Raw genomic sequence first — 57,671 nt, forward strand, 5'->3', positions numbered from 1 at the left:
TCTTCAACATCAACTACTCCAGTTTGGATCACACGTTTTACCCCAACTCTGTGTCCAGAAAAACCGGAGCCGCCGCACTACGCGCAGATGCAGCCGGTCTACGACAACCAGCCGGTGTACGTGCGGCAGGACTATCCTCAGCCGCCTGTGCAGTACGTGCCGGTTTATCCGCAGGCGCAATACGATGAAATGCCGCAGGTCGTGGAAACGGTCATTCAACCGGTCGCGCCAGTCGCTTATCAGGTTTACCGTCCGCCCGTTTATTATGCTCAGCCGCGCATGTATGCGTATCGCGCGCCGGTATATAGCTATCGTATGTGGCGTTGAGGTATCGCGCGAGTCGTGGCGGTGCTCCGCAACAGTGGAGCGCCGCGGCGAATGCTCGCTCGCATCGATTGAATGGTCGATAGGAAGTACTCAGCCCGGCGCATTCGCGTCGGGCTGAGTACTTTCTTTTATTCGCTTTGCGCTAATGGCCGCTGGCGCCTCTCGTGCGCACATTCAGATGGTTATTCACCTGTCTGACTCCGCGCACCGATCTCGCGACACTGCCCGCGCGTTGCACCTGGGCGCGCTGCGGCACCCAACCGGTCAGCGTCACGATACCGCGGCGCGTCTGCACGTGAATCCCCGTTGAATGCAGGTTCGGTGTGCGCGAGAGCGCGCGCCGAACGTCGCGGGTGATCTCGCTATCGGGTCTGTTGCGAGCCGGCGACGCCGCGATGGATTGGCTTGGCACGGATGCATCGTTCGGCATGCCGCCACTGGTTTGCGCATTTGCACAGGTCGCCGTGCCGAGCGCAATCGCTGCCGCGGCAATTGCGCCGATTATGGTGCTCGCGCTGTCTTTTCTCACACGTCCTCCTGTACCACCCGGTTTGAACGGCGCACGAAGTTCTCACTTCTCGCGTGATGCCATGCATGCGATCGACGTGATCGTCGAGTCGCGCGACGGAATCCGCGAGAAACTTCGCGCGTGCAATGAGATGAAACGCCGGCAACGCGACCACCAGAATGACGAGCGCCGCCGGAACCATCATTACCGCGAGCGATTCCGGCTCGATGCCGCTCGCCGCGCCGCAGACCGGGCCGGCGCGGAGAGTCGCCGCAGCCATGCCAGTGTAGTGCATGCCGCTCATCGCGATGCCCATGAGCGGCGCGGTGCCGATGCGTTCGCGGGTCAGTTGCTCGTGCTCCACGGTGCGCGGCGTATATTTGATCGTTCCCGGCTTTGCACGGTTGCGATACGATGTTGCGCTTCATCGATCTGAAAACCGCCGCGCGGATGAGCTTGCTCGCGCAAGCGCCGTCGGGCGCAGAGGACGCCATTGAATTCGAGACTTTCTATTCGCGACGGCAATCCCGACGAATTGGCCAGACTGGGTCAATTGCTGGTCAAAGTTTATGCCGCGCTACCGGGCTTTCCGAAGCCCGAAGAACAGCCGGGCTATTACGACATGCTCGCCCATATCGCCCGCTTCACCGAAAAGCCGGGCACGCGTGTGCTGGTCGCGCTATCGGAATCGAATGAACTGGTAGGTGGGGTCGTGTACTTCTCCGATATGGCGCAGTACGGATCGGGCGGAGCCGCGACCGCGGTGAAGAACGCTTCCGGTATCCGGCTGCTCGGCGTCGATCCGGAATACCGCGGTCAGGGCGCGGGCAAGGCCTTGACGCTCGCGTGTATCGACCTCGCGCGTCAAAGCGGACACGCCGAGGTCGTTTTGCATACCACCATGGCGATGCAGTCAGCGTGGGCCATGTACGAGAGACTCGGCTTCGTGCGCTCGGAAGATCTGGATTTTTCCCAGCAGGAATTGGCGGTATATGGGTTCAGGCTGCGGCTCGGCGGCAACTGACGCCGCTGAGGCCCCGTGAAGGCGTTCCGGCTATTGCGGTTGCCGGTCGCCCAGTAGCGCATTCGTCGCGACGACCGTGCAGTAAGTCTGTGTCGGTGTCGATAGGGTTCCGGCAGACTTTGCCGTATTGCCGCCATCGATAGCCTGTATGATGGCGGGCTCGCGCCCGGACCAGCGTCCCGCGCGGGCGGCTTGCGCGGATCGCGGGCCGTCTGCCGCGCCCACCGGGCCGCAACGCATCCATTCACGATGACCCAGAGGAAGACCGCCATGACGGCTGCAACGCAATTCGACCAGGTTTCTGTTGTCAAACGAGCGAACGTGTACTTCGACGGCAAATGCGTGTCGCACACCGTGCTGTTCGCCGATGGCACACGCAAGACGCTCGGCGTGATCCTGCCCGGCACGCTGAACTTCGGCACCGACGCGCCGGAACTGATGGAAGTGCAGGCGGGCAAGTGCCGCATCCGCCTCGACGGCAGCGATGAGTGGAAGACCTATGGCGCGGGCGAATCGTTCTCGGTGCCGGGCAAGAGCCGCTTCGATATCGATGTGGTTGAAACGCTGGACTACGTTTGCAGCTATCTGTAAGCGGTTTTAGAGCGCGTGCAATGGGATTACAAAGACCTGTTGCACGCAGCGAGGACGGTTTGGGCAACGGGCCCGCACTATCCGTTCAAAACAGTTGAAGCGACAACACGCTCGCATTCGCGAGCGCATGCGTGAGCCAGGTGCTCGGAACGGGCCGGCCGTTACGCTTCGCTTCAAGCTTCTTTTCGTTAAAGCCGCCAGCGCGCGCAATGTAGGCTCCGTTCGCGATTGCCGGGATCTTACGCCGTCTCTTTCGCCGCAATCTCCTCGATCACCTGCACGAATTGCTCGACCGGCTGGCCGCCCGTCACCAGATAGCGACGGTTGAAAATGATCGACGGCACCGATTGAATGCCCATTTCCTGGTTGTTCTTCTCCGCTTCGCGCACTTCACCGGCATACGCGCCGCTCGTCAGCACTTCGCGCGCTTCATTGGCGTCGAGTCCGACCGACTGGGCCGCTTCGACCAGCACGTCATGATTGCCCGGATTCTTGCCGTCGGTGTGATACGCGCGCAATAGCGCGAGCTTCAGCGGCAATTGTCGGCCCTTCAGACCGGCCCAATGCAGCAGACGGTGTGCGTCGAACGTGTTGTAGGTGCGGGTGCGCGGTCCGAAATCGAAGCCGACGCTCGCGCCGCGTTCGCGGATCATCGTCTGCGTTTCGGCGATCTGCGCGGCCGTGCGACCGTATTTCTTGCCGAGATACTCGACGATGTCTTCACCGTCCGGTCCCATCTGCGGATTCAGTTCGAACGGATGCACGACGATGCGCGCGTCGATCTTGTCCTGAAGCCGCGCGAGCGCGAGCTGCAGCGACGACAGACCGATCGCGCACCACGGGCAGGCGATGTCGGAAACGAAATCGATGGTGAGCTGCTGTTTCATGGTTGTCCCTGGCGGAATGAAGTGCGGTGCGGCCGGACCAATGCGGCCGCAACGATACCGAGAGCGTAGCGTGAATCGTCCGCCCGTGCAGTGCCGCCGAATTTGACCGCAAGACCCGGAGTGTTTTCCCGCCACCACGCTCGTACACTAGGGTCATCGAGCTACCTACTTTCACGGCGCCGGCAACGAGCCAGGTCGCCCACTCATCGACGATGAACGCAATCGCTCCCACCCAAACCATCGGCCAACGTGTCGACGCACTCGACTGGCCGCGGATCGAACACGATCTCGATCAGTACGGCTGCGCCGCCGTGCCGCAACTGTTGACGCCGCGCGAATGCGACGCGCTGAGCGCGCTTTATCCACGCGACGCGCTCTATCGCAGCCGTATCGTGATGGCACGCCACGGCTTCGGGCGCGGCGAATACAAGTACTTTGCGTATCCGCTGCCGCCGCTCGTCGACGGCTTGCGCGGCTCGCTCTATCCACACCTCGTGCCGGTCGCGAACCGCTGGAATAGGGCGATGGGCATCGATGTGCGCTATCCGCCTGAGCATACGGATTTCATTCGACGCTGCCATGACGCCGGCCAGCTGCGGCCGACGCCGCTGATCCTGCAATACGGCGAGGGCGATTACAACTGCCTGCATCAGGATCTGTACGGCGAACACGTGTTCCCGCTGCAGGTCGCAGTGCTGCTGTCGGAGCCGGGGCGCGACTTCACCGGCGGCGAGTTCGTGATGACCGAGCAGCGTCCGCGCATGCAGTCGCGCGCCGAAGTCGTGCCGCTCGCGAAGGGCGACGCGGTCGTGTTCACCGTGAACAGCCGGCCGGTGCAGGGTACGCGCGGGCCGTATCGCGTGAATCTGCGGCATGGCGTGAGCCGTTTGCGCTCGGGACATCGGCATACGGTCGGCATCATCTTTCATGATGCGCTGTGAGGACCGCGGTCGGCGCAATGGCGCGACACTGCGCGCCGTGAGACGATAACGGCCACGCTTGCAGCGATCCGCCGTCATTGTCGTCAGACCCGTCGCCTCGTCCCATGGAAAACCTGCTCAAGAAGCTCGATCTCACTTCGCTGCGTCTGTTCGTCGCCGTTTGCCAGGAGCGCAATATCGCGCGCGCGGCGGAGCGCGAGTTCATCGCGTCGTCGGCGGTGAGCCGGCGCATTGCCGAGATCGAGGCGCTGATCGGCCTGCCGGTGATTCAGCGGCAGTCGCGCGGCATTACCGTGACGCCGGTCGGCGAAACCGTGCTGCGTTACGCGCTCGCGATCATCGGCAATATCGAGCAGATGAGCGCGGAGTTGTCGCGCTTTTCGACCGGCGTCAAAGGGCGCGTGCGGGTGGTCGCGAATCTGTCGTCGATCGTGCAGTTTCTGCCCGAAGACGTGGCCGCGTTCGGCCGCGCGTTCCCCGATGTATCGATCGAACTCGAAGAAGAAAACAGCGCGGACGTGCTGCGTATCGTCGACGAACATGGCGCGGACTTCGGCATCTGCAATCCGGTCGCCGGCAGCGAGGCGTTCGGGCAGGTGCCGTACCGCCAGGACCGGCTCGCGGTGCTCGTGCCGGGCGGGCATCGGCTCGCCGGCGTGGCGCGGGTGAGCTTCGACGATCTGCTGCACGACAGCTTCGTCGGCTTGCGCAGCGAAAGCGCGCTCACGCGCCTGCTCGCGCAGCAGGCGGCGAGCGCGGGCCGGCAGCTCGACGTGCGCATGCGCGTGAGCAGTCTCGACGCGCTGTGCCGGATGGTGCATGCGGGGCTCGGCATCGCGATCGTGCCCGAGCCGGTCGGCCTGCTCTACGTGAACACGCTCGACGTACGGCTGCTGCCGCTTGCCGATGCGTGGGCGGAGCGTCATCTGATCATCATCTTCAAGACGCGCGAGCAGTTGAGCGCGAGCGCGGCCGCGCTGGTGTCGTTCCTCGGCAATCAGCCTTAGGCGATCCCCCACACGTGCGCTGAGCCGTGGCTTCCACATCGAGCATTAGCGAAACGAGACGGCAGCGTTGCCGTATGGGCACTTCGGCATCGGCCTTGCGCGCCGTATAGTGAGCGCAAGGAGAACGCAGTGATGAGCGATACGATTCGTTTGGACAGCCGTGTGCTGTACCTGTCGCAAGACCCCGCCGTGATCGAGGCGCAACTGGCCGGCGAAAACTTCACGCGCGAAACGGCCGGCCCGTTGCGCGACAACGTGTCGACGGACGAGATCACGCCCGTCACCGTGATGCTCACCTACGACGAGCGCCTCGGCCAGTACCCGTACGTCGGCTTCAAGGCGGGTGAGCGTCTGCCGATCGGCCGCAACGCGGTGAAGGACGGCGGCTTTCGCGTGACCGTGGCGGGCAAGCGCTACGGCAAGGGCTCGTCGCGCGAATCGAGCCCGCTCGCGGAGTTGTCCGCGGGTATTCGCCTGATCGTTGCGGAGAGCTTCGAGCGCATTTATCAGCAGAACTGCGACAACATCGGCATTCTGACCACGACGGATTTTTCCGTGCTGGATCGCCTGCTCGCGGGCGAAGCGGTGCCGATCGACGAATTCCTGAAGGGCCGCGACGCGCTCACGCAGCAGATCATCCGCAGCGGCGGGTTGCTCGCCTATAGCCGGTTCGCGGACTGGCCGACGCCGGCCGAGCGCGCGAGCAATGCCGCGAACGACGCGCCGGGCGCCGAGCCGAAAACGCTGGCCGAGAAAATCATCGACCGTCATCTGCATCCGGGCACCGCGAGAGCGCAGCGCGGCGACGGCGTGTTCATCGCCGCCGACTGGCGCTTCAGCCACGACTATTTCACCGGCATGTGCGCGCATCTGATGCATCGCGCGTTCGGCAAGCCCGCGCCGCTGCATGCACCGGATCACATCATCGCGTTCCAGGACCATCTGGTGCTCGCGCCGCAGAGCATCCCGCATGTGCGCGACGGACTGCTGCCGGGCGTCGCGAATCTGATGGAGGGGCACACGTCGTTCTCGCGCGACTACCCGGTGCGCTCGCACGGCGCGCTCGATGGCGTGCCGGGCTCCGAGGGCATCTGTCATGCGTTGATGGCCGAGCAATACGCGCTGCCGGGGCAGGTCGCGTGCGGCACCGATTCGCATACGCCGCATTCGGGCGCGCTCGGCTGCCTCGCGTTCGGCGCGGGCGCGACCGAAATCGCCAATAGCTGGGTCACGGGCTATGTGCGCTGCAAGGTGCCGGAGACGCTGCGCATCGAGATCGATGGCCGCTTGCGTGACGGCGTAACCGCGAAGGACGTCGTGCTGCATCTGCTGCGGATGGACGCGATCCGCTCGGGCGGCGCGATCGGCCTCGTGTTCGAATACGGCGGCGCGGCGGTGCGCGCGATGTCGATCGACGAACGCGCGACGCTGACCAACATGGTCGCGGAACTCGGTGGCTTCACCGGCATCGTCGAGCCGGACGAACGCACGGTCGCGTTCCTCAAGGAGCGGCGTGGCGTCGATTTCGAGCTGCAAGGCTGGATGAAAAGCGACGCAGGCGCGACCTATCGCGACACGATCCATATCGATGCGAACGCGATCGAACCGATGCTCGCGCGTCCGGGCGACCCCGGCAACGGCGTGCCGGCGCCGCGGTTAGAACAGGACGTCGCGATCGATATCGCGTATGGCGGTTCGTGCACCGCGGGCAAGCGCGAGGACTTCGATTTCTATCACGAGGTGCTGCGCTGGGGCGTCGAGCATGGCCTGCGCGTGCCCGAGCGCACGCGTCTGTATCTGCAATTCGGCACGATGGCGGTGCGTGCGTATTGCGAGGCGCAGGGCTATCTGCCGGTGTTCGAGCGCGCGGGCGTGACGCTCGTGATGCCCGGCTGCGGTTCGTGCGCGAACTGCGGGCCGGGACAATCGGCCAACGCGAACGACGTAACGATCAGCGCGATCAACCGCAATTTCCCCGGCCGTTCGGGGCCGGGCGAGGTGTGGCTCGCGAGCCCATACACCGTTGCGGCGAGCGCGCTGGCCGGAAAAATCACCACGTTCGAACAATTGCGGCGCGCACACGGCTAGAATGCTGGCCGGAATCCGGCCGGGACATCGTGGTGCATGCGGTGGTGCGTGCGACGCGCGAATCTACCCAAAGCCGGCATCGAATCGGCCGCGGCGAGCTATCAGCGTTGGCATGAAAGCAGTCGCAACAGCAGTTGCAATGGAGACAGACAACATGGCATCCCCCGATCACGCGGGGTCCGTCGCACGCAGCGGCGGCAACGCGGCGCATTCCGCCGACGCGGCCGGCAGCGCCGCCCCTCCGGCAACGGACCACGCGTCACTCGACGCCGGCAGCATTTCGGCGCGCCTCGACCGGTTGCCCGCCACGCGCTCCATCTGGAAGCTCGTGGTGCTGCTGAGCCTCGGCTTCTTCTTCGAACTCTACGACCTGCTGTACTCCGGCTATATCGCGCCGGGCCTCGTGAAAAGCGGCATGCTGACCGCGACCACGCATGGCCTGTTCGGCTCGACCGGCGTCGCGAGTTTCATCGCCGCGCTATTTAGCGGCCTGTTTATCGGCACGATCGCGTGCGGTTTTCTCGCGGATCGCTTCGGGCGGCGCGCGGTGTTCACCGGGTCGCTGCTGTGGTACACCGCGGCGAACGTCGTGATGGCCTTTCAGGAGACTGCGACGGGCCTCAATTTCTGGCGCTTCGTCGCCGGGGTCGGGATCGGCGTCGAACTGGTGACGATCGGCACCTATATCTCCGAGCTGGTGCCGAAGCAGATCCGCGGCCGCGCGTTCGCGTGCGAGCAGGCGGTCGGCTTCACGGCCGTGCCGGTGGTCGCGTTTCTGTCGTTTCTGCTGGTGCCGCGCACGCTGTTCGGTCTCGACGGCTGGCGCTGGGTCGTGCTGATCGGTGCGCACGGCGCGCTATTCGTCTGGTGGATTCGCCGCGCGTTGCCGGAAAGCCCCCGTTGGCTCGCGCAGCAAGGGCGTCTGGACGAAGCCGATCGCGTGATGAGCGCGCTCGAGGCGAAGGTGCGCAACGAATACGGCCGCGAGTTGCCGCCGCCGGCGCCGCCTGTGCCGGTCGCGCCGCGCGGTAGCTTCCGCGACATGTGGGTGCCGCCGTACCGCAGCCGCACGCTGATGATGACGATCTTCAACATCTTCCAGACGGTCGGCTTCTATGGCTTCGCGAACTGGGTGCCGACGCTGCTGATCAAGCAGGGCATCACGATCACGACGAGCCTGATGTATTCGAGCGTGATCGCGTTGGCCGCGCCGATCGGACCGATCATCGGGCTCTTTATCGGTGACCGCTTCGAGCGCAAGACGGTGATCGTGGTGATGGCCGGCGTCAATATCGTGTGCGGGCTGTGGTTCAGCCAGGCATCGGGCGCGGTGTTGCTGGTGAGCCTCGGGGTGGGCCTGACGCTGGCCGGCAACATCATTTCGTACAGTTTTCACGCGTATCAGGCCGAGCTGTTTCCCACCAGCATCCGCGCGCGCGCGGTCGGCTTCGTCTATTCGTGGAGCCGTTTTTCCGCAATATTTACGGCCTTTCTGATCGCGGCCGTATTGCGCTACTTCGGCACGACCGGCGTGTTCGTGTTCATCGCGGGCGCGATGCTGATCGTGATGCTGGCGATCGGCTTGATGGGGCCGAAGACGAAAGGGCTCGAACTCGAGAAGATATCCACATAGCAAGGGCCGGCTTTCGAGCCGGCCCTTCGCCATGTACCGCATTGGTTCAGCCATCAATGCAATGCGCAGTCAGACAGTCGGTCTTCCTGCAAAGTGTGGTCCAGGACCGCTTCAGGTCCCCTCCGGACGGACCGACAGCGCGTTCCTGACCGAAGTTACGCCGGGTACGCCTTTCGCCACCTCGGTTGCCCGGTCGCTCTGTGCCTGCAGCGGTACGCTGCCCTGCAGCGTGACAGCACCATCGCGGGCGCGAACGGTGATATTGGACGTCGAGATGTTCCTGTCTTTCACCAGCGCATTCCGAACCTGACGTTGTAGCGCCCGGTTCGCCGCTTTCATCGACTTGTAATGCGATCGGGCTTCGGGCGTCGTGGTTGGGGCGGACGCGGGGGCGTTAGCGTTGCTCGCCTGCGCATAGGCATGAATTGAACCCGAAATCAGAAGGGCGGTGCCGACCAGTCTGACGGCGTGGATTGCTTTCATGCATCTTCTCCTGTCGTTACAGATCATTGGGGTACAGACTCACGGTTATCGCTCAACACCGCCACATTCTTTCCGAGGCGGATCAAAAGGACTATAGGACAATCAAGGGTTAGGTCAAGTAACAATGCAATCCCGGCCTATTGCGAGGGCAATCGGCGATATTAGAATGCGTCAGATTGAGCAGCGCTCTAATTGTGTTGACAGAATTGCAAAACAATAAATTGAATTAGATTTTCTCCGACTTCTACAGTAGGTTACCTCTTTCTGTTCGACATATTCAGCCATCTAGGATCGACTTATTCAGCCATCTCGGGTTGACAAATTCAGCCGTCCAGAATGGTGCGGTCGTGCGACGGATGGCCGTGGATTCGCCTCGGAGGTCAGTGAGCGGAGCACGCGAGCCGCGACACTTTCGCCGTGCACAAAGCGCGGTCGCATGGTGTGGAAGCGGCGTCGTCGATGGTGAAGTAGGCAATTCGTCCAAAGGCGCCCGGCGATGCGGCTGCGAGCTTATGTATGAAGGGTTCGCGCGCGCTCGTGCTAAAGGAAAACGCGGTCCGCGCTCAAACCAGGGCTGTAAAAAATTCAATGCTCAGCCGGAAACGGTAATGGTTCGACTTGACGAGCAACGTGGTGCTGAACTTCAGGACGCCAAACATGCCATGCTCAATTTGGGCAACGTGTTCTCGCGTGGGCATGGACCGTAAGGGTGCCACCGGCGCCGGTTGCGCCGCGCGGCGACATTCGGGGACATGTGGGTGCTACCGTGGTCGCCTCGACTAGATCGAGTCGGCGAATGTAAGGCGCCCCTCGCGACGGGGATCACATTTGACCGACATCGCTTAAACATACTTTCGATTTACGGGTTTCGATTACCTGGGGATCAGGCGGCATTGAAGCAACCAGTGCGCATCGCGCAAGGCGGGCAATGTCTGCCAATGCGTCGGGCGTGGCTGGTCCTGCCGCGATGTCGTGGATCAGCGCAAGCACTGCTTGCAATCGCGGGACCCCGTGAACGATGAACGCATGCTGCACGACATGTCCGGCCCGATTGGTCTTATCTGTGCAATTCACGCAGTTCTCCCTGTTAAGGCAGCCTCGGCACGGTGTCGCCCCGCCGTACAAAGACCGTCAGGCCCTGGCAGACGGATTCCTTGCACGAACGGAGTTGGAGATCAGGCCAGGTTCCTGGCCAAACCACTCAGAATCGATGCCGGATTCCGGCGCCAACCAGCAACTGATTACGTGCTGAGGCTGGTTCGACGCTGTTGATCACGGCCGGTGCGTCCGTCGACGCCCGTTGGAAGATCGTTTCGATGTACGTATCTGTGCGCTTCGAGAGCAGATAGACCGCCTGCAGTCCCGCCTGATGCCAGTGCTGACCCGTGGCCTTCGTGTACGTGTACATGCCGGCAAGCGACACCGCCGGTTTCAACTGGTAGATGCCGTTGATTTCATAGTTGCTGAAGCCGACCGATGGCATGGTGGAACCTGAGTCGGCATCGGTCACCCCGCTATAGGTCGAACGCGACCACGCGGCACCGAGCGTGAAATCGCCGAGCGCATAGCTCGCACCGATGCCGTATGTGTTCTGCGTCAGGACGTTGGCGTCGAACAGGTTGCGGTTCGACCCGGGCAGATTCACGGGGTCATACGCCCCGTTCGCCGAATCGCCGCGGCCGTTCACATGGAGGTAAGCGGCGCCGGCGCTGAACGGACCGTTCTGATAGTTCGCGCCGACGCTATAGGCACGGTTGTTCGCAAACTGGCCGGCGCCGTTAGAAAACGCGTACATGCCGCCGACACTAAGACCACCGAACGACGGACTTGCATACTTGATCGCGTTACGCGCGAGGTACGAGTTGTTGGCATTGTCGTTGTCGAATGGATGGGCAAACGCCGTGCCGCCTGGGCCGCCCGTCAGGGTGAACGATGCCAGATAGTCATGGATAGAATCGTACTGGCGACCAAACGTCAAGGTGCCCCATGCTTCATTGTCGAGGCCGACATAGTACGGGTGATCGTTGAGTCCTTCTCCAGTCGTCACGGAGAAGCCGTGTTCCAACTGGAAGACGGCCTTGTTGCCACCACCGAGATCTTCGGAACCCTGAAGGCCCCAGTAGCTGCCGTCGATCAGCCCGGTGGTCGCCTTGTACTGCGCGTTGCCGCCGACGTTACTCACATAGGCGAGCCCCGTATCGAGTTCGCCATAGAGCGTCACGCCGCTCTGCGCGTGGACGTGCGCGCCGAAGCACGCCAGCGTGGCGGCGGTGGCAAACGGAATGGTGAAAGAGATGATCCGTTGTACTGACATATTATTAAACCCGTCGAAAGTGAATGACTCGCGCGCATCCGGCGCCGCACCGGATGACGCGCAGCTTGTGCGTCGTTTAGTACCACCGTCCGTAACGGCGGATATAGAGCGTCTTGATGACTTGTGTCAGCATCACATAGCCGACCATCGTCGCGACGAGCCAGAGCCAGTAGCTGTGATCGAGCGAAACGAAACCCAATGCCCCGGCCAGCGGAGAAAACGGCAGCCAGCATCCGACGAGGATTGCAGCCGAGGTCGACAGCAACACGGGAAGGGACGCGGTACTCTGGATGAACGGAATCCTGCGCGTGCGCAGCATGTGGACGACGAGCGTCTGGGAGACGAGTCCCTCGATGAACCAGCCTGAATTCATGATCTCCTGACCGCCGCCGTGCAGTTGGAAAGCCGCGCCGGCACCGAACACCGTCCACATCAACACAAAAGTCGTGATGTCGAATACCGACGACGTGGGTCCCAGCCACACCATGAATCGACCGATATGTCCGGCGTCCCACTTGCGCGGCTTCCTCACGAAATCGGGATCCATCCGGTCCCACGGAAGAAACATCTGCGAGAGGTCGTAGATCAGGTTCTGGATCAGTAGCTGCATGGCCAGCATCGGTTCCCAAGGCAGGAATGCGGAGGCGATCAGCACTGAAAACACGTTGCCGAAATTCGAGCTCGCGGTCATGTTCAGGTACTTCAGGATATTGCCGAAGGTCTCGCGACCCTTGATCACGCCTTCCTCCAACACCATCAGGCTTTTTTCGAGCAGGATGATGTCGGCGGTTTCTTTCGCGATATCGGCCCCTGTGTCCACCGAAATACCGACGTCCGCATCACGCAGCGCCGGCGCGTCGTTGATTCCGTCGCCGAGGAAGCCGACCGTATGGCCGTTTGCCTGAAGTGCCTTGACCACCCGTGCCTTTTGCAGCGGAGTGAGCTTTGCGAAGACCGTCGTGTGTTCAACCACTTGCGCGAGTTGCGCATCGTCCATCGCTTCGATGTCGCGTCCGAGCAGCGGGGTGCCCGGTTCCAGTTCGACGTCACGGCAGACCTTGGTCGCGACGACATGGTTGTCGCCCGTCAGCACCTTGACGGCCACACCATGTTCGTTCAGCGCGTGGATGGCGGGCGCGGCTGAATCCTTCGGCGGATCGAGAAAGGTGAGGAAGCCGCGGACCACGAGGTTTGCTTCGTCGCGGGTTTGATACTGGGACTTTGCTTCAACGCGTGGAATCTCGCGTGTGGCAACCACGAGCACACGATAGCCTTCCTCGTTGTACTCCCGGGCGCGAGCGATCAGCATGTCGCGCTCGAGCAGGGTCAGCGCATGGACCTGGTCTCCGTCCTGGATGTGCGTCGATACCGCCAGCATCTCTTCGACCGCGCCCTTCGACACCATCAGCTGGTTGCTGTCCACCGCCTCGACCACCACGGACAGCCTGCGGCGCACGAAATCGAAAGGCAGTTCGTCGACCTTCGCGTACTGCGTCAGCCTGGCCGGCGCACCCGGTTCATTGGCATGCTCGACGACAGCGATGTCCATCAGATTCTTCTGTCCGCTCTGGTGGAAGCTGTTCAGCCAGGCCAGCTGGAGAATCCGCTCGTCCCTGTTGCCGTTGATGTCCAGGTGATGTTCGAGGATGATCTTGTCCTGCGTGAGCGTGCCGGTCTTGTCCGTGCACAGAACATCCATCGCGCCGAAGTTCTGCACCGAGTTCAGACGCTTGACGACCACCTTGCGCCGCGCCATTGCGACAGCACCTCTCGCCAGATTCGCCGACACGATCATCGGCAGCATCTCGGGTGTCAGTCCGACTGCGACCGCGAGTGCGAACGTCACGGCAGACAGCCAGTCGCCCTTGGTCAGCCCATTGATCAGGAATACCACCGGCACCATCACCATCATGAAGCGGATCAGCAGCCACGAGACGCTGTTGACGCCACGGTCGAAGCTGGTTTCGACGCGCTTGTGACTAACGACGTTTCTTGCCAGCGAACCGAAATACGTATCGGCGCCGGTGGCAATGACGATCGCCGTTGCCGTCCCGCTGACCACGTTGGTGCCCATGAAGCAGATATGGGCGAGATCGAGAAGGTCGGCGCCATTATCGGGGGCGGCATGTGCCGATTTCTCCGCCACCGCGCCGAGTGTGTCGTATTTCTCGACCGGTAATGCCTCGCCGGTCAATGCGGCCTGACTGATGAACAGATCGCGCGACTCGATCAGACGGATGTCGCCAGGGATCATGTCACCGGCCTGAAGGCAGACGATATCGCCGACGACGAGATCACGTATCGCAATCTCCTGTTTCTCCGGAGGCGCGAATGCGCTCGCGCGACGGATCACGGTCGCGGTGGTACGGACCATCGATTTGAGCCGCTCCGCCGCCTTGTTCGACCGGTATTCCTGAACGAAGCGCAGCAGGCTGCTCACGGTCACCATCGTGAGCAGGATGCTGACTCCGGTCCAGCTGCGATCGTCGGGCTCGGCAAAGTACACGTCCGTGAAGAAGGTGATGACGGACAGGCCGAGCAGCACCAGCACGAACGGATTCCTGAAGGCCAGCAGCAGTTGCAGTAGTGCATGAGGCGCCTTGTCATGGGCGACCTCGTTCGGGCCCGCCAGATGGAGTCGTTCCAGCGCGTCAGACATCAGAAGTCCGTTGAGCGAACTGTTGGTCTTCGTGAGCGTGGCGCTGACGGATTCGTTGGCTTCACTCACAACGTGCGACTGCGATCGCCGTTCGCGGTTGGCGGAGCCGGACACAAAACCCTTCTGCGTCGTCCTGGAGGTGTGCGGGTTGTTGATGGATTCGTGTTGCATTGGCTGTACCTGCTGCTATGCACGCGGTGAGGGGTCCGCGGGTTTTGAAAATCGGGAAATAGGTGGATTGAGCGGTCTTGCCCGTCATCACTCAGGCAGATCGCATCCACTACCGCTCTGATATGCGGATGGCGCGACATACGCGGGCTATCTGAACCAGGCGGAACCCATGCGACAGCGCGACAGCGCGCGCACCGTCTCGATACGACGAACACGCGCTGTCGACGCCAGGATCAGAGATGACCTGCTGCTGACCGGAGCAGGGCCCGGATCGCCGCCACGCATCGCTGTGACGGTTTGATGGGCGCTTGCGCTGCGCACGCAGCCGGTGCGGCGTAGTAGTGGTGCGGTTCGCGGACCTGCGGAAGTCGGGATACGAGAAGAGCGAAATACATGTGGTTTCTCCGTTCGGGCCTAAGCCCGACTGATGATTCGAGGTTGCCGGGATACCCGCAGCGCAACGCTCGGACAGTCAGTCAAATGACGGTCGACGCATGCAGGCATCCATCAGGTAAAGAAAGAACGTGAGTGGCGTAAAGGCCATATGTCGCTGTCGGGCATGACGTCTCCTTTCCCATGCGTTGCGCACGGGGCGTGTCTGTTCACGCATCCTCAGGGATCAACCTGCGGGCGCATGTGAACGTGATTCCGAGTGGGCTCGGAAAACGTGCCGTACGGACGAACGCAATCAAGCGTGCCGAAGCGGCGCTGAAATGGAGGGCGCGGGAGTAGTGATACGGAAGTACTACGACGCGCACCGTTTGCCTGCGGGCAGAACGGTGGCTGAATGAGGCTAGCGGATGTTCTGCCTGTCAGGCAATCAAACTGATCGAAAATTGACTACTGCAACTGTCCAAGGCTTGAGCCCCTTTAGTAAAGACCGACGGATTCTAATGGGTGATTAATGAAGACGTCAACTTAAAAGATTAGCTCTGCGGAGTAACTGTGCGACTCGGCCCGCGAACCTCTGTCGGAACGACGGATCAGTGGCGAATCCATCACGCTATTTGCGTGCGGATTCGCGTCTATGCGTGAGGTCTGGACTGCGGACTGGTCCGATTGCAATTTCATCAACATAGCGATTTGGCTTGGAACCAATCGTCGCGCGTCCTGTTTTCGCAAAAATAAGTCTTACGCTTTTTATAACAAATTTAGGAATGTAGATCTTTTTCTAATTAGGTTGATGATCAACAATGAAGTCCGCCGCAAACATCTGTTTATCGATCTAGGAAATGTGGCGCCCATGCCCAGTTGAGTCGCCCTTTCTCTTGAACGGAGACGCCGGCGCTGGCGGCAAACTTGGCATCCGGGATTGCCGCGTTCCCCTCGAATTCAGTCACTAGTCGCCCGCGAAACTCGGCTTCAGGCGTATTGAGTTTGATGCCTTGGGTCGTGATACGCCTCGACGCCATGCGCCGTCACGCAACTGCAGACGACTTCAGAACAGCTGCTTCTGCCCCGACATCAGCGTCGTGAAATCGTCGCGCAGCATGGGCAAAATCGCGTCGGCCACCGGCTGCAATTGCCGCGTCAGATAGTGCTCGTAGTCGATCGCCGAGCGCAGCGTTTCGAGCGGCTCGGGGCCGGCCACCGTGATCACGTAGCTGATCCAGCCGCCGTTCTGATATTGCAGCGGACGTCCCTGCTGGCGATTGAACTCATCGGCCACGCGTGCCGCGCGCACATGCGGCGGCACGTTACGCTCGTAGGCGTCGATCGGTCTGCGCAACTGCTTGCGATAGACGAGCTGATCGTCGAGCCGGCCCGCGAGCGTATCGCGCACATAGTCGCGCACGTAATCCTGATACGGCTGCTGCTTGAAGATGCGCCGATATAGCTCCTGCTGAAACTGCTGCGCAAGCGCCGTCCAATCGGTGCGCACGGTTTCGAGCCCTTTGTAGACCACGTCCTCGCGGCCGTCGGGCAATACCGTAAGACCTGCGTAGCGTTTCTTGCTGCCTTCCTCGGCACCGCGCACCGTCGGCATGAAGAAGCGCCGGTAGTGTCGCTCGAACTGCAATTCCAACGCACTGTCGATACCAAAGCGCGCCTGCAGCTTCTCGCGCCACGCCGCGTTGATATGTTCGACGAGCGCGCGCCCGATGCGCGCGGCGTCCTCCTCGTCGTGCGCGTGCTTGAGCCAGACGAAGGTCGAGTCGGTGTCGCCGTAAATTACTTCGTAGCCTTGCGCCTCGATCAGCTCGCGCGTGGTATGCATGATCTCGTGACCGCGCATCGTGATCGACGACGCGAGCCGCGGATCGAAGAAGCGGCAGCCGGTCGAGCCGAGCACGCCATAGAACGCGTTCATGATGATCTTCAGCGCCTGCGACAGCGGCTTGTTGTGCTCGCGCTTGGCCGCTTCGCGTGCCTGCCATACCTGCGCGACGATCGACGGCAAGCAGTGGCGCGTGCGCGAAAAGCGCGCGCCGAGAAACCCCGGCACCGAGTGCGCGTCCTCGGGATGCAGCATGCCTTCGACGAGGCCGAGCGGGTCGATCAGAAACGTGCGAATGATCGATGGGTACAGGCTCTTGTAGTCGAGCACGAGCACCGAGTCGTAGAGGCCGGGCCGCGAATCCATCACGAAGCCGCCGGGGCTCGCGGCGCCGGCCACGTCGCCGAGATTCGGCGCGACATAGCCCTGCCGATGCATGCGCGGCATGTAAAGATGCGTGAACGCCGCGACCGAGCCGCCACTGCGATCGGCGGGCAGGCCGGTCACGGTCGCGCGTTCGAGCAGGAACGGCAGCAGCTCGGTCTTCGCGAAGATGCGCGTGACGAGCTCGCAGTCCTTCAGGTTGTAGCGCGCGAGCGCGGGCTTGTCTTCGTCGAAGCGGCGCTGGATTTCGTCCATGCGCTGATACGGATTGTCGATCGCCTTGCCTTCCCCGAGCACCGAGCGCGACACATATTCGAGGCTGAACGACGGGAAGCTCCACGTCGCCGAACGCAATGCCTCGATGCCGTCGATGACCCAACGACCCGCCACGCCCGCGAAAAAGTGATTGCGCGTAACGCCGTGTTCGCGCCACTCCATCACCGCGCCGCCGCGGCCGATGCGCAGCGGCACGCGATATTGCTCGGCATGCTGTTGCAGTACCTTCAGATCGAACTGCACGAGATTCCAGCCGATGATCGCATCGGGATCGTGCCGCTCCATCCACTCGATGAGCTTTTCGAGCAGTTGTGCGCGGGTTTCGCAGTATTCGAGCTTGAAGTCGAGGGCGTCGGTGTCGGTGACGTTGTTGCCATTCGGCGGCCCGAGCATATACACCTGCCGCTCGCCGCAGCCTTCGAGCGCGATCGAATACAGCTCGGCATGTGCGCTCGTTTCGATGTCGAGCGACACGAGCTTCAACGGCGGGCGATATTCGTTGGCCGGCTTGAGTTCGCCATCGAGCCACGGGCCGTCGAGCCCCTTGCCCTGGTGCCGCGGCTCGCCGCTGAACCACACCGGCGCGGTGATGAAGCGCTCCATCATGTAGCGCTCGGGCGGCTGGATATCGGCTTCGTAGACATCGACTCCGCCTTCTCTGAGGCGCTTCTCGAAGCCCTTCAATTGCCGGTATTGCGCACAGTAAAGCCCGCTGACCGGCCGATGCTGAAAGTCCTGCAATTCGAGCGGACGCAGATCGAGCGGCGCATCGCGGCGCAGGATCGTTTCGGCGCGCTCGCGCTGTTCGGCGGGAATGAAGGCGACGGACGGCTGAGGGCGCAGACGGATGTGGCGAGGCCCGCTGTCCGTCGCCAGCCAGAACTCGATTTCCGTGCCGGCGGGCGTGTCCCGCCAATGTCGGGTCAAAATGAAACCCTGCTCGAACTCAGTCAAACTTCCACCTTTATAGCGGCGCGATCGCCATGCGCGATTTTACCGCCGCGGGCAGCGACTGTTGAGCGGGCAAGAAAAAGGGCGCTTCGCATCGAAGCGCCCCAACCGGCACGGCTTTATCTCTTCAAATCCGGCTCAGTTCGCTCCCGGTTCGCTCAAGCTTCGAGCGCCAGCGTCGCGAACGTGGCGAGCCAGTGCTCGCCCATGTAGTCGCCGGCCACATGCGGCAGCGCGCTGTGCAGATGACGCTCGGCCGCATCGAACAGCACGGTGCGGCGCACGTCGCCGGCGGGCAGCGCACGCGCGAGCGCCCGCTGGCACCACGCGCGGCTCAGATTGAGGCCGTCCAGATGCGCAATCTTGCCGTCGCTGCGATCCGTCACGGTGACGGGCTCGAACAGCGTCGCCGGCTTTTTCGCGCCGAGGTCCGGCAGGAAGCGCCCGAACCAGTCGGCGAACTGCGCGGGCGGCAACACGCGCCGCATCAACTCGGCTTCCATCAGCGACGGCGACAGGAATTCGTCGCCAGCCGGCTCCCACGCCTGACATGCGACGTCGTCCAGATACCAGCGCTCCGCGGTGCTGACGATCAGCGCCTCGAGCGCTTCGCGCGAGGTTTGCCGCGCGAAATCGAGCGTCAGCGCGAGCGCGAACGCCATGTTGAAGTGCGTGCCGACGCGTAGCGGATAGGTCGCTTTCGGCAGGAATTCCTGGAAGCGCTCGACGAACGCTTCGGTCAGCGGCGCGAACGTCTTCGCCCAGCGCGCGGCTTCCGAAATCTTCAGCGACTGCAGCTGCGCGCCGAGCGCGAGCAGCCACGCCCAGCCATACGGCCGCTCGAAGCCGCGGTTGTGCGGCAGGTCAAGATACGCGAGCTCGCCGGCGACGTTCGCCGCGGTGAAATGCTCGTCGACCACGGCGACGATGCGCGCGGCCTCGGGCAGATCGGGGAAGCGTTCCAGCAGATGCAGGATCAACCAGTAGCCGTGCACGCACGAATGCCAGTCGTAGCTGCCGTAGAAGATCGGATGCAAGGCGCGCGGACCCTGCACGTCCTGCGGCCCCGCGAGCGAGTGCGTGAGCTTGTTCGGGTATTCGCGCGTGAGGTGGGCGAGCGCGACAGTGGCGAATTTCGACGCGGTTTCGCGGGTGAGCTGGGTGGTCATCGGCGGCTCCTCAGAATCGGAATACGAACAGGTACAACAGTATGGTGTTGACGATCAGCAATAGTAAAGCGGTCGGCCATTGCGCCTTGATCACGCCGTTCTGGTCCTTCAGTTCGAGCAGCGCGGCGGGGACGATGTTGAAGTTCGCCGCCATCGGCGTCATCAGCGTGCCGCAGAAACCGGACAGCATGCCGATCGCGCCGAGAATCGCGGGGTTGCCGTTGAACTGATGCACGATCAGCGGCAGGCCGATGCCGGCCGTCATCACCGGAAACGCGGCGAACGCGTTGCCCATGATCATCGTGAAGATGGCCATGCCGAATGTATAAGCCGCGACGACCGCGAACGCGGAGTCGACGGGGATCCACGTTTTCACGAGATCCGACACGACGTGCCCGACGCCCGCGACCGCGAACAGCGCGCCGAGCGCGGCGAGCATCTGCGGCAGGATCGCGGCCCAGCCGACGGTGTCCATGGTGTGGCGGGCGTCCTTCAGCGCATGCACGGGCGAGTCGCGCAGCATGAAAAGCGCCGCGCCGAACGCGACCAGCGTGCCGAGCACGAGCGAAATCAGCGTGACGTTCTTGGTTTCGACGAAGGGCGCGTACTTGAGCGTCAGCGTACCCGTCAGAGTGATGAGCGGAATCAGCAGCGCCGGAATGAACAGCCGGTTGCCGAAGCGCTGCGCGTTCGCTTCGCGGCGCGCGGCGGCCGCTTCGCCGTTGCTGTCGTTGCGGCCTTTGCCGAGCTTGCCGGAGCCCGCGATCAACGCGAGCGCGATAGCGAGGCAGCCGGTCACGAAGTGCGGCAGTTCCGCGCCGAACAGAAAGGTGACCGCGTAAATGCCCCAGAACAGACCGTTGATGACGCGCCGCGGGTTGGTGCGGTCGAGCAGGTTGAACAGCGCGAACGCGGCGAACATCAGGCCCGCGAGCACATAGAGGGATTCGAGTTTGAACATCATCGCGCCGCGCTCCGTTTGAACGCGCTCATCTGGTGCGACAGATTGCGGTCGAGCAGGATCAGGCGGATCGCATGAATGACGAGCGCGGCGACCGCGGTCGGAATCGCCCATACGGAGACCTGCAACGGCTCGACCACGACGCCGTTCTGTTCGAGAAAGCCCTTGATCAGCAGGATCGACTGGATCGCGATGAAGATGTCCTCGCCGAAGAACACGGCGATGTTGTCGACGGCCGATGCGTTCGCGCGAATCTGCTGGCGCACCGCATCGGGCAGGTCGCCGTGACGGTTCGCGGCAGCCGCTTCGGCCATCGGCGCGATCAGCGGCCGTACCATCTGCGCGTGGCCGCCGAGCGACGTGAGGCCGAGCGCGGCGGTGATCTGGCGAATCACGAAGTAGAGCATCAGCACGCGGCCGGTGGTGGCCGCCTGCAGGCGCGAGATCAGATGCCGCGCCTGTTCCTTCAGACCGTTGCGTTCGAGCAGCGCGATCACCGGCAGCGTGAGCCAGATCAGGCCCATGTAGCGGTTATCCGCGAATGCCTTGCCGAACGCGCTGACGATCTCCACCGTCTGCAAGCCGCCGGCTATACCGGTCGCGACACCCGCGATGGTCACCACCAGCAGCGCGTTGAAGCGCAATGCGAAGCCGAGCACCACGATCGGCACGCCAATCAAAACCCCCATCCGGATCTCCTAGTTTCGTTCTCGCGACGCCCCCGTTTGCGCTGACTGCGTCACGACGCAGCCACGCAGGGCGACGAAATCTAACACGAGAATTTATCGATAAATAGTCGAGAAAATCTATTCATCGGGTAAACGCCGAGAACAGGGCAGCGCGTGGCGGAAGCGGTCAGCCGGTGGTCATTCCCTCCGACGTCAACTGCCGCAACTGCTCCAGCAGCTTGACCGCCGGACTCGGCAGGATCCCCTGGCGCCGCCGGAACGCGGTCAGCGTGCGCCGCCCGACCACGCCCGGAATGCCGAGCGTATCGAACACGCCGGCCTTGCTTTCGGTCACGTACATCGTCGACGCCATCCAGCTCAGAAAGCCGGAACGCGCGACCAGACTCTTCAGCGCCGTGACCGAGCGCGTTTCGACGACGACGTTCGGCAGCCCCAGCCCGCGCTCGGCAAACACGCCCTGCATGTGCTCGAACGGGCCGGTGCCGCGCGGCGGAATCGCCCAGCGCTCGCCCAGCGTGTCGGCGAGCGTGAGCTCGGGCTTGCGCCGCAGCGGATGATCGAGCGCGGCGACCACGTAGCTCGCGTCTTCCCAGCGGCAATCGGCGATCGCGGTGATCTCGTCGGTATCGGGCACGGCCATGCTGAGCGCGAGGTCGATCTCGCGTTTGACGAGCGCATCGGCGAGCCGGTCCCACACGCCCTCGATGATTTCCACGCGCAGGTTCGGCCACTTCGTCAACACGCCGCTGACCGCGAGCGGCAGCACGAGACTCGCGATGCTGCCCACCGCGCCGACGCGGATCGTGCCGCGCGCGAGCCCGCGCATGGCGTCGATTTCCTCGCGCGCCTGTTCGGCTTCGCGTTGCAGCAGGATCGCGTGCGGCAGCAGCGCCTCGCCGACCGCGGTCAGATGCATGCCGCGCGAATGCCGCTCGAACAGCGGCGCGCCGACCTGTTCCTCGAGACGTCGGACGGTCCGGCTCAGCGCCGGCTGTGTGATGTGCAGCGCTTCGGCGGCACGCCCGAGGCTGCCGCTCTCGACGATCACCGCGAACGCCTGCAGTTGTTGAAGGTTGTAAGTCATGCCAAAAGGTAATGCCTTTTGGCGAATTAGGCAATTTTCGGTTACCAGGGCGGCCGTGATAATGGCCTTTCGATTTTTCGCGCTCACCAGACAGGAGGCCTCGCATGACAGGCAGCGCGCCGCAACAGAATCACGCACCGGCACAGGATCAGGGCACGCAATGGACCGTGCGCGACGCGGTCATCGACTTCGCGCGCCGCGTCGGCATGACGTCGATCTTCGCGAACCCAGGCTCGACCGAGCTGCCGATGTTCCGCGATTTCCCCGCGGATTTCCGCTACGTGCTCGGTCTTCAGGAAGCGGTCGTGGTCGGCATGGCCGACGGCTACGCGCAGGCCACCGGGAACGCGGCGCTCGTGAACCTGCATTCGGCGGCGGGCGTCGGCAACGCGATGGGCAATATCTTCACGGCGTTTCGCAACCGCACGCCGCTCGTCGTCACCGCGGGTCAGCAGGCCCGCTCGATCCTGCCGTTCGATCCGTTCCTCGCCGCGACCCAGGCCACCGAATTGCCGAAGCCCTACGTGAAGTGGAGCATCGAGCCGGCTCGCGCAGAGGACGTGCCGCTCGCGATCGCGCGTGCCTACGCGATTGCGATGCAGGAGCCGCGTGGCCCGGTGTTCGTGTCGATTCCCGCCGACGACTGGGATCAGCCGGCCGAGCGGGTCGCGGATCGTGAGGTCGCGCACATCATGCGTCCCGATCCGGCGATGCTCGACCGGATCGGCGCGGTGCTCGATGCTTGCGAGCGGCCGGCGTTCGTGGTCGGCGGCGCGGTCGATCGCGCGGATGCGGCGGCGGAAGTCGTGCGGCTCGCGGAGCGGCATGCCGCGCGCGTCTACGTCGCGCCGATGACCGGACGGTGCAGCTTCCCCGAAACGCACCGGTTGTTCGCGGGCTTTTTGCCGGCGATGCGCGAGCGCATCGTCGAATTGCTCGGCGCGCACGACGCGATCTTCGCGATCGGCGCGCCCGCGTTCACGTATCACGTCGAAGGCAGCGGTCCGCATGTGCCGCCGGGCGCGCGGCTGTGTCAGTTGATCGACGATCCGGGAGTCGCCGCATGGACGCCGCAGGGCATCGCCGCGGTCGGCAACGTGCGGCTCGGCGTGCAGGATCTGCTCGCGCGCGCCGCGCCCAAAGCGCGCGAGTTGCCCGCGCCGCGAGCAGTGGCGCCGCGTGCGCTGCCGCCCGCGCAGGGCGAGCGGATGTCGGTCGCGTTCGCGTTGCAGACCCTCGCCGAAGTGCGCGATCCCGCTGGCATCGTCGTCGAGGAAGCGCCGAGCTCGCGGCCCGTCATGCAGACCTATCTGCCGATCGCGCGCCCCGGCACTTTCATGACGATGGATAGCGGCGGCCTCGGCTACGGCATGCCTGCGGCGGTCGGTGTTGCACTTGCGCGGCCGGGCGAGCGCGTGATCGCGCTGATCGGCGACGGTTCGAGCATGTACTCGATCCAGGCGATCTGGAGCGCGGTGCAGATGCGGCTGCCGATCACCTTCGTGATCCTGAACAACACGCGCTACGCGGCGTTGCAGGATTTCGCGCCGGTGTTCGGCTTCGCGCCGGACGAGACGGTGCAGGGCACGGACCTGCCGGGGCTCGACTTCGTGACGATCGCGGCGGGCATGGGTTGCCCGGGCGCGCGCGTCAGCGAGGCGGCTGAACTTGCCGACGTGTTGCGTCGCGCGTTGTCCGCGGATGACGTCAAAAGCGGTCCCACGCTCGTCGAAGCGATCGTCGCTTAACGCGCATTTCCCATCTGGAGTGGAGAGAGACAAACGATGAAAAACGTATCGATGCTGATTGCCGGTGAACAGGTACAAGCGCGCAACGGCGCGACCTTCGAGCGCCGCAACCCGCTCGACGGCGAAGTCGCCACGCGCGCGCCGGCCGCGACCGTCGAAGATGCCGTCGCCGCTGTCGATGCCGCCGCCGCAGCCTTTCCGGTGTGGTCCGCACTTGGACCGAGCGAGCGCCGCGCGCTGCTGACGAAGGCCGCGCACGCGCTCGAAGCGAAGGCCGATGCCTTCGCCGCCGCCATGGCCGCCGAGACCGGCGCGTCGGGGATTTGGGCCGGCTTCAACGTACATCTCGCGGCGGCCGGGCTGATCGAAGCGGCCGCGCTGACCACACAGATCGCCGGCGAACTGATTCCGTCCGACGTGCCCGGCAGTCTCGCGATGGGCGTGCGCCAGCCCGCGGGCGTCGTACTCGGCATCGCGCCGTGGAACGCGCCGGTGATTCTCGCGGTGCGCGCGATCGCGCTGCCGCTCGCGTGCGGCAACACGGTCGTGCTGAAGGGCTCGGAGATCTGTCCGGCAACGCACGGCCTGATCATCGAGGCGATGCAGGAGGCGGGTCTGCCGCGCGGCACCGTGAACTTCGTGACCAATGCGCCGGCCGACGCTGCGCGCATCGTCGACGCGATGATCGAACATCCGGCCGTGCGTCGCGTGAACTTCACGGGCTCGACGCGCGTGGGTCGCCTGATCGCCGAAACCTGCGCGCGCAATCTGAAGCCCTCCGTGCTCGAACTCGGCGGCAAGGCACCGCTCGTCGTGCTCGACGACGCCGATATCGGCGCCGCCGTCGATGCGGCCGTGTTCGGCGCATTCGCGAATTCCGGGCAGATCTGCATGTCGACCGAGCGGATCATCGTCGACGACAGCGTCGCCGATGCGTTCGTCGAGCGGCTAGCCGCGCGTGCGCGCGCGTTGCCGCTCGGCGATCCGCGCAAGGGGCCGGTCGTGCTCGGCTCGGTGGTCGACATGAGCACCGTCGAGCGCTGCAACGCGCTGATCGACGACGCGCTGGCCAAAGGCGCGACGCTCGTCTGCGGCGGCAGGAGCGAAACCACGCTGATGCCCGCGACGCTGCTCGATCGCGTGACGCCGGACATGCGCATCTATCACGACGAATCGTTCGGGCCGGTCAAGCCGATCGTGCGCGTGCGCGGCGAGGAAGCCGCGATCGCCTGCGCGAACGACAACGAGTACGGGTTGTCGGCGGCGGTGTTCAGCCGCGACACGGCGCGCGCGCTGAACGTCGCGAAGCGCATCGAGTCGGGCATTTGCCACGTGAACGGCCCGACCGTGCACGACGAAGCGCAGATGCCGTTCGGCGGCGTGAAGGCGAGCGGCTTCGGCCGCTTCGGCGGCAAGGCGGGGATCGCGGAGTTCACCGATCTGCGCTGGGTCACGCTGCAAACGACCCCGCGTCACTATCCGTTCTGACGAGGACGATCTCGATGCTCGAGCCTTTGGACATCGCGATTCTCGGCGCGGGCGCGATGGGTTCGCTGTTCGGTGGACTGCTCGCCGAAGCGGGTCATCGCGTCACGCTGGTCGATATCGACGACGCGCATCTCGGCGCGATTCGCAGCGAAGGGCTGCGCGTCACTACGGACGCTGGTTCGCGCGTGATCGGCGATCTGTGCGTATGCCGTCCGGACGAGGCCGAGACGGCGCCCGAGCTGCTGATCGTTTTCACAAAGACGCAGCACACTGATGCGGCGCTTGCGTCGGCGCAGGCGCTGCTCGGTTCGCGCACGGCGGTGCTGTCGTTGCAGAACGGGCTTGGCAACGTCGAGCGGATTGCGCGGTATGTACCGCGCGAACGCGTGATGGTCGGCATGACGACGTGGCCCGCGGACAAGTCGGCGCCCGCGCAGGTCAGCTCACACGGTGCCGGAGAAATCCGCCTGATGAGCGCGGACGGCGACATGCATGAGCACGTGCGGCGCGCGGCCGAGGCGCTGAACTCCGCCGGCCTGAACTGCATCGCCGATCCGCATGTGTGGTCGGCGATCTGGCAGAAGGTTGCGTTCAACGCCGCGTTGAACAGCCTGTGCGCGCTCACGCAATGCACGGTCGGTGAACTGTCGAACGTGCCGGACGGCGAGGCGCTGACGCTGAAGATCGTCGCCGAGGTTGCGGCGGTCGCGCGCGCAAGCGGGATCGCGTTCGACGAAGCGCATGTCGTCGATACCGTGCGGCATGCGCTCGCGCATCATCGCGCGCATCGGCCGTCGATGCTGCAGGACGTGCTCGCGGGCCGGCAGACCGAAATCGAGGCGATCAACGGCGCGGTCGTCGCGGCGGCGCGCGCGGCGGGTGTTGCCGTGCCTTGCACCGAGTGTCTGCTGCAACTCGTGCGGCTCGTCGATGCGCGCGGTTCGCACTGACGCTTGACGGACCACGTCCAGCGCGAATCGTGCTGGCCATACTGACGACAACAAAAATCGCGCGTGCAGCGCAAACAACGGAGACATGTTCATGAATTACGTTCCTCCCGCTTCGGCCGCGGCCTCCACCGCGCGCGACGGCGCGGCGCTCGCCGGCATGACGCGTGGCGGCAACTCGGTCGACATCGGTCATGCGCTCGACGACGGCCCCTACACGTTGCTGCAGAAGATCGCGGTGGTGCTCGCGGCGCTGTCGATCGTCGTCGACGGCTTCGACAGCCAGCTGATCGGCTTCGCGATTCCGATGCTGATCAAGGAGTGGGGCATCACGCGCAACGCGTTTGCGCCGGTGGTCGCATCGGGGCTGATCGGCATGGGTATCGGCAGCGCGTTCGCGGGGCTGTTCGCCGATCGCTTCGGCCGCCGCTGGGCCGTGATCGGCAGCGTGTTCGTGTTCGGCCTCGCGACCTGCGCGATCAGTCTCGCGCCGAACGTCGCGGCCATCGCGGCGCTGCGCTTCATCGCGGGGCTCGGCATCGGCGGCGCGCTGCCGACCTCGACGACGCTGACCGCCGAGTTCACGCCCGCGCGTTTTCGCACCTTCGCGGTGACTGCGACCATTCTGTGCGTGCCGCTGGGTGGCATGGTCGCGGGGTTGTTCGCCGGCCAGGTGCTGCCGGTTTATGGCTGGCGCGGTCTGTTCGTGGCGGGTGGTGTGCTGCCGCTGGCGCTCGGCATCGTGCTGCTTGCCGCGCTGCCGGAATCGCCGCGGTTCATGGCGCGCCGTCCGCAGCGCTGGCCCGAACTCGTGAAGCTGCTGCGGCGCATGGCGCGCGACGTGTCGGCCGATGCGACTTTCACCGACGTGCGCGAACAAAGCGCCGAGAGACACGTCGGCTTTACCGCGCTGTTCCGCGATGGCCGTTCGCGCGACACCGTCGCGATCTGGGGCGCGTTCTTCATGTGCCTGCTCGCGGTGTACGCGGCATTCAGCTGGCTGCCGTCGATGCTGACCAGCGAGGGTTTGAGCGTGTCGCTCGCAGGCTACGGCCTGAGCGCGTACAACCTTGGTGGCGTAATCGGCGCGGTGCTGTGCGCGCTCGCGATCGGGCGCTACGGCTCGCGCTGGCCGCTGCTGCTGTGCTGCGTGGGCGGCGTCGCGAGTGCATGGATGCTGCTCGGCGTCAGCGCGACGCAGCATACGGCGTTGATGATCGTCGGCCTCGGCTTGCACGGGCTGTTCGTCAACGCGGTGCAATCGACGATGTACGCGCTGTGCGCCTACGTTTATCCGACCAGCGTGCGGGCAACGGGCACCGCGTCGGCACTCGCGTTCGGGCGCGTCGGCGCGATTCTTAGCGCGTTCGCGGGCGCTGCGGTGATCACGGCCGGCGGCGCATCGGGCTATCTGCTGATGCTCGGTATCGCGATGGCCGTCGTGCTGATCGCACTGGCCGTGGTGCAGCGGCATATTCCGCGTCGAGGCGCCGAGACAGCGCGCTGATCGACGCGACGTCCTTCGCGGTGCGTTCGTATCGCGAAGGACGATTGCGCGTGATCTTCTGATTTTCCCCCTTGCAGTTATCCGTTTCTCGCACATCGCGAGTGGATGGAGCACGTCCGTATGTAGCCGCGTGTGCAAACCGAAAAACCGCTGGGCGTGCGTAGTCTGGTGCGCCCTATAACAACCGGCCGCCTACCCGCTCGTACCGGCAGGCCAACAATAAACAGGAAATCATGGAGACTTCGAAGTTACGGATTGCAGCAGCACTCGTGTTGTCGGGCGCAATGGCGTCCGCGCAGAGCAGCGTGACGCTGTACGGGATCGTCGACACGGGTGTCGAATACGTTTCGCACGCGAACGCGGCAGGCGATAGCCTCGTGCGGATGCCCGGCATCACCGGCGAAATGCCGTCGCGCTGGGGCATGCGCGGCAACGAAGCATTGGGGAGCGGGCTGTCGGCGATCTTCGCGCTCGAAAGCGGATTCAACATGCGCAATGGCACGTTGAATCAGGGCGGCCGGCTGTTCGGACGTCAGGCGTGGGTTGGATTCGATACGCCGTACGGCGCGCTGACGTTCGGCCGCCAATACACGATGACCTTTTGGGCGCTGTCGAGCGCGGACCTGCTCGGCCCGGACATCTACGGCGGCACCGCGTCGTTCGATCAGTATCTGCCGAGCGCGCGTAGCGACAATACGATCGTCTACAAGGGCAGCTATGCGGGTTTCACGTTGGGCGCGACATGGTCGTTCGGCCGCGATTCGACGGGCACCGGCAATTCGCCGGGGCAGGGAACCTGCGCGGGGCCGACAGCCGGCAACGGGCCGACTTGCCGCGAATGGTCCGCGATGCTGCGCTACGACCGCAATGGCTACGGTGTCGCCGCGGCCTACGATCAGCAACACGGCGGCCCGGGCGCGATGGCGAACATGTACGACGGCACGCCGACGTTCGACTTCAGCAATCCGGACGACACCGACGTGCGTATGCAACTGAACGGCTACGGCCACATCGGCAACTTGCGGGTGGGCGGCGGCTGGCTCGGGCGGCGCGTCGACACGGTGTCGCCGGCCACGCCGAACGTGCATTCGGACCAGTACTATCTGAGCGCGTCGTATCCGGTTACGCCGGCGTTCGTCGTCGATGGCGGCGTGTATCACATCGTCAATAGCCGCGACGATGCGCGCGGCACGATCGCCGCATTGCGCACGACGTATCTGCTGTCGAAGCGCACGGCGGTGTATCTGCAGGGCGCATATCTGTGGAATAGCGACAAGGCCGCTTATACGGTCAGTCAGGGCGGCGGCGGGACGACGCCGGCGCCGGGCGCGAGTCAGCTTGGGGTGATGGCGGGGCTGCGGCACAGCTTCTGATCGCCGTGTTGCACGACAGCGCGGCCGCATCGTAGTTGCCGCGCCGTTTCAGCCACACTCCATTCGAGCGTGGCCGAATTGCATTAGTCAAACGCACACGCAGCGCGATCAACCTTGCTGGATATAAGCGGGCAACGCCAGCGCATTCGCGACCGGATCGCCGGCCGCATTGGTCGGCAGATACTGCGTCTGAAACGCGGTGAACATCGCGGCAAAACCATCGGCGCGCTGCACGATCACCGCGCCATCCTGGAACGCGCCGTTTTCGTTGTAATGCGGGCCGCGCGGATTGCCCTGATTCATGTGGGTCTCGTGAAGGCCGTCCTTTTTCGGCAGGAATAGAAAGCCGAACCCGTAGACCACGATGCCCGCTGTCGTCGGTGTCCAGAAATCGCGGTTGTGCAACTGACCGCTGCCGTTGTCGAAAGGCAGGCTTTGCGACGGCTGCGTTTCGTCGATGCTCAGGATCTCGTCGATGATGTCGTTGACGTCGGCGCGATTGCCGTTTTGATCCTCGTAGGGGACCGGCCGCATGCGGTGAATGTCGAGCAGGCTGCTGTCCTGGAAGTAATCGAGCCGCGGAAAACCGCTGGTGTAAAGGCCGAGGTTCAGCGGCTGCAGTTTCGCGGTTAGCGGATCGGCGAAGTTCAGATCGGCGTAGAAGTACACGTCGTCGTTACCGCTTGCGCCCGGTTGCGTCGACGCCGAATTCACGACGATGTTGAATGGCGTGTTGTCGTTGCCGGAAACCGTAATCACATAGTGCGGACTGCCTACATACGAATCTTTGAAAGGCGCCGCGCGCAGCAGGTTTCCCTTGAACATGCAGTATTCGTTCATGACTGAATGACCTTGTCGAAGTTGACGAACGGAAAGCGACTCGCGTCCAAGCATACGGTGCTACTCGTGGATAAACAACCGCTTCTGCTGTCATACGGTTGCAATGTTGATGCGGCTTGGATGAGGCCTTTTCGATCAGACTGGCAGGGTTGGCAACGCGGGTACGCTGGTGTTTTTATCAAAACGTTGTTGCTGTCTCCGAACAAAAAATGCCAACCAGTGAAGCCGACATGCGACGCTGGCGGCAACGCGTACTTCGCCCAGATCAGTGAGCCGTTTCGAACCCGGCCGCCCACCGAGCCCATTCAACCAGCACTTCGGTCACATCGCCCGGCCGCTCCATCGTGCACATGTGACCGCTTCGCTCGATCACGCGAAGCCGCGAGCCACGTATCTGCGCGTGCATCTCCTCGTGGCGCGCCAAGGGACTCCATTGGTCATCGCGGCCGCACACGATCATCGTCGGGCACGCGATGTCGCCAAGCAGCGCCGTCGCATCAGGACGATCGAGCAACGCGCGGATCTGCGCCGCGAATTTGTCCGGCGTGCTTCGGTCGATCATGTTGAGCACCGCCTCGTAGACGGCGCAATCGTGGCGATCGGCGTTGACCATGCCGGGCGCCCACTCATTGCCCATGGCGCGCATGCTCTTTGCGCGCGCGAGTTCGAGCAGTCGTAGCCGCTGCGCGCGCTCGTTTTCGCCGGCCTCGCCGGCGGCGCGCGCGGTGCAGCCGGTGTCGAGCAACGCGAGCCCGGCGACACGTTCCGGTGCTCGCCGGAACACTTCGAGCGCGACCCGTCCTCCCATCGAATGACCCGCGACCAGCAGACGGTCTCCCGATACCGACTCGAGCACGAGTTCGGCCATCGCGCCGAGCGAGTCGCGCATGCCGTAGTCGGGCACGAAGCAGTCGCCGATCGCGCCGAGTGCGCCGCGCTGGTCGGCCCAGACTGCGTCATCGCAGAGCAGGCCGGGGAGCAAAACGATTTGGTGGGTCATTGGTGGGTCCTGTGTCGCGGTAGGCGGATAGAAGAAGCGGCACTCGATACGGCGCCATAGTCGAATGGTAACGGCCCGCATGAAAAACTACGATCGAAACGGGCACGCCGACGCGCGAGCCGGTGATCGCGCTCAATGCAAACCGAAAAGGTGGCGGGTCGTTCGACAAATGACTGCGCGAAGAAAGCGCAACGTAGTCTCGGCGAATAGGTTGCTAACCTCGCGGCAGATGAGCCGCGGGAAAATCGCGCAATTAGCGGATTTTCCCGCGTTCGGCAGGGTATGGAAGGACGGCGCCGAAACGAGCAGCCAGTAAGGCGGGTGAATGTAACGCGAGGCTATAGCATGCCCATCTGCCGCGCGGTCGCATCGATCGCCGCTTTGGCCTTCGAAACGATTTCGTCGATTTCCGGCCGGCTGATCACGAGTGGCGGCGACAGCAGCATCCGGTCGCCGCTCGCGCGCATGATCAGATTGCCGTCGAAGCAGAAGTCGCGGCACAACGTACCGACCTCGCCGCCATTCGCAAAGCGCTTGCGCGGGAGCGGCACCTCGGCGAGTTGCACGGCCGCCACGAGCCCCGCGCCGCTGATCTCGCCGACGATAGGATGAGCCGCGAACGTCTCGCGCAGCTTCTTCTGAAAGTACGGACCGGTATCCGCCTTGACGCGCTCGACGATCTTCTCGTCGCGCAGCAGTTTCAGATTGGCAACCGCGACGGCCGCCGCCACCGGATGCCCGGAGTAGGTGAGGCCGTGATTGAAGTCGCCGTTGTTGATCAGTGCGCGGGCAACGCGATCATGTAAGCCGACGGCGCCCATCGGCACGTAACCGCTCGTCAGTCCTTTCGCGAGCGTGATCAGATCCGGCTCGAAGCCGAAGTGCTGATGCGCGAACCATTCGCCGGTCCGGCCGAAGCCGCCGATCACTTCATCAGCGACCAGAAGTACATCGTACTTGCGGCAAATGCGCTGGATTTCGGGCCAATAAGTGTCGGCCGGAAAGATTACGCCGCCCGCTCCCTGGAAAGGCTCACCGATAAACGCGGCGACATTGTCCGCACCGAGTTCGAGAATCTTCGCTTCGAGTTGCCGCGCGCGAGCCAGAGCGAATGCTTCCGGCGTCTGATCGCTTGCCGCCTCGCCGAAGAAATAGGGCTGGTCGATATGCACGATGTTCTCGACTTTCGACGGCATCTGCTCGTGCATATAACTCATACCGCCTAGCGTGCCCCCAGCGATCGTCGACCCGTGATAAGCATTCTTGCGCGCGATGACGAACTTCTTCGCGCTCTGGCGCTGTGTCGCCCAGTATTGATGGACGATACGCAGCACCGTGTCGTTGCCTTCCGAGCCGCTGTTGCAGTAGAAAAAGTGATTGAATGGCGCGGGCGTCAGTTCCGCGAGCAGGGCCGACAGTTCGATCACCGGCGGATGCGTCGTCTTGAAGAACGTGTTGTAGAACGGCAGTTCCCGCATCTGGCGGAATGCCGCGTCGGCCAGTTCCTGGCGGCCATAGCCGACGTTCACGCACCAGAGTCCCGCCATCCCGTCGATGATCTTGTTGCCTTCCGAGTCCCACAGGTACACGCCCTGCGCCTTGACGATCACGCGAGAACCCGCGCGATTGAGCGAGCCCATATCCGAGAACGGGTGGATATGATGCGCGGCATCGAGCGCGCGGTATTCGGCGGTGCTGCGCGATGGGGTTTGCGATGTCCCCGTGTTTATCGTGCCGCCAGAAGCGGGCGTTTCCTGTTCCGCATCCAGCACGTCTTCATTCTTATAGCTCATACTGCCTCCGTCTTTTCAAAGGTTCTGATTGACCGATTGACCCGCGCCATTTACACATGCAGCAGCAAATGGCGGCGTTCCCACGAACTGATCACGCGGAAGAACGCTTCGTATTCGGTCTCTTTCAGCGCAAGATACGCACGCACGAACTGTTCGCCGAGTACTTCGGCAATCGGCTCGCAGGCACTCATCAACGTCAGGCCTTCTTCCAGATTGCGCGGTAATTGATAGGGCAATGCATAGCCGTCGCTTGCAAGGGGTTCGGTTGCGGCGAGGCGTTGCGTAATGCCGAGATAGCCGGCCGCCAGGGTCGCGGCAATGGCCAGATACGGATTGCAATCGACGCCCGGAATGCGGTTCTCGATGCGGCGCGCGACTGGCGCGGAATGCGGAACCCGGAAGCCGACCGTACGATTGTCGTAACCCCACGCGACATTGATCGGGGCCGCCATGAAGCGCGACAGACGCCGGTACGAGTTGATGTACGGCGCGAAGATCGGCATCAGCGCCGGCGTGTATTTCTGCAAGCCGGCGATATAGCCGGTGAAAAGCGAGGTCGGCTCGCCGTCGGCGGCGGTGAAGAGATTGCGGCCGGTCTCCCTATCGACGAGGCTTTGATGCATGTGCATCGCCGAGCCGGGTTCGCCTTCCATCGGCTTGGCCATGAAGGTCGCGTACATCTTGTGGCGCAACGCCGCTTCGCGCACCGTGCGCTTGAATAGAAACACACTGTCCGCGAGTTTGAGCGGGTCGCCGTGCATGAAGTTGATTTCCATCTGCGCGGCGCCGACTTCGTGTATCAGCGTGTCGACTTCGAGTTCCTGCACGTCGCAGTACTCGTAGATGTCTTCGAACAGCGGGTCGAATTCGTTGACCGCTTCGATCGAATACGCCTGGCGGCCGGTTTCGGCGCGACCCGTCCGCCCGACCGGCGGTTGCAACGGCAGGTCGGGGTCGCGGTTCATATCGACCAGATAGAACTCGAGCTCCGGCGCGATCACCGGTTTCCAGCCGCGCGCCTTGTAGAGATCGAGTACGCGGCGCAACACGCAGCGCGGCGAGATCGCGACCGGTGTGCCGTCGAAATGAACGCAATCGTGGATTACCTGCGCGGTCGGGTCGACCGCCCACGGAATCATCCGGATCGTGCTCGCGTCGGGTACGCACACCATGTCGGGATCGGTGACGCCGGTCAACGAATCGCTTTGCGGATAGTCGCCGGTCACGGTCTGAATCATCACCGCCTGCGGCAGACGCATCGATTCTCCCGATTCGAACTTGCTGCGCGGAATGATCTTGCCGCGCGCGATGCCTGCCATGTCCGGAATGATTGCTTCGATTTCGGTGACGTGATGCTTTTTCAGAAATTCGTCGATGTCATGCATGATTGTTCTCTCTGTCTTGATCCGCGATCCGGGTCATTCGTGCGGGGTTGCAATGGAGTCGGCGCTACTGCTTCGCGCGCTCATGCGTTGGCGACATGCGCGTTCGCGACATGCGTCGCCGAACGCGGCAAATATCCCGGTCGATAACGCGTCGTCCGCATATTTCCATTCCGGGTGCCATTGCACGCCGAGCGCGAATGCGGGAGCGGTGCTGACGCCGATCGCTTCGATCAGGCCGTCCGCCGCAATCGCTTCGACCGTGAGGCCTGTGCCCAGTCGCGCGATGCCCTGACCGTGCAATGAATTCACGCGTGCTTCAAGGGCGCCGCCTGCGAGGCGCTGCAGCATGCCGCCGCGTGTCAGCGCGATCGTGTGTGATGCGGCGTATTGCACGTCGAGCGTGTCGTCCTTGTTCTCGCGATGGTCGTTCAGTCCGCTGACCTCATGAACGCTTTGGTGCAAGCTTCCGCCGAATGCGACGTTCATTTCCTGCAAGCCGCGACAGATGGCGAGAACCGGTACGCCCGCCGCCACTGCCGCGCGGATCAGCGGCAACGTAGTGGCATCGCGCGCGGGGTCGTGCAATGCGCTGGGCGCGCTCGCAGCGCCGTGAGTGCCGCCATAGCGGCGCGGCTCGACGTTCGAATAGCTGCCGGTAAATAGCAAGCCGTCGACGGCGACAAGCACATCGTCGATGCATTGACGTTCGCCGAACGCCGGCAACAGCAGCGCGAGCGCGTGCGAGCCCTCGACGATCGCGGCGATGTACTTTTCACCGACCACGTGCGATGGATGAGCGCCGAGCATCGTTCTATCGGCGGTGATTCCTACTATTGGTTTGTTTCGCATAAAGAATAGGCGTGTCGATCCCACGCCGCGCATCAGGTGAGCGGCGTTCAACAGCGCGTGCGGCAATAAGAGAAAACGCGAAGGCGAGTTAATGCCAAAGCGAATCCGCGCAATAACGCGCAGCGCTAATCAGATTGGAAGCGGTTCGATTGAATCCGTCGCGATGCGCGGCAAACGGTCAGCGCCGCGCGGACGCAAACAGACAGCTCGCGGAAAACGCGCGCAAACGGACGAATCGAGCAGCGAAAAGAGATGCGGGAAGAGAGGCGCTACGGCAGCAGCGAAGCGACTTCGTCTGTGCGCACTGCGATGAATGCGCGTGCGGAGAGGACATTGCGGCGTCGAACGGAGCGACGCGACAGGACTGTGATGACGGACAGAAAGCGGCGAAACGCAAGGCTGCCGTTGCTGCCGTCGGCGCTGGCGCCGTCAGCGCAGATACAACGCGCCTGACTGCGATTCCAATTCACCAAAGGGCCTCGGACTCTCACGATGACACTCGAAGGGCGTAGTTGAGGGGATTGAACGGCCTGTTTCGAATCCACAGCGGACATTGAAAAAACAGGACACGGGTTGATCGGGAAGAAGCGGTGCTAAACCGTAGTAGCTCAATTTGCAGCACCGACCACGCGATTACCCAATAGCTAGGATATACGAGCTAAAAATGCCGTCAATTTATTTTTGTTTTTTGGCAAAACGGCATCGAGCGTGATGCCGTCTGTTTTATCTACCGTTCGTTCACTTCGCGAGACGCGCGCGCACCGTGTATTCGCCTTCGTTACCCTTGTCTTCGAGCATGTGCGCCATCGCGGTGTTGAAGTCGGGCGGCAATGGCTCGACCGGATAGCCGCGCTTTTCCCATGCATCGAGACCACCCTTCAGCGCACGCACATGATGAATGTTCTTGCGATGCAATTGCCTGACGATGCGCTTCGCGGTCGCTTCGTTGGGACACACGCAATAGACGACGATCGGCCGCTTCAGATACTCCGGATGAATCGGATCGGGTGACTCGAGATCGAGCGGGCGCGCGCCGGCAATGCGGTGCGATTCCTGTTCGCGCACGGTGCTCGGCCGCGCGTCGAGAATCAGCGGCGGTTCGTTCGACTTCATCATCGCGTCGAGCTGATCGGGCGAAATGCGCGTATGCGCGAGCCAGCGGCGAAACTGCAAACGGCGCAGCCAGCGATACAGCAGAAACGCCGCGAAGATCACCGCGAACGTATCGAAGATGGTGCCGCCGTTGTGCCGCACGAGCAGCATCAGTTGCACGATCTGGTCGTGCAGGGCGCCGCCGCCGATCACCCAGACGCTCGCCCACAGCGTGGCCCCGACCACGTCCCACCACAGAAACACGCCGACGCCGATCGCGGTCGTGCCAAGCAGCGGCGCGGAAATCAGGCCGAGACCGGGCAGGAACTTCGCGACCGTCAGAATCGGCGCGCCGTATCGCTCATAGGTATTGCGCGCGACGCGCACCGTGGTGTCCAGCGACAGAGAAAAGCGCACGAGGTAATTGAGCAGACGGCGGCCGTACGCGCGTCCGGTGAAAAACCACAGCGAATCGGCGATCAGTGTCGCACCGACCGCCGCGCAGATCACGTTGACGTACGAGGCTTCTCCCACCGCGGCCATCGTTCCCGCGAGAACCAGCATCGGCGCGGCCGGAATCGGCATGCCGAGCTGCGTGACGAGCACGCTCATGAAGACCGCCCACACGCCGGCGGACGGTGGAATAGCGACCGGGAAATGCCACACAACCGCGCTCCTGATAAGGCAATAAAAGAAAAAAGAATCGTCCGCGCCCGAGGCCGTTGCATGCCACGAGCGACGCGAACGGCCGTGCGGGGGCACGCGCGCGCGTCGACGCGAAAGACGGATTTAAGCACAGCTGGCGAGTCGGCGTTGTGAAACAACGCCGACGAAGTCGCGCGCGACCGGCGGATCGGCGCGGGGAACGGCGCGGCGCGACCTGCATGCGCCGCGCGGCAAGCGGATCAAACCGGACTGAGTCGCATCAATTGCGTCGCTTCAGGCGAGGCGCTCCGAAACGACGCGTTTCGCCTCACGCATCCTCGGACGGATCGTAGGGCACCACGCGCTCATGCTCGTCCGCATGATTGCGCGCGACGATCGCGCGCGCCGCGGTGTTTGCATCGAGATTGAACGGCTGATGGGGGACGCCCGGCGGAATGAACAGGAAGTCGCCCGGCTCGGTAATGACCGACTCGCGCAATCCCGGGCCATAGCGGGTCTCGATCTTGCCTTCGAGCATATAGATCGCGGTCTCGTAGTCGGCATGATAGTGCGGCTCCGCATGGCCGCCGGGCGGGACCACGACCATGTACATCGACAGGCCGGTAGTGCCCGCGGTGCCCGCCGAAATGCCGACGAAATAGGGCAGCCGCTGCATCGTCGCCATTTCCCGTTCCGGGCGCACCTTGATCACCGGGGCCCGCGCATCGTGCGTCACGTTTGACATGGTCGCTCCTTTCGTCACCGCCGTGCCGGGCGGCTTCACGCATGCCGAACTGAAAGTCTAGACGATGCGGGCGGCAATATCGGACGTGATCGAGCGGACGTGGTGAAGCGCGGGCGGCCGTGAAAACGCGTTGCTACAATGGCCGGCATCCCCGACAGAGATCACGGAGACAGCGCATGGCCACGCTTCAGCCCATCAGCCGCTACCCGGTCCCCGAGCCGAGCGAGTGGCCCGCAGACATCAGCGCCCGCATTCTCGAAGTGCAGGAGAAATCGGGCTTCGTGCCGAACGTGTTTCTGACGCTCGCGCATCGGCCCGACGAATTCCGCGCGTTCTTCGCTTATCACGACGCGTTGATGCTGAAAGAGGGCGGTCTCACGAAAGGCGAGCGCGAGATGATCGTGGTCGCGACGAGCGCGCTCAACGATTGTCTTTACTGCGTGGTCGCGCACGGCGCGATTCTGCGCATCTACGAAAAAGCGCCGCTGCTCGCCGATCAGGTCGCGGTCAATCATCGCAAGGCCGACATCACCGAACGTCAGAAGGCGATGCTCGATTTCGCGCTGAAGGTGTGCCGCGCGTCGGGCACGGTCGACGAAGCGGACTTCCAGACGCTGCGCGGCCACGGCTTTACCGATGCAGACATCTGGGACATCGCGGCAATTACCGCGTTTTTCGGGTTGTCGAACCGGATGGCGAACGTGATTTCGATGCGTCCGAACGACGAGTTCTATCTGATGGGGCGGGTGCCGAAAGCCGCGGCGGATGCGCCGAAGAAGTAGCCGCAACTCGAATTGCTTCAGCATCCGTGAACCAGCTGGATCACGCCTGCGCGGGGCGCGATGAACGCCGCGCGGGCGTCGTCACTGCTGTGTCGTCGATCGGAAAATGCAGCAGTGCCGCGAGCAATCCCGCCGCGACCGTCGCTGCCCATAGCGGCGAGTACGAGCCCGTCAGATCGAACACGAGGCCACCGAGCCACGCGCCGAGAAACGAGCCGATCTGATGGGTCAGAAAGCACACGCCGAACAGGCTGCCGAGGTGACGCGTGCCGAACACCTTGGCGACGAGCCCGCTCGTCAACGGTACGGTGCCGAGCCACGTGAGGCCCATCACCGCCGCGAAGATCACCACGGACACGGTGCTTTTCGGCAGCGCGAAGAACGCGGCGATCGTCGCGCTGCGGATCAGATAAAGCCAGCCGAGCACATGATGCTGGCGGAACCGGCCGCCGAGCCAACCGCATGCCCAACTGCCCGCCATATTGAACAGGCCGATCAGCGCCAGCGCGGTGGCGCCCAGCCCGATCGGCATATGACACAGCGTCAGATACTCGGGCAGATGCGTCGCGATGAACGCGAGCTGGAAACCGCAAGTGAAGAAGCCGAGCGTCAGCAGACGGTAGCCGCGATGGCGCGTCGCTTGTGACAGAACTTCGCGCAGCGGCGCTGGGGGCGCGTCCTCGAAGCGGGCTTGAGCCGTCGCTTGTATCTGCGCGCGCCGGTCGAGCACGATGCCGAGCGGCGCGACCAGCAGCATCACGAAAGCGAGCACGAATAGCGAGGTCGCGATGCCAGCATGCAGACGGATGCCTTGCACGAGCGGCACAATAAGCACCTGTCCGGCGGAGCCGCCGGCGCTGACGAGCCCCATCGCGACGCTGCGCTGCTCCGGCGACGCAATGCGGCCGACCGCCGGCAACACCACGCCGAACGTCGTGCAACTGACGCCGACGCCAACCAGCAGCCCCATGCCGATCACGAGCAGTGCGCCGCTCGGCGCGACCGCCGACAGCGCGAGCCCGGCCGCGAAGGTCGAAGCGCCGAACGCGACGACCGGCGCCGAGCCATAGCGATCCGCAGCCGCGCCAGCGAACGGCTGTGCGAAGCCCCACACGAGGTTGTGCAGCGCGATCGCGAAGGCGATCAGCGTGACCGGCAGGCCGCGGTCGAACGAGAACGGGCCGATCAACAGGCCGAAGGTCTGGCGAATGCCCATCGCGGCGCTCAGGATCAGTGCACCGGCGACGATGACGAGCGTCGTGGTGGTGGTCGTCGCGGGAGCGAGGACGGAGGTGGGTTGCTTGCTGTGAGTGGTCGACATGGCGGCTTCTCCTTCGCCACCATCGTCGCAGCCGGCCGCCTGGCCGGCAAAGGAAAAGATTTCGACGACAGGTGAGCGTGGCTCACCTGTGTGCTTCTATGCCGCCGTCCGCGGGCGCGTTGGCATGCGCGTCGAAACGCTCCGCCTCATCGACCAGCCAGCGCTTGAAGTCGGCGAGCTCGGGGCGCCGGATCGCGCTGTCCGCATTCTCCGCGCTGACCAGCCAGTAGGCGGTGGTCGACGCGACGGTGTGCGCGCAAGCCTCGACCAGCGCGCCGCTCGCCAGATCGCCGTCGACCAGCGGCTTGCGGCCGAGCGCGACGCCGAGGCCCATGCTGGCCGCTTCGAAGGCGAGCTGGATCGTGTCGACGTGCAAGCCGCCGCCCGGCTCGCTGGCGTCGTCACCGGTTGCATCGAGCCACGCCTGCCAGTCTTCACTGGCGGCGTTCACGTGAATCAGGGTCGCGCGTCGCAGGCTCGGGACGCCGCGCTCGTCGCGCAGCGTTGCCAGGTAGGCGGGGCTGCACACCGGCACGAAGCGCTCGCCGAACAGGCGTGTCCATGCGGTGCCCGCGACCGGCGCGTGGCTCATGCGAATCGCGAAATCGAAGCCGTCGACCGGAAAGCCTACCTGCCGATGCGACGTGTCCACGCTCACGTTGACATTCGGCCAGCGCGAGCGAAAGCCGGCGAGGCGCGGCAGCAGCCAGCGCGACGCGAAGGTCGGCGCGCAGCTGAGCGCGATGGTCCGATCCGCGCGATGATTGGGAAGACGCTGCGTGCCGATCGCGATCAGCGAAAACGCCTCGGACACGTACGACAGATAATCCGCGCCAATCGCCGTCAGCGAGATGCCGCGCGGCTCGCGCACGAACAGTTCGACGCCGAGCGCTTCCTCGAGTCCGACGATGCCGTGACTGATCGCGCTCGGCGTGACGTTCAGCTCGGCGGCGGCGAGCTTGAAACTTTGATGCCTGCCGGCCGCTTCGAAAAAACGAAGCGCGGGCAGAGGTGGCAGACGAAGCGGCATGTGCGTTCCCCAAGGCGGCCGCGTCGTGCGTGGCGCGCGTGCCGCGTGGTGGTGGCGGGTGTGATGGGCGTCCTATCTGGCGCAAGCATACCTTGCGGTGGCGTATGCCGAGTGCGTTGGCAGACCGTCGGCAAGACCACCCGCAAGACCGCCGACGAGATCGCCCTAAAAATCGCCGCCGAAAAAATCATCGCCAAAGCCTGTCGATTTTCCGTGGCCTCAGCCGTCGTCGTTGTAGAGAGGGCGGCAAGCGCAAGCGAGCGCCCGTCTTCCACCCGTTTTTCTGACGATTTCTCACAAGGAGATGACCGATGAACGACGCAAACACCTCGATGCATACGCTGAAACCGGCCCGCGAACTGGCCGACCTGCCGCAACGCTTTCCCGGCGAGAGCCCCGAATATCGACGCGCGCGCAACGCGTTGCTTGCCGAGGAGATCGAGTTGCGCCGCCAGATCGAGCGGGTCGCCGCGCAGCGTCGCGGGCTGCCGGCGGGCGGCATCGTGCCGGAGGATTACCGTTTCGACGGCGAAGCGGGCCCGGTCACGCTATCGCAGATGTTCGGCCCGCACGACACGCTCGTGACCTACAACTGGATGTTCGGCCCGCAACGCGCGGGGCCGTGCCCGATGTGCACGTCGCTACTGAGCGCGTGGGACGGCGAAACGCCCGATATCCTGCAGCGCGTCGCGTTCGCGGTGATCGGCCGCTCGCCGATCGACAAGCTGGTCGCGTTCAAGCAGGAGCGCGGCTGGCGGTATTTGCGGCTCTATTCGTCGGCCGGCAACACGTTCAATCGCGATTACGCGGCCGAAGATCCCGCCGGCGACGACGTTCCCGCGATCAACGTATTCACGCGCAGCGGCGGCGTCGTGCGGCACTTCTGGGCCGAAGAGATGGGGCCGTCGACGTCGGACCCCGGTCAGGATCCGCGCGGCGCGCCCGATCCGATGCCGCTCTGGACGATCCTCGACATGACACCGGGCGGCCGCGGCACCGACTGGTATCCGAAGCTCGCGTACTGAGCGGTGCCGCCCTCGCGCGCTACGAATGCGTCTCCGCCGCGTGGCTCTGCGCGAGCGCCGTCCACAGAAACGTGCCGACCGCGCTCGCCCGCATCGGCAGGCTGAACAGGTAGCCTTGCACCGCGCGCGCGCCGAGCGCCTTCACGACCTGGGCCTGCAACGGCGTTTCGAGTCCTTCCACCACGCATTCGAGCCCAAGGTTGCGGCACAGGTCGATCACCGATTTGATGATCTTCTTCGATGCGCTGTTGGTATCGACGTCGGTCACGAAGCTGCGGTCGATCTTGATCGCGTCGAAGGGCAGCCGATGCACGTAGCTGAGGCTCGAATAGCCGGTGCCGAAATCGTCGAGCGACAGCCGGCAGCCGGCCTGCTTGAGCATCGTCATCGCGCTGCGCGCCTGTTCGAAATCGCGCGTCAACGCGGTTTCGGTGATTTCGAACGTCACACGATGCGGCGACACTCCGCTCGCCGCGACGATGTCGATCAGGCGGCGCGCGCGCGCCGACGTCGAGATATCGATCGCGGACAGGTTGAACGACAGATACAGGTCCGCCGGCCACTGCGCGACTTCGGCGAGCGCCTGGCGCAGCAGCACGTCGGTGATGCCGAGGATCAGCTCGCTGCGCTCTGCAATCCGAATGAATTCCTCCGGCCTGACCATGCCGAGCCGCGCGTTGTGCCATCGCCCGAGCGCTTCGAGTCCGATCGGCCGGCGCGTGAGCAGATCGTAGATCGGCTGGAACTCGAGGAACAGCTCGGCATCCAGGTCCGCATGGCGCAGCTCCTGCGTGACGAGGCTCAGGCGTCGCATCCGCGTTTCGTGTTCGGTCGAGAAAATCACCGGCATGCCGCGGCGGTTTTCCTTGCCGACGTATAGCGCGGCATCGGCGCGTTCGAACACTTGCGCGACTGTCGAGCCCGCTTCGGGAAACGCGGCCCAGCCGATCGTGCCGGATAGCTCCGCGACATTGCCGGCGACCAGATACGGCTGACTGAGCGCGTCGCAGATTCGCTGCCCCAACTCGACCAGCGCTTCGTTCGACAGCTTGTGGCGCACCAGCACGCCGAATTCATCGCCGCCCAGGCGCGCGAACATCAGGCCCGTTTCGCCGATCGACAGCAGCCGCGCGCCGACTTCCTGCAGCGCGAGATCGCCGCTCGCGTGCCCGTAGATGTCGTTGACCTGCTTGAAGCCGTCCAGATCGATGAGCCCGACGTTGAAGCCGCCGCCGGTGGCGAGCGCCTGCTCCGCTATCGCGCTCAGCGCCGCGAAAAAACTGCGCCGGTTAGGCAGGCCGGTCAGGCTGTCGAGGTTGGCGAGCCGATAGTTGTCGTCGCTGAGTCGTTGGGTGTTTTGCTGGCTGGCCCGCAGTTCGCGTTGTGCGTGCACCGCGTCCGCAAACGTGCGGGAGTAGAGCTGGATGACCACGGCAAGCGCGACGCCGACCAGCGTCATGTCGACAACCATCGCGAAGAACACCGGCGAGCCGTTGGCCACGAGGAACCCGGGGAAACTCAGGATGACGATGCAAAGCAGCAGAAGCGCGGGCTTGCGCAGATTGATCAGGCAGAACATGCAGCCGACCAGCGTCGTCGCCAGATAGAACGCGACCTGCGCCTGCTGGTACGCACCGCCGTACGGGAACAGCAGCAGCGACCAGCCGCTGAACGCGACGCCGAACAGGCCGACCATCCACGTCACGCCGCGCAATTCGCGGACCGCCTGGGCGTCCGTCATCGTCTGGTTGCGTCTGCGCCACCAGCGCACGCAGCGCAACACGCACAGTGCGCCGAGCGTGGCGGGAATGTACAGGGACAGCCAGGCCGGCGCGCTGTCCAGATGCGTCACCGCGACCGCCGCCGTGTTGACGAGCAGGATGAAGTAGAGAAGCGGTACATGGCGGCTGAACGCGCGCAACTGCGCGTGCATCAGCTCCCGGTCACCGTCGGCGACCGACAGCACCTTCTTCAATCTTGCAAGCCAAACCATCAGCATCCCTTTAACGTTTGCGCGCTAAACGCAGCTGTTTATATCGGCGCGACGCTGACTAACTTGAGGCGCTTCGAGGAGATAACGGAGCATCGTGGGCGGGTATCTACGAATCCGACCGCGCTGATGCGTCGTCGGGCGGTAAGTACTACCTGGTGGCGCGTGCCGGTGACGCTGGAAGCAGACGTTTGTGCCGAATACCGATTGCGAAACTCCGACGAAAGGCGGGTATTGCGCACGCTCAAAGAATGGGACATGACAGCACCCGCTGCGGCCGCATCGCAGTGCCGGGCTGACCGGCCGGCGCAGGCGTGCCCCGCGGCGCGGACGCGACGAGCCGGACCGCGTCGGCCCCCGCATTCGCGAGCACGTATTTTTCCGGCCTGTCATCCGGCTGCCAGTACGCGCGCAACACGTCGCCGTCGGCAAACAAAAGCAGCTTACCATGCACCGTTTTTCCGCCGCCGACGAAGTCGACCGGTTCGCCGTCGCATAGAGAAAAGCTCTGAGCGGCGCTGGAATTCGACGCGCCGACGACAGCGCGGCGAGCATCACCCATGTTGCAAAGTGGCGAATTCTCACTTTTTTCTGTCTTGCCGATAGTTAACTTGCGACGCGTTTCGCAAATAGCGCGCCCGCGCTTCGAGAAAAGGGCTATCGTCACCGGGAAGGCTGGGCGGGCTCGCGGATCGTTAGCTAAAGCACTGAAATTGCAACGGATTGTGATGCGCGGCGAACACTCATAGGGCATCGGGCGCACATAAGCCCGCGATTCTTATGGCAGTTTGAGGTGGAAAAACGTCAAATCGGCGCCCCTGCCTTGAAACAAGCCTTACACCAAGGGTTTGCGCGAAGGTGCGCCTATGCGTTAGTGTGTCGGTCCCGGCGCCTTATAGGGGCGCCGGTTCCATGATTACCATACGGGAAGTGCTATGAACAAACAGGAACTGATTGATGCAGTCGCCGCAGCGACGGGCGAAAGCAAAGCGGCAACCGGCCAGACCATCGACGCGATCGTCGAGGCAGTGACCAAGGCCGTGGTGAGCGGCGATACGGTGCAACTGGTCGGTTTCGGTTCTTTCTCGACCGGCGCGCGCGCAGCACGCGTGGGCCGCAATCCGTCGACGGGCGAAGAAATCCAGATCGCCGCGGCCAAGACGGTGAAGTTCACCGCAGGCAAAGCGTTCAAGGAAGCCGTCAACGCGTCGTAAGCAACGCGCTTCACGCCGGAGCATTCGCGGTGCGCTCTGCAGCCCTGCTGTGAGGCGCGCGCGTGAGTGATGCGTCGGGCGTGAGGATCACGCGCTGTCCAATCCGGCCAGGCGGCTCGCCCGGCGGCTGGCGCGGCGCGTGTGCCTGGCTCTTTGGGCCGGGCGTTCGTGGGCTCGATCGGCATCGATCGAGTCTGGAACGGACCCGCCGCGCAAGTCGCGGTCTCGCGGTCCGTGCGTGGCGCCCTCAGCCCGCGCGACGCTTGCGGGTTGCCTCGGCGAGCGTGGCGAGCACCGGTTCGGTCTGCGCCCAGCTCACGCAGGCATCCGTGATCGACACGCCGTAGCGCAACGGCACACCGGCCTTCAGATCCTGACGGCCTTCTTCCAGATGACTTTCGAGCATCACACCAATGATTCGGCCTTCGCGCGCCGCCAGTTGCCGCGCGATATCGTCCGCGACTTCGATCTGCCGCAGGTGCGACTTGTTCGAGTTCGCATGCGAGCAGTCGATCATCACCTGCTCGCGCAGACCCGCTGAAGCCAGCGCTTCACAGGTCGCCTGCACCGACGCGCTGTCGTAGTTCGGCCCTTTCTTGCCGCCGCGCAGGATCACGTGCGCGTCGTCGTTGCCGCGCGTTTCGAAGATCGCGGCCATGCCCATTTTCGTCATGCCCATGAACGCGTGGCTCGCACGCGCCGCGACGATCGCGTCGGCGGCGATCTGCACGCCACCGTCGGTGCCGTTCTTGAAACCGATCGGGCAGCTCAATCCCGAAGCGAGCTGACGATGACTCTGGCTCTCGGTGGTGCGCGCGCCGATCGCACCCCACGCGATCAGATCGGCGATGTATTGCGGGCTCAGCAGGTCGAGAAACTCGGTCGCGGTGGCGAGGCCAAGACCGTTGATGTCGAGCAGCAATCGCCGGGCGAGACGCAGGCCCTCGTTGATGCGGAAGCTGCCGTCCAGACGCGGATCGTTGATATAGCCTTTCCAGCCGACCGTCGTGCGCGGCTTCTCGAAGTACACGCGCATCACGATCAGCAGATCGTCCCGGTAGTGATCGGCGGCGGCCTTCAGCTTGCGCGCGTATTCGATCGCCTGGTCGTGATCGTGAATCGAGCAGGGACCGACGATCAGCACGAGCCGGTCGTCGCGGCCGTGCAGAATGTCGGCGATTTCGACGCGGGTCTTCTCGACCAGCGTCTGCACCGCGGGCGGCACCGGCAGTTCGTCCTGCAGCAGCGCGGGGGAGATCAGCGGACGGACCGCGCCGATGCGCACGTCGTCGATGCGCGTGGTGTCCTGGGTGGCGTCGGCCGAGCCGACTTCCTGGTCGTGCAGGGGATTGTCGAGGGCGCTCAAGATGTTCTCCGCAATCGGTTGATGAGGCGGCGTTGCCGCCTGATTATGCGAGCGCCGCCGCGCTGAGGGCGCGCGGGCGCTGCGTGGGTTTGACGTGGACCGTGCGGGGTGGGTTGCTGCGTGCCTCGGGCGAGGTTCGACGCAAGGTCTTGCGTCGGGCTTGACGCGAAGCCGACGCGACCGCGCACGGATGCGCTGGCGCGATTATGACACTCGCGCCGGCCTCATGGCAGGCGCACAGGCGGCCGGGCGGTGCGGGGGATTCAGAGCTTGCCGATCAACGCCATCGCGGCGGCCGGATTGCGCTCCTTGAAGCCGCTGATCACATACAGATAGACGTCGCGTTTTGCTGCCTTCGCGGGCGGCTCCGCGCAGGTCTCGAGGTCTTCCGGCGTCGCGCCGGCGGCGAGCTGGCGCGCGCGTTGCGCCCATGCGTCGAGCGCTTTCGTCGAATAGCCTTTGGCTTGCTTCTCGCTCGTGCCCATGATGCGCGCGTAGACGAACGGCGCGGTGAGGTCGGCGATCTGCGGATACTCGCTGTCGGCCGCGAGCACGACCGCGACCTTGTACTTGCGCGCCAGCGCGATGAATTCCGGCGTCCTGAACGAGTCGTGACGAACCTCGACCGCATGCCGCAACTCCTGTCCTTCGATGCTCGCGGGCAGCAGCTTCAGAAAGGCCTCGAAATCGGCCGCGTCGAATTTCCTGGTCGGCGCGAACTGCCAGTTGATGGGCCCGAGCTTCTGCCTGAGCAGCAGCACGCCGCTTGCGAAGAAGCGCTCGATCGTGTCGCCGGCATCCGCGAGCACCTTGCGGTTGGTCGCGTAACGCGGCGCTTTCAGCGAGAACACGAAATCGTCGGGCGTTTCCTGATACCACTTCTCGTAGCTGGCCGGCTTCTGCAAGCCATAGAACGTGCCGTTGATTTCGATCGACGTCAGATGCCGGCTCGCGTATTCGAGTTCGCGGCTTTGCGTGAGGTCGTCCGGATAGAACGGGCCGCGCCACGGCGCGTAGGTCCAGCCGCCGATGCCGATGCGGATACGCGCGGCTGACGTGGACTTTCTGGACGGCTTTTCGGTTGAATTTTTCGTTGCCGCTTTCTTTGCGGCATTCGGCTTGTCGCCGAGTTCTTCGCCAGACTTCTCGCTTCGCTTGCTGCTTTCCTTCGCGCTTTTCGTTGCGGGCACCTGGGCTCTCCTTCGGGCTGCGACGGGAAAGCTCGTAGATTAGCCGCTTTTGTCGCGGCGCGCGGCGCTTGCCGGACCGGCCGTCTTAGCCGCGGTCTTGGCTTCGCCGGCCGCGGTGCTGGCTTCGTCGAAACGACGGCTCGCCTCGGCCACTTCCACGCGAAAGCGCTGCAACGCGCCGAGCGCGAGGTCGGGCGGCGTCAGCGCGGCCCACAGCACGTCGATCAGTTGATCGGCGGTGGCCTCGATATCGATCTGCCGGTTCGCCAGCGTCGCGTCCCACAGCACGTGCTCCATCGGGCCGAACACCATCGAGCGCAACAGGCGCAGCGGCATGTCGGCGCGAACCTCGCCGCTTTGCTGGCCTTGCGCGAGCACGCGCATCAACGGCGCGGTGTAGCGGCGCTGCAATTCGGTCAGCGCTTCGGCCAACTCGTGATGCCGCGCACGGCCTTCGGATAGCACGAGCGCGCACAGGTCGGTGCCGTTCACCAGCATCAGCCGCAGATGCATGCGCACGATGAACGCGAACTGCTGGCGCAGGTTGCCGTCGCGCGGCAGGCCCGCCTCGATCGCGTCGATGATCTCGTCGTACCAATCGCCGATGACCCGGGCGCACAACTCGCGCTTGCCGCGAAAGTAGCTGAACACCGTCGCCTCGGAGATGCCGAGGCGCTGCGCGATTTCCGCGGTGGTCGCGCGTTCGTAGCCCTTTTCGGAGAACACGTCGCGCCCCGCCTGAAGAATCTCCTTCACGCGCTGCTGTGACTTGCGCCCGGCCGGCTGGCGACGCGAGACAGGTAGTCCGGCCTTCTCGGCAACCGTCATATGAGTCAAATTCAGATTTTCGATGCAAGTTGGGGGCCAAACTGGCGTTTGAACGCCGTGAATATGCCCGATGAGCGCGATCGTAGCACCGAATCAGCCGGCTGACGCGGATTTGTAAAATTTCTGAGTAAGACTCAAAAATACCTATTGACGCTTACGTCAATCTGGCGTGAAATGCGCCATGACACGTTTTCGCGTGCCGCTTCGCGTTGCATCGGCGGCCGCCCACGAACTCAGGAGACACCGCAATGCTCAATCTGCCCGGTTTGCAGTTCCCGCTCGGCGAAGAGGTCGAAATGCTGCGCGACAGCATCGCGTCGTTCGCCGCCAAAGAAATCGCGCCGCGCGCGGGGGAAATCGATCGCACCGATCAGTTTCCGATGGACCTGTGGCGCAAGTTCGGCGACCTCGGCGTGCTCGGCATGACGGTCTCCGAGGAGTACGGCGGCGCGAACATGGGCTATACCGCGCACATGGTCGCGATGGAGGAAATCTCGCGGGCGTCGGCATCGGTCGGCCTGTCGTACGGCGCGCATTCGAACCTGTGCGTGAACCAGATTCATCGCAACGGCACCGACGCGCAGAAGCGAAAGTATCTGCCGAAGCTCGTATCTGGCGAACACGTCGGCGCGCTTGCGATGAGCGAGCCGAACGCGGGTTCGGACGTGGTCAGCATGAAGCTGCGCGCCGAGAAGAAGGGCGATCGTTACGTGCTGAACGGCACCAAGATGTGGATCACCAACGGCCCGGATTGCGACACGCTGGTGGTCTATGCGAAGACCGATCCCGAAGCGAATTCGCGCGGCATCACCGCGTTCATCGTCGAGAAGGGCATGAAAGGATTCTCGGTCGCGCAGAAGCTCGACAAGCTTGGCATGCGCGGCTCGCACACCGGCGAACTGGTGTTCCAGGACGTCGAGGTGCCGGAGGAAAACATCCTTGGGACATTGAATGGCGGCGTCAAGGTGCTGATGAGCGGTCTCGACTACGAACGCGCGGTGCTCGCGGGCGGTCCGACCGGCATCATGGTCGCGGTCATGGACGCGGTCGTGCCGTATATCCACGACCGCAAGCAGTTCGGCCAGTCGATCGGCGAATTCCAGCTGATCCAGGGCAAGGTCGCCGATCTGTACACGACCCTGCAGGCGTGCCGCGCGTATCTGTACGCGGTGGGCCGCCAGCTCGACACGCTCGGCAACGACCATGTGCGGCAAGTCCGCAAGGACTGCGCGGGCGTAATTCTGTACACGGCCGAAAAGGCGACGTGGATGGCCGGCGAGGCGATCCAGATTCTCGGCGGCAACGGCTATATCAACGAGTATCCGGTCGGGCGTCTGTGGCGCGATGCGAAGCTCTATGAAATCGGCGCGGGCACGAGCGAGATTCGTCGCATGCTGATCGGCCGCGAGTTGTTTGCCGAAACGCTGTGATGCAAAACGAACGGCCCTCCGGAGAAGCCACGTCATGCCGATCATCGAATCAAAACTGAACCCACGCTCGGACGACTTCCGCGCGAACGCGGCGGCGCTCGAAGCACTCGTCGCCGATCTGCGCGCGAAGATCGAGCAGCTCGCGCAGGGCGGCGGCCAGGCCGCGCGCGACAAGCACACGAGCCGCGGCAAACTGCTGCCGCGCGAGCGGATCGCATATCTGCTCGATCCGGGCACGCCGTTCCTCGAACTGTCGCAACTCGCCGCGTACGGCATGTATAACGACGACGCGCCGGGCGCCGGGGTGATCACCGGCATCGGCCGGATCGCGGGACAGGAGTGCGTGATCGTTTGCAACGACGCGACCGTGAAGGGCGGCACCTACTATCCGGTCACCGTGAAGAAGCACGTGCGCGCGCAGGAAATCGCCAGCGAAAACCGTTTGCCCTGCGTGTACCTCGTCGACTCGGGCGGCGCGAATCTGCCGAATCAGGACGACGTGTTCCCCGATCGCGATCACTTCGGCCGCATCTTCTACAACCAGGCGAATCTGTCGGCGGCGGGCATTCCGCAGATCGCGGTCGTGATGGGCTCGTGCACCGCGGGCGGCGCGTATGTGCCGGCGATGAGCGACGAGTCGATCATCGTGAAGAACCAGGGGACGATTTTTCTCGGCGGTCCGCCGCTCGTCAAAGCCGCGACCGGCGAAGTGGTCAGTGCCGAAGATCTCGGCGGCGGCGATGTCCATACGCGTCTGTCGGGCGTCGTCGATCATCTCGCGCAGAACGATGCGCATGCGCTCGGGATCGCGCGCAGCATCGTCGGCAATCTGAACCGCGTGAAGCCGGCGCCGCTCGTGTTGCAGGAGCCGAAGCCGCCGCGCTACGACACGCACAGCATCTACGGCGTGATTCCGGTCGACACTCGCAAGCCGTTCGACATCCGTGAGGTGATCGCGCGCATCGTCGACGATTCCGCGTTCGACGAATTCAAGGCGCGCTACGGCACCACGCTCGTGACCGGCTTCGCGCATATCTGGGGGCACCCGGTCGGCATCATCGCGAACAACGGCATTCTGTTTTCGGAGTCGGCGCTGAAGGGCACGCACTTCATCGAGCTGTGCTGCCAGCGTAAGATTCCGCTGGTGTTCCTGCAGAACATCACCGGCTTCATGGTCGGCCGCAAGTACGAAAACGAAGGCATCGCGAGGAACGGCGCGAAGATGGTCACGGCCGTTGCAACGGCGAAGGTGCCGAAGTTCACGGTGATCATCGGCGGTTCGTTCGGCGCGGGCAACTACGGCATGTGCGGCCGCGCGTATTCGCCGCGCTTCCTGTGGATGTGGCCGAACGCGCGCATCTCGGTGATGGGCGGCGAACAGGCGGCGTCGGTGCTCGCCACCGTCAAGCGCGACGGCATCGAAGCGAAGGGCGGCAGCTGGAGCGCGGAGGAAGAGGAAGCGTTCAAGCAGCCGATCCGCGAGCAATACGAGCATCAGGGCCACCCGTACTACGCGAGCGCGCGGCTGTGGGACGACGGCGTGATCGACCCGGCGCAGACCCGCGACGTGCTCGGGCTCGGCCTGTCGGCCGCGATGAACGCGCCGATCGAAGATACGCGCTTCGGCGTGTTCAGAATGTGATGTCCCGCGTCGCCGCGATGCGAACAAGCCAGGCAAAGGAGTGCTACGCATGCAATACGAAACGCTGAAGGTCGAGGTTGCCGGCCAGGTCGCGACGGTCACGCTCAATCGGCCGGACGTGCGCAACGCGTTCAACGAAACGATGATCGCCGAGCTGACTGCCGCATTCACCGCGCTCGACACGCGCGACGACGTGCGCGCGGTGGTGCTGGCCGCGAACGGCAAGGCGTTCTGCGCAGGCGCCGACCTGAACTGGATGAAAAAAATGTCCGGCTACTCGGACGACGAGAACCGCGCGGACGCGATGCGGCTCGCGGGCATGCTGTCCGCCGTGTATCGCTGCAACAAGCCGGTGATCGCGCGCGTGAATGGCGACACGTACGCGGGCGGCATGGGCCTGATTGCCGCGTGCGACCTCGTCGTCGCGGTCGACAGCGCGCACTTCTGCCTGTCCGAAGCACGGCTCGGGCTGATACCCGCGACGATCGCGCCGTACGTGATTCGCGCGCTCGGCGAGCAGGCGTCGCGGCGCTACTTCGTCACCGCCGAGGCGTTCGACTGCGCGACCGCGCTGCGCCTCGGTCTGGTCAGCGAAGCGGTGACCAGCGCCGAGCAGCTCGATGCGACGGTCGCGCAGCTCGCGCAGACGCTGTGCGCGAACGGACCGCAAGCGGTGCGCGCCTGCAAGCGGCTCGTGCAGGACATCGCGGGCCGCGAGCTGAGCGACGCGCTGATCGAGGACACGGCCGCGCGTATCGCCAGAACACGGGCCGGCGCCGAGGGCCGCGAAGGCGTCGCGTCGTTCCTCGAAAAACGCACGCCGGGCTGGCGCAACTGACAGGCCCCGCTAACGACAACCGCCCCGTACCGCCTATTTCATCGAGACACTCATGTTCAACAAGATCCTGATCGCCAACCGGGGTGAGATTGCGTGCCGCGTCGCGGCGACCTGCAAGCGGCTCGGCATCGCGAGCGTGGCCGTCTACTCGGACGCCGACGCCAACGCGAAACACGTCGCCGCCTGCGACGAAGCGGTTCATATCGGCGGCTCGACGGCGACGCAAAGCTATCTGCGCATCGAGCGCATCATCGAAGCGGCGCGCGCGACCGGCGCGCAGGCCGTGCATCCGGGCTACGGCTTTCTATCGGAAAACGAAGACTTCGCACACGCGTGCGAGGCTGCCGGCATCGTCTTTATCGGACCGCCGGTCGAAGCGATCGCCGCGATGGGCTCGAAGGCCGCCGCGAAGGCGCTGATGCACGCGGCCGAGGTGCCGCTCGTGCCCGGCTATCACGGCGACGACCAGGAGCCGCAACTGTTGCAGCGCGAGGCGGACGCGATCGGCTATCCGGTGCTGCTGAAAGCGAGCGCGGGCGGCGGCGGCAAGGGCATGCGGGTGGTCGAGCGCAGCGCGGAGTTCGCGGCCGCGCTGCTGTCGTGCAAGCGCGAGGCGGCCAGCAGCTTTGGCAACGATCGTGTGCTGATCGAGAAGTATCTGACGCGGCCGCGTCACGTCGAAGTTCAGGTGTTCGCCGATCAGCACGGCGGCGGGGTTTATCTGTTCGACCGCGATTGCTCGGTGCAGCGGCGTCATCAGAAAGTGCTCGAGGAAGCGCCCGCGCCGGGGCTCGCCGCCGAGGTCAAGCGCGCGATGGGCGAAGCGGCCGTGGCCGCCGCGCGCGCCGTCAATTACGTCGGCGCGGGTACGGTCGAGTTCATCATGACGCCGACCGGCGAGTTCTACTTCATGGAGATGAACACGCGGCTGCAGGTCGAGCATCCGGTCACCGAGATGGTGACGGGGCAGGACCTGGTCGAATGGCAACTGCGTGTTGCCGCAGGCGAGGCACTGCCGCTCACGCAGCAGCAGTTGAAGCTCGACGGCCACGCGATCGAGGCGCGCATCTACGCCGAACATCCGGCGCGCGGCTTCCTGCCGTCCACCGGGACGCTCAAGCATCTGCGCATGCCCGAAGGCGTCGAGTTCGCGATCGATGCGGCCGGGCTCGGCGAGCCGGGACGCAAGGCACCGGTGCGGATCGACAGCGGCGTGCGCGAGGGCGATACGATCACGCCGTTCTACGATCCGATGATCGCGAAGCTGATCGTGCATGGCGCGACGCGGGAAGAGGCGTTGGCGCGCCTTGCGCGTGCGCTGCATGCATGCGAGGTGGTCGGGCCGCATACGAACGTCGAATTTCTGCGGCGCATCGTCGCGAGCGAACCGTTCTCGAGCGGCGATCTCGACACCGGCTTGATCGAGCGTCATCACGACGCGCTGTTCGCGCCGGGACAAAAGCCGTTCAAGGAAGCACTCGCGCTTGCGTGCGCCGCATTGCTGACGCGCGAGGGCGGCACCGCGCACGGCGCGTCGCCGTGGGACGCGCTGTCGCACTGGCGGCTCAATAGCGGTTACACGCAAACGCTCGGCTGGCGCATGATCGACGACGGCGCCAACGACGACGTCGACGACGCGTTCACGGTCGTTTTCGCGCGCAGCGGTGATGCGCAGGCGCTCGTGCAAACGCTCGAACACGACGGCGTGCGCGACGACTTCAGCTGGTCGGTCGGCACGGGCGCTCACGAATTCCGCGCGACGATCGGCGATGCGCGCGTGACGGGGCACGTGTTTGTCGACGGTGACAGGTTCCACGTGTTCTGCCACGGCGAGACGCTCGCGTTCGAATGGCAGAACCTGCTCGCGCATGCCGCGGATGCCGAGCATGGCGAAGGCCGTCTAACCGCGCCGATGCCGGGCAAGGTGATCGCGGTGCTGGTCGAGCCGGGCGCGGTGGTCGAGAAAGGCACGCCGCTGATCGTGATGGAAGCGATGAAGATGGAGCATACGATCGGCGCACCGACGGCCGGTACGGTCGCCGAGGTGCTGTATGGGGTCGGTGATCAGGTCACCGACGGCGCGCAGTTGCTGGTGCTGGACGTGCAGCAGGCGGGTGAGTGAGCGTGCGGCTTGAGTGAGTGGATGAACTAGGCGAGCCGCGCGTAGCCCGCCGCGCGTGCCTCGCTTTCGAGCTCGCTGATGCGCGCGTAGTCGGTCAGCGGCAGCGTCGAAAAGCCCGTTAAACGCAGGCGTTTTGCACGCTCGGGACGGATGCTCAGCGTCTCGTTCAGCGCGTCGCGCAGCGCGCCGATCGTGGCCGGCGGCACATTGGCCGCGGCGATCAGCGGCAAGCCCGGCGACGCGGCGGTCATGCCGATCGCGCGCACGCGCTGCGCCAGTTCCGGCAGCACGTCGCAAACGAAGGCAAAGGTCACGCAGTCGATCGCGGCGACGTCCGCGCGGTTGTCGGCGACCGCGCGCAGCGAGCCGAGATGCGAGCCGGTGCGCAGCACCGCGCCGAAGAACATGCCGGCGCGTGCGAGCGGCGCGACCGCGTGACGAAACGCGTTCATGCCGCTGTTCGAATCGTCCTGATTGTAGGCGGCGCGCGCGCCCCGGCACGAGGCGAGTGAGTCGAAGCGCGAGTCGGCGCGCGTGACCAGTACGCTCGAGTAATGCGCGCCGTCGCAGCCGGGCGCATCGAAGCAGGGTGTCGCCACCAGTTGCACTTCGGCGTGCAGCCCCTGCATCAGCGGATAACCGCAGGTCTGCGAGATCAGCAGGTTCGGGCGCCGCCAGAAGCCGTGCAGTTCCTCGTCAGGTTCGACGATGCGGCAGGCGGGCTTGACCCGGCGCAGCACGTCGTCGAGCCACTCGCGCCACTCGAGGTCGAGCGCGGGTGTCACGTTGTACATCGGCAGGGCGGCGATCCAGCTCATGAAGGTGTATCTCGCACACCTAATGTCTGACCAATTTGAACTCGTCGAGACCGAGCCGCACCGGCTCGCTCGGCGTGAACTGCCATCGCTGCGCGGCTACAGAGAGGATCTCGTCCTGCGCATCCTCGAACGCGACCAGCAGGTCCTGCTTGCGACGGCTCACCGCGCCGCAGAACTCCACCAGCGCGTCGGCGCTGACTTCAAAAATCTGCGCACGATCGTCGCAGCACACGCGGAACGCGACCGTTGCGCATTCCGTCACACAGGGCCGGAACCCTTCATCGACATAGACCGACATGGCGAACTCCTTCGGACGCCTGAATCGACAGCATGACAAACCGCGCCTGCTCGGTATGTGGGAGAACCGGCATTGACGGCAAAATGCCCGGTGCCGCGGCAGGCGCGACGGTCCGGAAACTGGCGGAAAGTAAGCCAGAAACTGGCGGCGGACCATCGAGCCCGAGCCAGGGCCGCGGCGTGAACCGTGACCGGAGGGAAGACGGTGGCGGTTCGACTCGCCGCCGGCCTTGCCTCGTGATGGGCCGCCGCGGGTCGGAATCGCGGCGGGCACTGCTCAGAAGACGCTTAAATCAGATGCTCCAATCCAGCATTGAAATCGACGCGCGAATCGCTGACGCTCCCCGCAGGTATCCACTTTACGATCAGCGCGCATTTCGTGCAGACGATGAGCGCAGCGGGGCTGGCGGAGTTGATTCTTAAAGGCCACGCGCGGTGCCAACGCGGCGGACGATTATTCCCTCGCCGCGGCGTGCATGCGTCGCGGCGACGCGTTCGTCGCGTGAGTGTCGGCGAAACTGAGCCGGCGGATCAGCGGGCCTAATGTGGTTGCCTGAATCAGCAGGCTGAACACGACGACCAGATAAGTGACGCCGATGAACATGTCGCGTCCATGAAACTCCGGCAGCGACAGCGCGAGCGCGATCGAGATGCCGCCGCGCAGGCCGCCCCATGTCAGCACGACAGCCGAATGCGGGTTGAGCCGCCGGAAGTTCTGCAGCGCGAGCAGCGGAATCGCGACGCTGACGCCGCGCGCGAACAGCACGACCGGAATCGCCGCGAGCCCGAGCCAAACGATCTCGAGGCGTAGCGACAGCGCAATGATCTCGAGCCCGATCAGCCCGAACAGCACGAGATTGAGCAACTCGTCGAGCAGGTCCCAGAAGTTGAACAGATGCTCCCGTGTCTTCTCCGACATCGAAGTCGACGCGCCGTGATTGCCGATCACGAGCCCCATGATCACGACCGCGAGGGGGGCCGACACATGCAGCGCTTCGGCGAGACTATAGCCGCCGGTCGCGAGCGCCAGGGTGATCAGGATCTCGACGGGATAGCTGTCGATGCCTCGCAGCAGCAACGACGCGCCAAAGCCGAGCGCCGCGCCGAGCACGAGCGCGCCAGCGACTTCGCGCAGCAGATCGACCGCGATCGCGCCCGCGGAAAACTCGTTCGCGCCGGTCGCGAGCCCGACCAGCGTGACGAACGCGACGACGGCCGTGCCGTCGTTGAACAGCGATTCGCCGGTAATCTTGGTTTCGAGGCTTTCGGGCGCCGCTGCGCGCTTGAGCACGCTCAGCACCGCGATCGGATCGGTCGGCGAGATCAGCGCACCGAACGCGAGGCACCACGGCAGGCTCACCGGCTGGCCGAGCCATTGCGCCGCGTAGTAAAAGCCGAAGCCGACCACCGCGATCGAAATCAAGACGCCGATCGTCGCGAGCATCAGCACCGCGCGCCGCTGCGTGCGCATCTTCGACAGATCGACGTGCAGCGCGCCGGCGAACAGCAGCAGGCTCAGCAGGCCGTGAAATACGATGTCGGCAAAATCGATCTGCACGACGATCTTGCGCGCGGCGATCGCCATAGCCGGATAGTAGAAGCCGAGCGCCGAAATGCCGACGCAGACGACGAGCCCGACCGCGGTGATGCCGAGCGTGTCCGGCAACCTGATGAACCGATAATTGAGGATGCCGAATAGCGCGACGATGGCGAACAGCGCACCGGCAATCTGGAACACGCTCATCGTGCATGCTCCCGCGCTTCGGGGCAGCGCGAACGTGTAATCACGGTGGCACCGGGGTGGCTTGCGCGACAACGCATAAAACCGGCAGGCAGAGGAAGCCGCCGCGATTGCGACATTGAACCAGCGAGATATTTCACCAGCAATTCCTTATTCAGGCTCGTTCGATCCGATAAACGATCAGCGGTCTGCAATGACACGATCCTTGCCGCTGGCGATACCGCGATGTACCGGTACGGACGCTTCATTCAAACGCGACG

General features: G+C 64.2%; 48 protein-coding genes and 1 pseudogene. 21 read left to right on the forward strand and 28 right to left on the reverse strand.

All coding sequences use genetic code 11. From position 1 onward, the window contains the following. Positions 1 to 327: pseudogene (locus tag EVC45_RS17405) on the forward strand (hypothetical protein); the annotation flags it as partial. A gap of 142 nt (positions 328 to 469) precedes the next feature. On the opposite strand, the gene EVC45_RS17410 reads toward EVC45_RS17405, so the two are convergent. Then, entirely contained in the window at positions 470 to 757 is a 288-nt protein-coding gene (locus tag EVC45_RS17410) for a BON domain-containing protein (RefSeq protein WP_306770779.1), read from the reverse strand. On the opposite strand from EVC45_RS17410, the gene EVC45_RS47930 reads away from it, so the two are divergent. From EVC45_RS47930 to EVC45_RS17425, 3 genes are all read left to right on the forward strand, one after another. Then, complete coding sequence (locus tag EVC45_RS47930) at positions 723 to 1,271, forward strand: hypothetical protein (protein ID WP_373683031.1); 549 nt, start codon at positions 723 to 725, stop codon at positions 1,269 to 1,271. The two genes, EVC45_RS17410 and EVC45_RS47930, sit on opposite strands and share 35 nt — an antisense overlap. Before the next feature lie 57 nt (positions 1,272 to 1,328). After that, positions 1,329 to 1,859, forward strand: a complete 531-nt coding sequence (locus EVC45_RS17420) for a GNAT family N-acetyltransferase (RefSeq protein WP_129959188.1) — start codon at positions 1,329 to 1,331, stop codon at positions 1,857 to 1,859. A 270-nt stretch (positions 1,860 to 2,129) separates the two neighbouring features. Continuing rightward, positions 2,130 to 2,450 carry a pyrimidine/purine nucleoside phosphorylase gene (locus EVC45_RS17425; protein ID WP_008917257.1) on the forward strand — a complete coding sequence of 107 codons (321 nt, stop codon included), beginning with the start codon at positions 2,130 to 2,132 and terminating at the stop codon, positions 2,448 to 2,450. Positions 2,451 to 2,689: 239 nt separating this feature from the next. Here the strand turns inward: EVC45_RS17425 and EVC45_RS17430 are convergent, their stop codons facing one another. Continuing rightward, a complete protein-coding gene (locus EVC45_RS17430; RefSeq protein ID WP_129959189.1) occupies positions 2,690 to 3,337 on the reverse strand; it encodes a DsbA family oxidoreductase in 648 nt (215 codons plus the stop codon). A 212-nt stretch (positions 3,338 to 3,549) separates the two neighbouring features. Here EVC45_RS17430 and EVC45_RS17435 point away from each other — a divergent pair, with 212 nt between their 5' ends. From EVC45_RS17435 to EVC45_RS17450, 4 genes are all read left to right on the forward strand, one after another. Continuing rightward, the gene (locus tag EVC45_RS17435) at positions 3,550 to 4,278 is read left to right on the forward strand and encodes a 2OG-Fe(II) oxygenase (protein WP_129959190.1); all 729 of its coding nucleotides are present in this window, start codon (positions 3,550 to 3,552) and stop codon (positions 4,276 to 4,278) included. Between the two features lie 104 nt (positions 4,279 to 4,382). Then, a complete protein-coding gene (locus EVC45_RS17440; RefSeq protein WP_129959191.1) occupies positions 4,383 to 5,285 on the forward strand; it encodes a LysR family transcriptional regulator in 903 nt (300 codons plus the stop codon). 132 nt (positions 5,286 to 5,417) lie between these two features. After that, entirely contained in the window at positions 5,418 to 7,373 is a 1,956-nt protein-coding gene (locus EVC45_RS17445) for an aconitase family protein (RefSeq protein WP_129959192.1), read from the forward strand. A gap of 154 nt (positions 7,374 to 7,527) precedes the next feature. Continuing rightward, positions 7,528 to 9,006 (forward strand): MFS transporter, encoded by a 1,479-nt coding sequence (locus EVC45_RS17450; RefSeq protein ID WP_129959193.1) that lies wholly within the window; start codon positions 7,528 to 7,530, stop codon positions 9,004 to 9,006. Between the two features lie 111 nt (positions 9,007 to 9,117). On the opposite strand, the gene EVC45_RS17455 is transcribed toward EVC45_RS17450, so the two are convergent. The 8 genes from EVC45_RS17455 to EVC45_RS17490 all read right to left on the reverse strand — a co-directional run bounded on the left by EVC45_RS17455 (position 9,118) and on the right by EVC45_RS17490 (position 22,365). Further along, on the reverse strand, positions 9,118 to 9,489 hold the full coding sequence (locus tag EVC45_RS17455) for a BON domain-containing protein (protein ID WP_129959194.1): 372 nt from the start codon (positions 9,487 to 9,489) through the stop codon (positions 9,118 to 9,120). Between the two features lie 1,201 nt (positions 9,490 to 10,690). Continuing rightward, complete coding sequence (locus EVC45_RS17460; protein ID WP_129959195.1) at positions 10,691 to 11,803, reverse strand: porin; 1,113 nt, start codon at positions 11,801 to 11,803, stop codon at positions 10,691 to 10,693. 76 nt (positions 11,804 to 11,879) lie between these two features. Then, positions 11,880 to 14,633 (reverse strand): magnesium-translocating P-type ATPase, encoded by a 2,754-nt coding sequence (mgtA, locus tag EVC45_RS17465; protein WP_129959196.1) that lies wholly within the window; start codon positions 14,631 to 14,633, stop codon positions 11,880 to 11,882. Between the two features lie 1,438 nt (positions 14,634 to 16,071). Next, on the reverse strand, positions 16,072 to 18,465 hold the full coding sequence (locus EVC45_RS17470) for a DNA polymerase II (RefSeq protein ID WP_129959197.1): 2,394 nt from the start codon (positions 18,463 to 18,465) through the stop codon (positions 16,072 to 16,074). 155 nt (positions 18,466 to 18,620) lie between these two features. Then, a complete protein-coding gene (locus EVC45_RS17475) occupies positions 18,621 to 19,631 on the reverse strand; it encodes a DUF2891 domain-containing protein (protein WP_129959198.1) in 1,011 nt (336 codons plus the stop codon). 10 nt (positions 19,632 to 19,641) lie between these two features. Next, positions 19,642 to 20,592: a DUF979 domain-containing protein gene (locus EVC45_RS17480; protein ID WP_129959298.1), complete on the reverse strand. Its 951-nt coding sequence runs from the start codon at positions 20,590 to 20,592 to the stop codon at positions 19,642 to 19,644. Continuing rightward, positions 20,592 to 21,281: a DUF969 domain-containing protein gene (locus EVC45_RS17485; RefSeq protein WP_129959199.1), complete on the reverse strand. Its 690-nt coding sequence runs from the start codon at positions 21,279 to 21,281 to the stop codon at positions 20,592 to 20,594. The genes EVC45_RS17480 and EVC45_RS17485 overlap by 1 nt, the downstream gene beginning before the upstream one ends. A 166-nt stretch (positions 21,282 to 21,447) precedes the next feature. Next, positions 21,448 to 22,365: a LysR family transcriptional regulator gene (locus EVC45_RS17490; protein WP_129959200.1), complete on the reverse strand. Its 918-nt coding sequence runs from the start codon at positions 22,363 to 22,365 to the stop codon at positions 21,448 to 21,450. A 104-nt stretch (positions 22,366 to 22,469) separates the two neighbouring features. On the opposite strand from EVC45_RS17490, the gene mdlC reads away from it, so the two are divergent. The 5 genes from mdlC to EVC45_RS17515 all read left to right on the forward strand — a co-directional run bounded on the left by mdlC (position 22,470) and on the right by EVC45_RS17515 (position 29,428). Next, positions 22,470 to 24,113, forward strand: a complete 1,644-nt coding sequence (gene mdlC, locus EVC45_RS17495) for a benzoylformate decarboxylase (protein ID WP_129959201.1) — start codon at positions 22,470 to 22,472, stop codon at positions 24,111 to 24,113. A 36-nt stretch (positions 24,114 to 24,149) separates the two neighbouring features. Next, entirely contained in the window at positions 24,150 to 25,601 is a 1,452-nt protein-coding gene (locus EVC45_RS17500) for an aldehyde dehydrogenase (RefSeq protein ID WP_129959202.1), read from the forward strand. Positions 25,602 to 25,627: 26 nt separating this feature from the next. Further along, positions 25,628 to 26,551, forward strand: coding sequence for a ketopantoate reductase family protein (locus EVC45_RS17505; protein ID WP_306770782.1), 924 nt, complete (start codon positions 25,628 to 25,630; stop codon positions 26,549 to 26,551). Positions 26,552 to 26,636: 85 nt separating this feature from the next. Continuing rightward, positions 26,637 to 28,055, forward strand: a complete 1,419-nt coding sequence (locus tag EVC45_RS17510; RefSeq protein ID WP_373683028.1) for an MFS transporter — start codon at positions 26,637 to 26,639, stop codon at positions 28,053 to 28,055. Positions 28,056 to 28,288: 233 nt separating this feature from the next. After that, the gene (locus EVC45_RS17515) at positions 28,289 to 29,428 is read left to right on the forward strand and encodes a porin (RefSeq protein ID WP_129959205.1); all 1,140 of its coding nucleotides are present in this window, start codon (positions 28,289 to 28,291) and stop codon (positions 29,426 to 29,428) included. Positions 29,429 to 29,536: 108 nt separating this feature from the next. Here the strand turns inward: EVC45_RS17515 and EVC45_RS17520 are convergent, their stop codons facing one another. The 8 genes from EVC45_RS17520 to EVC45_RS17555 form a co-directional block, all read right to left on the reverse strand. Continuing rightward, the gene (locus EVC45_RS17520) at positions 29,537 to 30,268 is read right to left on the reverse strand and encodes a DUF2278 family protein (protein WP_129959206.1); all 732 of its coding nucleotides are present in this window, start codon (positions 30,266 to 30,268) and stop codon (positions 29,537 to 29,539) included. A 265-nt stretch (positions 30,269 to 30,533) separates the two neighbouring features. Continuing rightward, positions 30,534 to 31,268, reverse strand: a complete 735-nt coding sequence (locus tag EVC45_RS17525; RefSeq protein WP_129959207.1) for an alpha/beta fold hydrolase — start codon at positions 31,266 to 31,268, stop codon at positions 30,534 to 30,536. A 338-nt stretch (positions 31,269 to 31,606) separates the two neighbouring features. Next, positions 31,607 to 33,061 (reverse strand): aspartate aminotransferase family protein, encoded by a 1,455-nt coding sequence (locus EVC45_RS17530; protein ID WP_129959208.1) that lies wholly within the window; start codon positions 33,059 to 33,061, stop codon positions 31,607 to 31,609. Between the two features lie 50 nt (positions 33,062 to 33,111). Then, the gene (locus EVC45_RS17535; RefSeq protein WP_129959209.1) at positions 33,112 to 34,446 is read right to left on the reverse strand and encodes a glutamine synthetase family protein; all 1,335 of its coding nucleotides are present in this window, start codon (positions 34,444 to 34,446) and stop codon (positions 33,112 to 33,114) included. Positions 34,447 to 34,479: 33 nt separating this feature from the next. Further along, positions 34,480 to 35,295, reverse strand: coding sequence for a gamma-glutamyl-gamma-aminobutyrate hydrolase family protein (locus EVC45_RS17540; RefSeq protein ID WP_129959210.1), 816 nt, complete (start codon positions 35,293 to 35,295; stop codon positions 34,480 to 34,482). A 269-nt stretch (positions 35,296 to 35,564) separates the two neighbouring features. Further along, a complete protein-coding gene (locus EVC45_RS46735; protein ID WP_233853204.1) occupies positions 35,565 to 35,786 on the reverse strand; it encodes a hypothetical protein in 222 nt (73 codons plus the stop codon). A 247-nt stretch (positions 35,787 to 36,033) separates the two neighbouring features. Beyond that, a complete protein-coding gene (locus EVC45_RS17550; RefSeq protein WP_129959212.1) occupies positions 36,034 to 37,053 on the reverse strand; it encodes a VTT domain-containing protein in 1,020 nt (339 codons plus the stop codon). Positions 37,054 to 37,360: 307 nt separating this feature from the next. Further along, positions 37,361 to 37,777: a cupin domain-containing protein gene (locus EVC45_RS17555; protein WP_129959213.1), complete on the reverse strand. Its 417-nt coding sequence runs from the start codon at positions 37,775 to 37,777 to the stop codon at positions 37,361 to 37,363. A gap of 176 nt (positions 37,778 to 37,953) precedes the next feature. Here EVC45_RS17555 and EVC45_RS17560 point away from each other — a divergent pair, with 176 nt between their 5' ends. Beyond that, a complete protein-coding gene (locus EVC45_RS17560; protein WP_129959214.1) occupies positions 37,954 to 38,559 on the forward strand; it encodes a peroxidase-related enzyme in 606 nt (201 codons plus the stop codon). A 40-nt stretch (positions 38,560 to 38,599) separates the two neighbouring features. Here the strand turns inward: EVC45_RS17560 and EVC45_RS17565 are convergent, their stop codons facing one another. Together EVC45_RS17565 and EVC45_RS17570 are read right to left on the reverse strand one after the other, a co-directional pair. Further along, the gene (locus EVC45_RS17565; RefSeq protein ID WP_129959215.1) at positions 38,600 to 39,880 is read right to left on the reverse strand and encodes an MFS transporter; all 1,281 of its coding nucleotides are present in this window, start codon (positions 39,878 to 39,880) and stop codon (positions 38,600 to 38,602) included. Positions 39,881 to 39,962: 82 nt separating this feature from the next. Further along, a complete protein-coding gene (locus tag EVC45_RS17570) occupies positions 39,963 to 40,910 on the reverse strand; it encodes a LysR substrate-binding domain-containing protein (protein WP_129959216.1) in 948 nt (315 codons plus the stop codon). A gap of 111 nt (positions 40,911 to 41,021) precedes the next feature. On the opposite strand from EVC45_RS17570, the gene EVC45_RS17575 reads away from it, so the two are divergent. After that, positions 41,022 to 41,225: a hypothetical protein gene (locus EVC45_RS17575; protein WP_129959217.1), complete on the forward strand. Its 204-nt coding sequence runs from the start codon at positions 41,022 to 41,024 to the stop codon at positions 41,223 to 41,225. Then, positions 41,222 to 41,935 (forward strand): DUF899 family protein, encoded by a 714-nt coding sequence (locus EVC45_RS17580; protein WP_129959218.1) that lies wholly within the window; start codon positions 41,222 to 41,224, stop codon positions 41,933 to 41,935. The genes EVC45_RS17575 and EVC45_RS17580 overlap by 4 nt, the downstream gene beginning before the upstream one ends. A gap of 19 nt (positions 41,936 to 41,954) precedes the next feature. On the opposite strand, the gene EVC45_RS17585 is transcribed toward EVC45_RS17580, so the two are convergent. Together EVC45_RS17585 and EVC45_RS46740 are read right to left on the reverse strand one after the other, a co-directional pair. After that, entirely contained in the window at positions 41,955 to 43,928 is a 1,974-nt protein-coding gene (locus EVC45_RS17585) for a bifunctional diguanylate cyclase/phosphodiesterase (protein WP_129959219.1), read from the reverse strand. 241 nt (positions 43,929 to 44,169) lie between these two features. Then, a complete protein-coding gene (locus EVC45_RS46740) occupies positions 44,170 to 44,679 on the reverse strand; it encodes a hypothetical protein (RefSeq protein WP_248295165.1) in 510 nt (169 codons plus the stop codon). Positions 44,680 to 44,860: 181 nt separating this feature from the next. Between EVC45_RS46740 and EVC45_RS17595 the strand changes: the two genes are divergently transcribed. Further along, positions 44,861 to 45,139, forward strand: coding sequence for an HU family DNA-binding protein (locus EVC45_RS17595; protein WP_013092091.1), 279 nt, complete (start codon positions 44,861 to 44,863; stop codon positions 45,137 to 45,139). A 247-nt stretch (positions 45,140 to 45,386) separates the two neighbouring features. Here the strand turns inward: EVC45_RS17595 and EVC45_RS17600 are convergent, their stop codons facing one another. The 3 genes from EVC45_RS17600 to EVC45_RS17610 all read right to left on the reverse strand — a co-directional run bounded on the left by EVC45_RS17600 (position 45,387) and on the right by EVC45_RS17610 (position 48,523). Further along, positions 45,387 to 46,505, reverse strand: coding sequence for a 3-deoxy-7-phosphoheptulonate synthase (locus EVC45_RS17600; RefSeq protein ID WP_129959220.1), 1,119 nt, complete (start codon positions 46,503 to 46,505; stop codon positions 45,387 to 45,389). 263 nt (positions 46,506 to 46,768) lie between these two features. Next, complete coding sequence (locus EVC45_RS17605) at positions 46,769 to 47,695, reverse strand: DUF72 domain-containing protein (RefSeq protein WP_129959221.1); 927 nt, start codon at positions 47,693 to 47,695, stop codon at positions 46,769 to 46,771. Between the two features lie 39 nt (positions 47,696 to 47,734). Beyond that, positions 47,735 to 48,523 (reverse strand): TetR/AcrR family transcriptional regulator, encoded by a 789-nt coding sequence (locus EVC45_RS17610; RefSeq protein ID WP_129959300.1) that lies wholly within the window; start codon positions 48,521 to 48,523, stop codon positions 47,735 to 47,737. Between the two features lie 248 nt (positions 48,524 to 48,771). Here EVC45_RS17610 and EVC45_RS17615 point away from each other — a divergent pair, with 248 nt between their 5' ends. From EVC45_RS17615 to EVC45_RS17630, 4 genes are read left to right on the forward strand one after another with little or no spacing between them, the layout of a single operon-like run. After that, positions 48,772 to 49,953 (forward strand): isovaleryl-CoA dehydrogenase, encoded by a 1,182-nt coding sequence (locus tag EVC45_RS17615; RefSeq protein WP_129959222.1) that lies wholly within the window; start codon positions 48,772 to 48,774, stop codon positions 49,951 to 49,953. 34 nt (positions 49,954 to 49,987) lie between these two features. Next, positions 49,988 to 51,595, forward strand: coding sequence for a carboxyl transferase domain-containing protein (locus EVC45_RS17620; RefSeq protein ID WP_129959223.1), 1,608 nt, complete (start codon positions 49,988 to 49,990; stop codon positions 51,593 to 51,595). Positions 51,596 to 51,644: 49 nt separating this feature from the next. Further along, positions 51,645 to 52,433 carry an enoyl-CoA hydratase/isomerase family protein gene (locus tag EVC45_RS17625; RefSeq protein ID WP_129959224.1) on the forward strand — a complete coding sequence of 263 codons (789 nt, stop codon included), beginning with the start codon at positions 51,645 to 51,647 and terminating at the stop codon, positions 52,431 to 52,433. A gap of 52 nt (positions 52,434 to 52,485) precedes the next feature. Then, positions 52,486 to 54,555, forward strand: a complete 2,070-nt coding sequence (locus tag EVC45_RS17630; protein WP_129959225.1) for an acetyl/propionyl/methylcrotonyl-CoA carboxylase subunit alpha — start codon at positions 52,486 to 52,488, stop codon at positions 54,553 to 54,555. 26 nt (positions 54,556 to 54,581) lie between these two features. Here EVC45_RS17630 and EVC45_RS17635 read toward each other — a convergent pair whose 3' ends face one another. The 3 genes from EVC45_RS17635 to EVC45_RS17645 form a co-directional block, all read right to left on the reverse strand. Continuing rightward, positions 54,582 to 55,373, reverse strand: a complete 792-nt coding sequence (locus EVC45_RS17635; RefSeq protein ID WP_129959226.1) for a phosphate/phosphite/phosphonate ABC transporter substrate-binding protein — start codon at positions 55,371 to 55,373, stop codon at positions 54,582 to 54,584. A 19-nt stretch (positions 55,374 to 55,392) separates the two neighbouring features. Beyond that, positions 55,393 to 55,671 (reverse strand): DUF1488 family protein, encoded by a 279-nt coding sequence (locus EVC45_RS17640; protein ID WP_018423012.1) that lies wholly within the window; start codon positions 55,669 to 55,671, stop codon positions 55,393 to 55,395. A gap of 453 nt (positions 55,672 to 56,124) precedes the next feature. Next, a complete protein-coding gene (locus EVC45_RS17645) occupies positions 56,125 to 57,414 on the reverse strand; it encodes a sodium:proton antiporter (protein WP_129959227.1) in 1,290 nt (429 codons plus the stop codon). Positions 57,415 to 57,671 lie beyond the last annotated feature (257 nt).

Source organism: Paraburkholderia sp. UYCP14C (assembly GCF_004197395.1).
Taxonomy (GTDB): Bacteria; Pseudomonadota; Gammaproteobacteria; order Burkholderiales; family Burkholderiaceae; genus Paraburkholderia.

Excerpts from the sequence above, each read along its gene's own strand:
- EVC45_RS17455 (WP_129959194.1), bottom strand. The coding sequence starts at position 9,489 with ATGAAAGCAATCCACGCCGTCAGACTGGTCGGCACCGCCCTTCTGATT.
- EVC45_RS17595 (WP_013092091.1), top strand. The coding sequence starts at position 44,861 with ATGAACAAACAGGAACTGATTGATGCAGTCGCCGCAGCGACGGGCGAA.
- EVC45_RS17570 (WP_129959216.1), bottom strand. The coding sequence starts at position 40,910 with ATGCCGCTTCGTCTGCCACCTCTGCCCGCGCTTCGTTTTTTCGAAGCG.
- EVC45_RS17485 (WP_129959199.1), bottom strand. The coding sequence starts at position 21,281 with ATGGGGGTTTTGATTGGCGTGCCGATCGTGGTGCTCGGCTTCGCATTG.
- EVC45_RS17555 (WP_129959213.1), bottom strand. The coding sequence starts at position 37,777 with ATGTCAAACGTGACGCACGATGCGCGGGCCCCGGTGATCAAGGTGCGC.
- mgtA (WP_129959196.1), bottom strand. The coding sequence starts at position 14,633 with ATGCAACACGAATCCATCAACAACCCGCACACCTCCAGGACGACGCAG.
- EVC45_RS17645 (WP_129959227.1), bottom strand. The coding sequence starts at position 57,414 with ATGAGCGTGTTCCAGATTGCCGGTGCGCTGTTCGCCATCGTCGCGCTA.
- EVC45_RS17640 (WP_018423012.1), bottom strand. The coding sequence starts at position 55,671 with ATGTCGGTCTATGTCGATGAAGGGTTCCGGCCCTGTGTGACGGAATGC.
- mdlC (WP_129959201.1), top strand. The coding sequence starts at position 22,470 with ATGACAGGCAGCGCGCCGCAACAGAATCACGCACCGGCACAGGATCAG.
- EVC45_RS17615 (WP_129959222.1), top strand. The coding sequence starts at position 48,772 with ATGCTCAATCTGCCCGGTTTGCAGTTCCCGCTCGGCGAAGAGGTCGAA.
- EVC45_RS17535 (WP_129959209.1), bottom strand. The coding sequence starts at position 34,446 with ATGCATGACATCGACGAATTTCTGAAAAAGCATCACGTCACCGAAATC.
- EVC45_RS17565 (WP_129959215.1), bottom strand. The coding sequence starts at position 39,880 with ATGTCGACCACTCACAGCAAGCAACCCACCTCCGTCCTCGCTCCCGCG.
- EVC45_RS17625 (WP_129959224.1), top strand. The coding sequence starts at position 51,645 with ATGCAATACGAAACGCTGAAGGTCGAGGTTGCCGGCCAGGTCGCGACG.
- EVC45_RS17475 (WP_129959198.1), bottom strand. The coding sequence starts at position 19,631 with ATGACCACCCAGCTCACCCGCGAAACCGCGTCGAAATTCGCCACTGTC.
- EVC45_RS17635 (WP_129959226.1), bottom strand. The coding sequence starts at position 55,373 with ATGAGCTGGATCGCCGCCCTGCCGATGTACAACGTGACACCCGCGCTC.
- EVC45_RS17585 (WP_129959219.1), bottom strand. The coding sequence starts at position 43,928 with ATGGTTTGGCTTGCAAGATTGAAGAAGGTGCTGTCGGTCGCCGACGGT.
- EVC45_RS17520 (WP_129959206.1), bottom strand. The coding sequence starts at position 30,268 with ATGAACGAATACTGCATGTTCAAGGGAAACCTGCTGCGCGCGGCGCCT.
- EVC45_RS17440 (WP_129959191.1), top strand. The coding sequence starts at position 4,383 with ATGGAAAACCTGCTCAAGAAGCTCGATCTCACTTCGCTGCGTCTGTTC.
- EVC45_RS17540 (WP_129959210.1), bottom strand. The coding sequence starts at position 35,295 with ATGCGAAACAAACCAATAGTAGGAATCACCGCCGATAGAACGATGCTC.
- EVC45_RS17510 (WP_373683028.1), top strand. The coding sequence starts at position 26,637 with ATGTTCATGAATTACGTTCCTCCCGCTTCGGCCGCGGCCTCCACCGCG.
- EVC45_RS17410 (WP_306770779.1), bottom strand. The coding sequence starts at position 757 with ATGCCGAACGATGCATCCGTGCCAAGCCAATCCATCGCGGCGTCGCCG.
- EVC45_RS47930 (WP_373683031.1), top strand. The coding sequence starts at position 723 with ATGGATTGGCTTGGCACGGATGCATCGTTCGGCATGCCGCCACTGGTT.
- EVC45_RS17525 (WP_129959207.1), bottom strand. The coding sequence starts at position 31,268 with ATGACCCACCAAATCGTTTTGCTCCCCGGCCTGCTCTGCGATGACGCA.
- EVC45_RS17515 (WP_129959205.1), top strand. The coding sequence starts at position 28,289 with ATGGAGACTTCGAAGTTACGGATTGCAGCAGCACTCGTGTTGTCGGGC.
- EVC45_RS17460 (WP_129959195.1), bottom strand. The coding sequence starts at position 11,803 with ATGTCAGTACAACGGATCATCTCTTTCACCATTCCGTTTGCCACCGCC.
- EVC45_RS17560 (WP_129959214.1), top strand. The coding sequence starts at position 37,954 with ATGGCCACGCTTCAGCCCATCAGCCGCTACCCGGTCCCCGAGCCGAGC.
- EVC45_RS17450 (WP_129959193.1), top strand. The coding sequence starts at position 7,528 with ATGGCATCCCCCGATCACGCGGGGTCCGTCGCACGCAGCGGCGGCAAC.
- EVC45_RS17610 (WP_129959300.1), bottom strand. The coding sequence starts at position 48,523 with ATGACGGTTGCCGAGAAGGCCGGACTACCTGTCTCGCGTCGCCAGCCG.
- EVC45_RS17480 (WP_129959298.1), bottom strand. The coding sequence starts at position 20,592 with ATGTTCAAACTCGAATCCCTCTATGTGCTCGCGGGCCTGATGTTCGCC.
- EVC45_RS17500 (WP_129959202.1), top strand. The coding sequence starts at position 24,150 with ATGAAAAACGTATCGATGCTGATTGCCGGTGAACAGGTACAAGCGCGC.
- EVC45_RS17425 (WP_008917257.1), top strand. The coding sequence starts at position 2,130 with ATGACGGCTGCAACGCAATTCGACCAGGTTTCTGTTGTCAAACGAGCG.
- EVC45_RS17430 (WP_129959189.1), bottom strand. The coding sequence starts at position 3,337 with ATGAAACAGCAGCTCACCATCGATTTCGTTTCCGACATCGCCTGCCCG.
- EVC45_RS17490 (WP_129959200.1), bottom strand. The coding sequence starts at position 22,365 with ATGACTTACAACCTTCAACAACTGCAGGCGTTCGCGGTGATCGTCGAG.
- EVC45_RS17580 (WP_129959218.1), top strand. The coding sequence starts at position 41,222 with ATGAACGACGCAAACACCTCGATGCATACGCTGAAACCGGCCCGCGAA.
- EVC45_RS17435 (WP_129959190.1), top strand. The coding sequence starts at position 3,550 with ATGAACGCAATCGCTCCCACCCAAACCATCGGCCAACGTGTCGACGCA.
- EVC45_RS17445 (WP_129959192.1), top strand. The coding sequence starts at position 5,418 with ATGAGCGATACGATTCGTTTGGACAGCCGTGTGCTGTACCTGTCGCAA.
- EVC45_RS17620 (WP_129959223.1), top strand. The coding sequence starts at position 49,988 with ATGCCGATCATCGAATCAAAACTGAACCCACGCTCGGACGACTTCCGC.
- EVC45_RS17630 (WP_129959225.1), top strand. The coding sequence starts at position 52,486 with ATGTTCAACAAGATCCTGATCGCCAACCGGGGTGAGATTGCGTGCCGC.
- EVC45_RS46740 (WP_248295165.1), bottom strand. The coding sequence starts at position 44,679 with ATGCCCTATGAGTGTTCGCCGCGCATCACAATCCGTTGCAATTTCAGT.
- EVC45_RS17530 (WP_129959208.1), bottom strand. The coding sequence starts at position 33,061 with ATGAGCTATAAGAATGAAGACGTGCTGGATGCGGAACAGGAAACGCCC.